Annotated in this window: 1 protein-coding gene (running past one end of the window); it reads left to right on the top strand. The window is 40.4% G+C overall.

Going from position 1 to position 57,671, the window contains the following annotated elements:
* On the top strand, positions 1–57,671 hold part of the coding region annotated (locus tag AB1422_00005) for a hypothetical protein (GenBank protein MEW6617733.1) (this coding region is incomplete at both ends). The annotated region extends 27,458 nt beyond the left edge of the window; 57,671 of 85,129 annotated nt are visible.

Below are 57,671 nucleotides of genomic sequence, written 5' to 3'. Positions count from 1 at the left end.
ACTATGACATTTACTATTACTACTCAACCTTATGGTAGCACAACGATAATTGCTATAGGATTTATTTCTTCTGAACGAGCAACACATACCTTTAAGATTTTGCCACAAGTAGAATATGTTACACCTCAACAAGGGATAATAGGAAGTATGTTTACTGTTCATGGAAATGGTTATCCCGCCAATTATAATATATGGATTAAATTTGGTGAAGATGCGAGCGTGGCAAAAGGAGTAGCAGTTTCTCCTGAGGGCTCTTTTACCATAACACACAATGTAACTGTTCAACCTGCTGGTTCTAAGACAGTAGTTGTTTATACTGATGACCCACAACAAATTACCGCCAGGAAGAGTTTCTTTATTATACCGAGAATTTATAATGTTGTACCTTCGCGTGGGACAGTAGGAGCGTCTATAACAATATATGGAAATGGTTATAAATCTAATGAAAATTTGACCCTAAATTTTGGGACTATACCTACAGTTCCTATAATAGGTGATTCAGCAGATTCAGATGGACAGATTAGTCTTATCTTTGAGGTTAATTCTCAACCGCATGGGACAACAACAATAGTAGTTCGTGGTCAATCGTCAGACCTTTCTGCTACCAATACGATGTGTATTACTTCAAATCTCTGGGTAGAGCCAGGAGAGGGGACAGTAGGTAAAGTTGTTACGGTTAAAGGGACAGGATATAAAGCGACAGAGACGATTCGGATAGAGTTTGGTAGAGTTACTACCGCGATTGTTACATCAACTAATTTATCAGGTACCTTCTCGGTGACAATTACAATTGATACTCAACCGTGGGGAACAACAACTACCACTGGATATGGAGATGCGCCGCATGGTGCTGGTGATGTAGATTCTTTCTTCCTGTTTAGAATTAACCCGCAGGTAGAGTGGGTCACGCCACAACAGGCAACCGTAGGAACTATCATCACTATTCACGGTAATGGATATTATGTCTCAGAGGAAATTTATGTTCATTTTGGGACGACAAAGACTATTACTACGACATCTTCAAATTGGTATGGTTCATTTACTACTACCTTTACGGTTGATACCCAGTCTGGAACGAGAACTATTACTGCTATTGGTCAAACAAGTAGGACAGAAGGGGTCAATCACTTTGCTGTCTTAGCAGTGATTGATTCAATTACACCCGTTACCGGCAGTGTTGGAACTATGGTCACGGTGAATGGTAGTGGTTATAGTCTTAATGGTCGGGTAGAAATACAATTTGGCACGACGATGACTATTACGGCTACTACTGCCAGTGAGTTTGGTGGTAGTTTCTCGGTTACCTTTACCGTAGATACCCAACCTTATGGGACAACTACGATTGTTGCCAGAGATGTAAATACAAGAGCTAGTAGCCAGGAGATATTTACCATTGTCCCGGCTATTTATCGAGTTTCGCCAAACAAAGGTAGTGTTGGCACTTTGATTACAGTCTATGGCAATGGTTTTGGCAAGAGTGAAAATATTGAGGTAAATTTTGGCACTCATCCAACTATTGCCTTTAGTTCAACTGATTATCAGGGTAAATTCCAGGTAGCATTTACAGTGGATACGCAAGCCTATACCTTTGTAACCACTATTACTGCCAGAGGAACTCAGACATCACAGGTAGCTATAAGTTGTGCTACCTCCAGTCAGGAATATGGTTCATATTCATATCGACTATTCAAGATTTTACCAAAGGTTATTTCAGTTACTCCTTCATCTGGCACAGTAGGTAGCTGGGTGACAATAGAAGGTAATGGTTTTAGTGCTTCACTAGCAGTTAATATTAAATTTGGGATTACAGACCACCCGACAGAATCAAGACCTATCCCAAATCTAAATGGGACATTTAGTTATACCTTTACTGTTGATGTTCAACCGGCGGGGAGTAGAACTATTGAAGCAACAGATAATGGTGGAGGCGGGAGTGCCATAGTTAATTATTTCTATATTAAAGGTCAACTTATAGATGTTAATCCTCAGACAGGAACGGTTGGTTCTTCAGTAACAGTAAAAGGTAATGGATTTGGTATCTCAGAAGGTATTCATATACATTTTGGGACAACATTGACTATTGCTATTGTTACCTCTACGGATTTAGGGACATTTGCAGTTACCTTTACGATAAATTCTCAACCTTATGGCACTACCACTATTATAGCTGTTGGTCTAATGTCACAAGAACGAGCAACTTCAAGTTTATTAACCTCCTTTAAGATTAGTCCTGAGATTATTATTACACCTATATCAGGAACAGTTGGGACAATGATTACCGTTATTGGTACTGGATTTGATGCCACAACTGGTATTCGGATTGCCTTTGGTAAAACACCCACTATTACCCAAATATCAACTAATAGCGATGGCACATTTACCCTTACCTTTACTGTTGATACACAACATTATGGGAGCAAGACAGTTACGGGCGTTCAATTTAATGATTTGAATAAATCAGCGAGTAAAGAATTTAAGATATTAGTGCAGGTAGTAGAGGTAACTCCAACAAGAGGGATAGTAGGAAGTTCTGTTAATGTGCGAGGTGATGGATTTGGAAATGGTGAACAGATAAGGATTGTTTTCGGGGTTGGTTTGACAATAACTACTAATGCAACTGGTGATGGAACATTTTCAACTACATTTGCAATTGATACTCAACCTTATGGAACAAAAACTGTCTATGTTGAAGGACAATTTTATCACAAGGAAGATAATAGATGGACATTCTTTATTTTAGGGAAGATAACTTCCGTAAATCCATCACAAGGTTCAGTAGGAAACATAGTCACCGTGACAGGAAATGGTTATGGAAGTTCTGAGGAGGTAAATATTATTTTTGGCAAAGATACAACCGTAACTACTACTACTACCAATGACAAAGGACAATTTACCGGGGTGTTCACAGTTATCGCACAAACATTCGGTAGTGTCACCATTACTGCTATTGGCTCATCGACAGGTGCTACGGATATATCATTCTACTGCATAGTTGGACAACTTACTTTGATTACACCTATAGAGGGAACTGTGGGAACTCTTGTTACGGTGCGTGGAGATGGTTATGCACCTACGGAGGTAGTATCCATCTTATTTGGAACTAATCGAACTATTACTACAACTACTTCAGAATATTCAGGTTCATTTACGGTAATATTTAGTGTTGATACTCAACCGTATGGAGATACTCAGATTCAAGCAATAGGTAGTAATTCTAATACTACCGCTGAAGGTAACTTTAAGATTTTGCCTCATATAACCTTAGTTACACCATCTTCTGGAACCGTAGGAACTAAAATAACGGTTATGGGGAATGGTTTTGTCGCCACCTGGAATGTAAGAATTGATTTTGGTAATAGACAGCTTGATGGGATGGGGAGAGGAAGTGTAGAGAGTAGTGGAGGAGGAAGTTTTACAATTTCTTCTCTTAATATGGTTATGATAGATTATCCTATGGGTTCGGTAACGATTACTGCTATAAATCCAGGTATATCTCCAGCAGTAACCGATAGCCAATTCTTTATTTTGAAACCAAATATTATTGTTAACCCGGCTGTTTATGGGACGGTTGGATTTATAGTTACGGTAGAAGGGCATGGCTATGGTGCCAGTGAAGAGGTCAGGATTGATTTTGGGGTAACAAATACTATTACTACCGCTACTACGGATAATGTCTATGCTAAGTTTAATGTTACCTTTACCATTGATACCCAAACTTATGGTTCTAAAACTATTTTAGCCACAGGAATTAGCAGTAATGGTTCAAGCACGGCAGAGTTTAAGATAATACCTGATATTATCTATCTATCACCAATTACTGGTAGTGTCGGCACAATAGTTACGATTAAAGGAACGGGTTATGCCTCGTTGGATGATATCCAAATAGACTTTGGTAAATCAAATACTATAACTACAACCTCTGCGGGTAATAAAGGGACATTTACCCTTACCTTTACAGTTGATACGCAAAGTGTTGGGCAAAAGACAATTGTTGCCTCTGGTAGAAACTCAAGTTATGATGAAGGCACATTTACTATCTCTCCTAATATTATTGAGTTAACCCCAAATTCAGGTTCAATTGGGACTACGGTAACTATAAGCGGTAATGGTTATTCAGGAGGAGCATATATAAGTATATATTTTGGTTCTACTTATCAAATTTCAATTAGTGGAACAACTACAATAGATGGAACTTTTAGCGATCAAATTGCACTCGTTAATCAAGAACCTTATGGGACAACTACTATAACGGCATCTAATCCATATCCACCTAATGAATCTGCATTAGCATATTTCAAGGTTATTGGCAATATTTCTCAAGTTACACCGCAATTTGGTAATGTAGGAACGATAGTGACTATCTATGGTAATGGCTATGGGATGAATGAAGGTGTGCAAATTCTATTTGGTAAATTATCCACGATTACTTATTCAACTGCGAGTAGTAAGGGCACTTTTTCCACAACATTTACCGTTAATACCCAACCCTACGGGATTACAACTATTACTGCCTATGGCAATACTTCAAAAGAACCACATAGCGGAACATTCAATATCACCTCAAATATTACTCAAATTACGCCTACCACAGGAACAGTAGGTAACATAGTGACGGTATATGGTAATGGTTATGGTGCTACGGTTAAGGTGAGGATAGCGTTTGGGACTACCAATACGATAGCTCAAGTTACTACTACTTCTTCAGGAACATTTACCGTAACATTTACCGTAGATACGCAAGGTTATGGCACGACAACTATTGTGGCAATAAATGATTTAAATATTAATCAACAAGCCACCAATACCCAATTTGTGATTATGCCTAATTTCTGGGTTACGCCAACACGAGGTAGTGTAGGGACAGTAATAAGTATTCTTGGAACAGGGTATAATTCTTCAGTTGAGATATTCATATCCTTTGGTCGGGTCCAGATAAATTGGGGCAATGCGGCTACTATAACTACTTTGAGTGGTAACTTTGTCTATAATTATACGGTTGATAGTCAACCACAAGGAAGTACTACTATTATTGCGAAGCAAAGTCTTGAGGTGAATAAGAAGGAAACAACATTCTATATCCTGTCACATATTTATTCTGTTAGTCCAACTTCAGGAACAGTAGGGACAGTAGTAACCATTAAAGCAGATGGGTTTGGAGGGACAGAGTCAGTCAGGATAGCCTTCGGGACTACAGAAACAATTACTCTTATTTCAACTTATGCTGATGGAACATTTACGGTTTCATTTACTGTTGATACACAACCGTATGGTTCTACTACGATTACCGGTTATGGCAGATTAGAGCCAGCGACTAATACATTCAAGATACTGCCTCAGATATTTGATCCAATTCCAACGAGTGGAACAGTAGGCAGGGTGGTTACTGTTTATGGTAATGGCTACGGAGCAACCGAGTGGATTTGTATTCAATTTGGGACAACACCCACTATTGCCCGAACACTTTCTACTGCTTTTGGGTCGTTCTCAACTACATTTACAGTAGATACGCAATCTTTGGGGACGACAACTATTATTGCGGTAGGCACAAGGACAGGGGCATCTGCCTCTAACTTATTTGTGATTAAACCACAACTTGACTCAATCACTCCAACCGAAGGAACGGTAGGAACGGTAGTCACCTTGCGTGGAGTTGGGTATCTGGCATCAGAATTAGTGCAGATAGATTTTGGAATTACGCGAACGATTACTACTGTTTCAGTCAGTCCAGAAGGTAGCTGGACTACTACCTTTACTATTGATACCCAGGCTTATGGAACAACCACGATTAAGGCAACAGGGATTGCCTCAGATGGCTGGGCAGATAACCTAACGGTCAGGATACTACCCAACATTGTTTTATTTACACCTACATCAGGCACAGTAGGTTCTAGAGTTACCATAGCGGGTAATGGTTATGGTGCCACACAATCAATCTGCATTATCTTTGGTGCAACACCGACTTTGACCCTGACCTCAACCTATGCCGAAGGTAGTTTCTCAACCACATTTACAGTAGATACACAACCTTATGGTGTGACAACAGTGATTGCTTATCAGGGTAATCCCATCTCACAAATAGCCACATTTACTATCCTGCCTAACCTCATTGAATTAACACCAGCGCAGGGTTCTGTAGGGACGATAGTAACTATTGCTGGCAATGGGTTTGGGACAGGAAGTTTGATTCGGATAGAGTTTGGTGGTGACCTTCGAACTACAACTCAGGCAACTGCCTTTGGTTCATTCTCCACTACCTTTACCGCACCGGTGCAACAATATGGTCCACATATCGTTATGGCCACAGATACTACCTATCATATCTTTGCTACAAGAAGTTTTGGCATTATTCCTAATCTATTCTCGATTACCCCGCTATCAGGCACAGTAGGAACAGAGGTAGTTATTAATGGGAATGGATTTAGTGTGGGTGATTGTGAAATCATATTTGGGATAGAAAGTAAGGGTACGATTTTTGCAACTGGAATGGGGACATTCCAATATCCTTATACAATTACCGTTACACAACAACCCTATGGGACTACGACTATTATAGGAAGTCAATCTGCTACAGTTAAGGCTTATGGGACATTCACTATCTTACCGCAAATTTATAAAGTTTCACCTTCAAGTGGGACAGTAGGAACACGGGTAACGGTTTTTGGCGATGGCTATGGTAGAACAGATAATATTCAAATAGATTTTGGGACGACTATGAGTATCGTTTGTGCTAGTGCTAATTCGTTAGGGACATTTAGTGCTACATTTACAGTTAATCTCCAGAGATTAGGCTCGATTACTATTACCGCTACCGGGTTGATTGCCGGTCCTTCAACCTCTTATTTTGTGATTGTGCCACAGATAGTTGAAATGACACCGACAAGGGGGACAGTAGGTACAAAGATTACCTTAAGTGGTAATGGTTATACCAGTAGTGGATTAGTCAGGATTCAGTTTGGAGTAAATACATCTATTACTACCATTACAGCAGACCAAAGTGGGTCATTTACGGTTTCCTTTACTGTGGATACTCAATCCTATGGGACAAAGTCTGTTACGGCAGTAGATGTAAGTTCTTGCTCGAGTGCATATCGAGATTTCTGTATTTTACCTAATATTATTCTTATCTCACCTTCAGAAGGAACAGTAGGCAGGGTAATTACTATTCAAGGTAATGGGTTTGGGGCGAGTAGATTAGTGCAGATTGACTTCGGTAAAACTGTAAGTATTGTAGTAGTTAGTTCAGTGGCTCAAGGTTCATTTACCACTACCTTTACTATTAATACCCAGGCTTCTGGTATTACTACTATTTGTGCCTGGCATGAAGGGAGTGTAGTAAGTGCAGTAGGGACATTTACTATTCTACCTAATATTCATCTTCTCACGCCAAATGTAGGAACAGTAAATACAAGGGTGAGTATTACGGGAACAGGGTTTGGTGCCAGTGAGCAAATTCATATTCTCTTTGGCAACACAGGGACTATAGCCATAACCACGACTACTGATAATGGTTCTTTTTCCACTACATTTACTGTAGATACGCAACGATATGGTTCAACTACGGTTGTAGTTAGAGGAGTAAATACTGCGGGCTCAATCACACAAATCTTCTTTATCAAGCCTAATATTATTCTCTATACCCCACAAACGGGAATAATTAGCACTATCGTTACCTTACGGGGTAATGGTTTTGGAGGGTCAGAGACTATCTTTGTAGATTTTGGGACGACTATGACTATTGCTACGACCTCTTCAGAGGTGAATGGTTCCTGGACACTTTCCTTTACTGTTGATACGCAGATTTATGGGACAAGGACGATTACGGTAAAATGGTCTGTTTCTTCAGAAACGCAGATATTGTTCTTCTTTGTTAAGGCACGGATATGGCAGGTTAGCCCTGCAGTAGGAACAGTGGGAACTGTAATTACTATCTGGGGTGATGGATATAGTTATTATCAAACTTACCCGGCTCAGCAGCAACAAATACAGGTTAAATTTGGAACAAATCCAAATATAGTTTCTGGGCAGAAGGCATCTATTTATGGAACATTCGCCATTGCCTTTACGGTAGATACTCAACCTGCAGGGGTAACAACCATTATAGCTGAAACGACAGATTGGTATTATGCTTCAGCGACGACAACAAATTTTGTGATTAAAGGCAGAATTTATGATATTACACCAACAGAAGGGACTGTTGGTAGCATAGTTACCCTTAAAGGTAACGGATTTAGTGCTTCTGAGTTATTGCAGATAGATTTTGGCACGACAAAGACCATTACGACTATAAGTACAGTTGGTAATGGTAGTTTTGAGGTGACATTTACTGTCGATACCCAACCTGTAGGCACAACAACTATCATTGCCTGGGGTAATATTACTACCGCCACTACCTACTTCAGGATAAAGACAAGTATTATTTTAATTTCACCATTATCAGGGACAGTAGGGACTTATGTCACGGTAAGGGGTGTAGGGTATCAAGGCAGTGAGCTTATTCAGATAGATTTTGGAACAACGCAGACTATTACCACCGTTACGGCTGAAAATTGTGGTTCATTTACCACTATATTTACTATAAATGAGCAGGCTTTTGGTTCCAGGACAATTTTAGCGACAGGTATTTTATCCGCTACAAGTGCAAGAGCCTACTTTGATATTCTCCGTAACCTTACCTACCTGACACCCACAGCAGGAACTGTAGGTAGCCAGGTAACCGTATATGGGAATGGCTATATTACCTCTGAGACGCTGAGATTAGAATTTGGGAATGTTCAGGATATGGTTGCAGATGGTAGACAGGCAAATAAGGATGGGATATTTATTATTTTATTTACGGTAAATGAACAGGTTTATGGTTCAACTACCGTGAGAGTTTATGGGCAAACTTCTCCAACAGGTAGCGACTTTACAGAATTCAGGATTCTTTCCAAGATAAATTATTTAACCCCATCAGCAGGGACAGTAGGAACAATTATTAGTATCTGGGGTAATGGTTATGCTTCAAGTGAATTAGTGAGGATTGAATTTGGTGAGAATCGCACTATTACTATGGTTACGGCAAATGTAAATGGCACATTTACAACCTTATTTACTGTAGATACACAGTGTTTTGGAACAAAGACAATAGATGTGGTAGATGCCATAGGACATACATCTGAAGAGAAGTGGAAATTCCGAATAGAGGTGCATATTACCTCAGTTTCTCCCATATTTGGCACGGTAGGGAGTATGGTTACAGTAACGGGTGATGGTTATGGTGAGAGTGAGTTAATTCAGATTGATTTTGGTAATACCTTTACGATTACTACGATTACCGCAAGTCTGAAAGGGACATTCAGCACCACATTTACCGTAAATACCCGGGTCTATGGTTCTCATACTATCAAGGCGTTAGGTATGACTATTGCCAGGTCAGATATAGACGAATTCAGGATTATTCCTGATATTATTCTTATTTCGCCTACAACAGGTGTAGTGGGAACAAGGGTAACTGTTTCTGGAACTGGCTATAAAGCCTCTCCCCCGGAGATAATCCGCATTGATTTTGGGACAATAGGAACAATTCCTACTGAGCCAGATGTTATCCTATCATCTCTTAATGGGACATTTACCGCCTGCTTTACTGTTAATCCGCAACCCTATGGAATAACTACAATTAAAGTAAGGGGTGATGTGACACCAGAATATGACTGGGGAACATTTAATATTACTTCAAGAATCTATGAGGTAACACCATTGTCTGGGACAGTAGGTAGCGCGGTTACAGTTAGTGGTGATGGATATGGTAGTAGTGAAACGGTAAGGATAGCCTTTGGCACTAATGCAAGTATTACTTATGTCTCTGCGGGGAATAATGGTGTATTCAGTGCCGTATTCACGGTTGATATCCAGAGTTATGGCTCAACAACAATTGTAGCCATTGGGATACAAGATGAGATAAATCATCGCGCCACTAATACCAAATTCTGTATCTTGGGGAGGATATACCGTATTTCACCAACTCAAGGCACGGTGGGATGTGCGATTACTATCTATGGAGATGGCTATAGAAAGACAGAAGCAGTTCAGATAAGTTTTGGCACAATCCAGAATAGAGGGACAATTACCACCAATTATCGTGGTGAATTATACGGCACTATATCTCCAGATACTCAACCACGAGACCCGGATCCTAAATCTATTAGAGGCACAGGAACTATTTCTGCTCAAGTAGGTGTAGGGACATTTACCATTATTCCAAATATTTATTTGGTAACGCCTGATAGAGGGACAGTAGGGACAATAATCACGGTTTGTGGTAATGGTTACCTTAATTCTGTGGGGATAATTGTTAATTTTGGCAAGAGGTTTGGTGTAAATCCACCACAATTAAGTACGGTTACTACTACCTCAGGTGTATTCATCTATTCGTTTGCGGTTGATACCCAGTCAGGAGGCACAACGACAGTAATGGCATACGAAGATGTAGGTCAAGGGAAAGATGCCTACAACACTTTCTATATCCTTCCTCAAATCTGGTCTGTAAGTCCACAGCAAGGAACTGTAGGCACGGTAATTACTATTAAGGCAACCGGATATTCATCATCAGAGACGGTGCGCATAGCATTTGGCACAACACCAACGATTACTCAGATTTCTGCCAATATCAATGGTAGTTTCAGCACAACCTTTACCATCAATACCCAACCTTATGGCACAACTACGATTACGGGTATTGGCAGATTAGACCCGGCTACCAATACCTTCAAGATACTGCCTCAGATATTTACTCTAATTCCATCGACTGGTACAATAGGGCGGACTGTTACGGTTTCAGGTAATGGTTATGGGGCAAGTGAGTCAATACATATACTATTTGGCACTACGGGGACGATTACAAAAGTTACCTCAACTGTCTTTGGTTCGTTCTCAACCACATTCACGGTAAATACTCAACCACTCGGGACAACCACTGTCTTAGCGGTTGGTATGCAGACGCAAGCCGCTACCCAAACCTACTTTGTCATTAGCCCGCAGTTAGACTCAGTTACGCCCACCGAAGGGACGGTAGGGACAATTGTTACTTTACGCGGTATTGGTTACAAAGAAAATGAATTAGTCAGGGTTGACTTTGGTAGGACGATAAGTATTACTATGGTTTCGGCAGATACTGCAGGTAGCTGGACTACCACCTTTACCATTGATACCCAACCTTATGGCACGACAACTATTCGGGCAACAGGTTGTAGTTCACAAGGGGTGGCAGATAACCTGACGGTGAGGATATTGCAGGGGATTATTGTATTGACACCAACATCAGGCACAGTAGGGAGTATCGTTACTATTGCGGGTAATGGCTATGGTGCAAGTCAATCCATCCGCATTATCTTTGGCACAACACCGACTTTGACCCTGACCTCGACTTATGCCGAAGGTAGTTTCTCGACTACCTTTACCGTAGATACCCAACCTTACGGGACAACGACAGTGACAGCATATCAGGGCAATCCTATCTCAACATCAAGGCCATTTACTATCCTGCCCAATATCTATCAAATAACTCCAGCACAAGGCACGGTAGGGACAATAGTAACGATTGCTGGCAATGGGTTTGGGACAGGGAGTTATGTGCAATTAACCTGGGCAGGGGTGGATATAAACAATAATCCACAAACTATAGAATTAGGGACACATTCGGTAACTGCCTATGGTTCGTTCTCTGCTACATTTACAGCACCGATTCAGCCGTTTGGGACATTTACCATTACTGCTACAGATACAGGAAACCCGAATGTTTATGCTACCCGTAGTTTTGGCATTTTGCCACACCTATTCTTTATTAGTCCAGCTGAGGGAACAATTGGAACAACTATCAGTATCAATGGGAATGGGTTTAAGGGAAGTGGAGATATTTATATTACGATTGGTATTACCTCGTATGGAGTAGACAATTATGTCGTGTCGAATAATTTAGGTGAATTTGGGAGCCTGTGGTCCGATAAAATTAAGGTTCAACCTTATGGAACTGTAACGGTTATAGCTACGCAGACGAATACTATTGCTACCGGGACATTCTTTATCAAGCCAAATACCTGGGTTATACCTGCGCAGGGTTCGGTAGGGACCCAGATTACGGTATTGGGTAATGGTTATGAAGCGAGCAAAGGAATTCAGATTGATTTTGGTAGCACACAGAGTATCACTCTGGTAACAACAAATGACTTAGGGAGTTTAACTGCTATATTTACGGTTGATACCCAGCCATTGGGTACAAAAACTATTCTGGCTATAGGACTATTACAGGATGGCACCCAGACAATCTTCTTTAAGATAATTCCGTATATCGTAGATATTACACCAAAGAGGGGTTCAGTAGGGACGATAGTTACTATCCAGGGTTCAGGGTTTACAGCCAATGAGCGAGTGAAGATAGATTTTGGAACAAGGGGAAGTATTACTGTTGTTAGTGTCTCTTCAGTTGGTTCATTTACCACAACATTTACTATTGATACCCAACCCTATGGCACGACCACGATTATAGTCAAAGATATTAAGACGAGTACAGAGAGCCAGATTGAGAAAATTATCATTTTGCCAAATATCTGGCTGATTATACCATCACAAGGGACAGTAGGGATGAATGTGACGGTAGCCGGGAATGGATTCTCACAAAGTTCTTCCATCCAGATTGATTTTGGGATAAGGGCAAGTATTACTCTTACTACCTCTGCCAATTCAGGTTCGTTCACTGCGGTATTTACGGTAGATACCCAAACCTATGGGCTTAAGACCATAAAGGCGACAGATATATCAATGATTACGAACTCTGCTACATTCACTCTTCTGCCTAATATCCATTTATTAACCCCATCAAAAGGTTCGGTGGGGACATTAATTTCTATCATTGGGACAGGTTATGGCAATTCTGAAGAGATACATCTTAGGTTTGGAACAACCCAGACTGTTCCAACCTCTGCCGTAGTCAAGACAACACCTGCGGGTTCATTTACAATTACCTTTACGGTAAATACTCAAGCCTTTGGCAGCACAACCTTTGTGGCGACAGGTAAGACAAGTGGAATGGCTGCAACTGCAACTTTCTTCATTGAATCTAACATTACCCTTTGCTCGCCTGCAGGTGGAGTTGTTTCTACAGAGGTTACCATTACAGGAAATGGATTTGGGATAAGTGAAACCATTACCATTGTATTTGGTGTTTCCTATCGAACGATTACTACCTCTACTACTGATGCGGTAGGAAGTTTCTCATTGACCTTTACGGTAGATACACAATATTATGGGACACATACCATTAGTATTGTTCCAGGTAGTTCTACGATGAAGCATAATAGGTTCTTCCGGATAATTCCGAGGATACGTACGGTGAGTCCAACTTCAGGAACGATTGGAACAGTAGTAACTGTTTGGGGTGATGGATATCGCAATTATAAAGCTCCGAATTATTACGCTAGTCCGAATAGAATAGCAATTCATTTTGGGACAATTCGAACGATTACACTCGTTTATGGTGAACCGGGTGGTGTTGTAGAAGACACAGTTCAAATTCCCACTGCCAACATAGGAACATTTAGTGCCATATTTACCATTACTGATTTACAACCAGCAGGCACAACTACGATTTGTGCCTTGTCTAAGTGGGATTCATCTGGTGAGTTTGCCACAAATACATTTGGGATTATAGGGAAGGTTATATCAGTTAATCCTTCAGAGGGAACAATAGGTAGTGTGGTTACAATAACAGGTAATGGATTTGGTGAGTCAGAACCTCTCCAAATAGAATTTGGTACAACTCGAACGATTTCTACTATCACCACAAATGGATTAGGATACTTTAATGGCACATTTACTGTAGATACCCAAGGTTATGGTTCAACCACAATTACTGTTCATGGTCAAATTACCTCTGCCCAAAACTCATTCTTTATCAAGACAAGTATTGTTTTGGTAACCCCAGCGGACGGAACGGTAGGTAGTACGGTAACTATAAGGGGTGTTGGTTATCAAACATCAGAGTCGATTCGGATAGCCTTTGGGGATACTACTACTATTACTACTACTACGGCAGATGGTTACGGTTCATTTACTACCACCTTTACGGTTAATATACAGGCTTATGGTTCAAAGACACTTTTAGCCATAGGTATAGTATCAGGTGCCTCGGCAACATCTTCCTTTAAGATAACCCAAAGATTTACCCTGGTGACTCCTTCTGAAGGAACAGTAGGAAGTGAGGTAACTGTATATGGTAATGGATATTATGCCAGTGGTGATATATATATTCATTTTGGGAATACTTATTATATCTTTACAGGGTCTTCTACCAATAAAGGGACATTCGAGAGTAAATTCGATGTTAATATTCAACCCTATGGAATTACTACAATTTGTGCTGATGGGAGGAAAGTTGATCAGCAGGTATTTGATTATGGAACATTTACTATTCTTGCCAGGATTACTTCAATTAGTCCATCTTCAGGAACAGTTGGTAGCCCGGTGACTATTACCGGTAATGGATATGCGGCAACATCACAGATAAGAATAGAATTTGGTGAAAATCGAACCATAACCATAGTAACTACAAATGCTATGGGTACATTTACAACAATATTTATGGTAGATACTCAATACTTTGGGACAAAGACTATTCAGGCAGAGGATAGTTTAGGACATCGCTCAGTAGGGGATGATTGGCGCTTCTGGATAGATGTGCAGATTACATCAGTTAGCCCAACATTTGGCATAGTAGGTAGTGTGATTACTGTAGAAGGCACTGGATACGGTGGAAACGAGTTAGTGCAGATAGATTTTGGGAATACTACTACGATTACTAAAGTTAGCACCAGTATAGCCGGTACTTTTTCCACTACCTTTACTATTAACACGCAAGTTTATGGCACGCATACTATTATTGCAACAGGGTTATCTTCTGGTAAGTGGTATATTCACTCGTGCAAGATTATTCCTGATATTATCTTAATTACACCAACTTCTGGGTCAGTAGGAATAACGGTAACTATTAGTGGAACAGGGTATGGGAGTCAAAAGCATATAGAGATTAGTTTTGGTACTACGCCAACAATTCAGTTATTAGGTGGTGGCGATGAACAAACAAGCCAGAATGGTACCTTTACCTCTTACTTTAATGTTAATCTACAGCCATATGGAATTACCACGATAGTAGCCTGGTGTTATGATGTTCCTATGTCTGATACTGGGACATTCAATATTATCTCAAACCTTACTCAAGTTACCCCTATCTCAGGGACAGTTGGCTCCCAGATAACGGTAACAGGTAATGGTTATGGTAGAAGTGAATTAGTAAGAATAGAGTTTGGCCTTCATACAAGTATTACTGTTGTCTCAACAGGAGATAATGGTTCATTTGAGGCAGTATTTACTGTTGATACCCAGGGTTACGGAACAACGACGATAGTAAGTGTTGGATTGGCGGCACCGAATTTACATCGAGCGACCATTACTTTCTGTATTAAGGCTAAATTAGTCTATGTTACTCCTTTCCAAGGAACAGTAGGAAGTAAGATTACACTTTATGGGAATGGCTATGTGAGAGGAGAGAATGTCCAGATTAGTTTTGGCAATACCCAGAGTATTGCTACGATTAAAGCCAGCCTAGATAGAGGTGAGTTAAATGGCTCATTTACTGTGAATACCCAACCTTATGATACCAAACTTATCGTTGCAACAGGAACTACTTCTCAAGAGATAGGAACAGGCTCATTTAAGATATTACCAAATGTCTATTCAGTAAGTCCAGATAGAGGAACGGTTGGTACCCCCATAACTATTAAAGGTAATGGTTATGCCGCAAGTGTCCAAATCCTTGTTTTCTTTGGTAATAGAACAGAGAAGATTAATGACCCATTCTTACAAGGGACAACAACTGCAACGGGTGAATTTATACATTACTTTACCGTAGATACTCAATTTGGTGGGACAACAACTATTCAAGCCTATGAAAGAGGATATCCAAATAATAGTGAGAGAAATGCATATAGTAGTTTCTATATTCTCCCGCAAATCTGGTTTGTAAGTCCAAAGATAGGGACTGTCGGCACAGTAATTACCATAGAAGCAACAGGATTCTCTTCATCAGAGACGGTGCGGATAGCCTTTGGCACAACACCAACTATTACTCAGGTTTCCGCCAATGTCAATGGTAGTTTCAGCACCACATTTACCATCAATACCCAACCTTACGGCTCAACTACCATTACCGGCTATGGCAGATTAGATTTTGCGACGAATACATTCAAGATACTGCCGGCTATCTTCTCAGTTACACCTACAGAAGGAATAGTAGGGACAATTGTTACGGTTAGGGGTAATGGTTACGGAAGTGCAACTACGGTGCGGATTGACTTTGGCACAACGCTGGGGCTGAGAACAGTTTCTACAACTGCCTATGGTTCCTTCACTACCACCTTTACTATTACTACACAACCTTACGGAACTACAACTATCACTGGTTTTGAGACGATAGATGGTGAGTTAGTAAGTGCGACAAATAGATTTACCATTAAACCAAATATTATATTGGTTACCCCACTATCCGGGACGGTAGGAAGTAGAGTTACGGTTAGAGGTAATGGTTTTGGGGCATCTGAAGGGATACACATCCACTTTGGCACGACAAAGACTATTACCATTATTTCAACTGAAGCCTATGGGTCATTTACCACTACATTTACCGTTGATACTCAAGGTTTAGGGACAACAACTATTACTGCGGTTGGTATATCTACAGGGCAACAGGTAGCTACAGTTACCTTCCGTATTACGCCAAGATTGGTTTCAGTTACTCCAACGCAAGGCACTGTTGGGACAATCGTAACCTTGCGCGGTGGTGGGTATCAGGCAAATGAATTAGTGAGAATAGATTTTGGCACAAGGCAAACGATTACGGTAGTCTCTGCCGTGGCACAAGGAAGCTTTACCATAACATTTACCATTGATACCCAACCGTATGGTTCGACGACTGTCAAAGCAACCGGGTGCTCATCAGGATTCGGGGCAGAGAACTTTGAGGTATTCATTAAACCTAATATTGTTTATGTTACCCCATCTGAAGGCACAGTAGGGCTTGTAGTTACGGTTAGAGGTGATGGGTTTAAGGCAAATGAAGATATTCGTATAGGATTTGGTAGAAGCCCAACTATCCAGACTACACAGACATCTATCGAGGGTAGTTTCACCACCACCTTTACTATTGATACCCAGCCCTATGGTAGCACAACTGTTACCGGCTATGGAACTGTCACTCAGGCAGAAAAGACATTCTTTATTAAATCAAGGATTATTTATTTATCACCAACTACAGGGACAGTAGGAACGATTATCACTATCAGGGGTAATGGTTTTGGTGCTTCAAAGACGATAACTATTGCCTTTGGAACTACACCTGCACTTCAGTTAGCCTCTGCTTATGCCGAAGGTAGCTTTACCACCACATTTACCATTGATACCCAGCCTTTTGGCATAACTACGGTTGTTGCTCATGGCGATGAGTCTGATTGGGGCACGATTGCAATTACGCCAAACATTATTCAGATTAGTCCAAAGACAGGGACAGTGGGAACAATAGTTACCTTGAGAGGTAATGGTTTTGGGGCATCAAAGACTATCTGGATAGATTTTGGAAGGACTGCAAGTATTCAATCTACTTCTACTTATGCCGAAGGTAGCTGGACAACCACATTTACGGTAGATACTCAATCATACTCTGTGAAGACAATTAAGGCACACGGTAGTGAAGATGCTTCTGGCACATTTACTATCCTGCCTAATATTACCTTGATTACGCCGACAGAAGGAACGGTGGGAACAACCATTACCATTACTGGCAATGGATTTGAGGCTTCGACAACTATTAGTATCCACTTTGGCAACAAAACGGATATTCGTCTGACATCTACTTATGCAGAGGGTAGTTTCTCCACTACATTTACGGTAGATACACAAAGATGGGGAATAACTACCATTAAGGCTTCAAGTGGTTATGCAATTAAAGAGGGCACATTTACTATCCTGCCAAACATTATTTATATCAGCCCTACCGATGGAAGTGTAGGGACGATTATTACTATCAGAGGCAATGGGTTTAATGCCAGCACACTTGTTCGTATAGCCTTTGGGACTACTCCAACGATTCAACGGACATCAACCTATGCCGAAGGTAGTTTCAGCACCACCTTTACCATAGATACTCAGCCGTGTGGGATTACTACTATTCAGGCTTTTGGATTAACAGGGGTATTCGCTAAAGGCACGGTAGCGATAAATGCGTATGTCATCTCCATTACTCCAACTTCAGGCACAGTAGGGAGTTTTGTGACTGTGCGAGGTAATGGATTTGGGGCAAGTGATTTAATCCATATTCTGTTTGGTAGTTCACCAACAATTATTACCACTTCAACTTATGCCCACGGGAGTTGGACGACAACATTTACCGTTGATACACAACCTTATGGCACAACCTCTATTAAGGCAGTGGGGATGAATGTTTTTGTTTCTTCTGAAAGATTTGAGTATCGAATATTAACCAAACTAACCGGCATTACTCCTACCGAAGGAACAGTTGGGGCAGTAGTTATGCTTACCGCTGATGGTTTTAGTGGCAGTGAGCTGGTAAGAATAGACTTTGGCACAAACAAGACGATAACTACAGTTACAGCCAATACCTATGGTTCATTCAGCACTACCTTTACCATTGATGCGCAAGCCTACGGCACGACTACGGTTATGGCAACAGGACTTATATCTTCCAGTCCAGCTACAATCTCGTGCAAGATTCTCCATAAGGTATTTTTATATACACCTAACTCTGGAACAGTAGGCACACCGATTACGGTTATGGGTAATGGCTTTAGTTCAAGTAAGGATATAGTCATAGAATTTGGGCAGACTTTGAGTGTTACTATCCAGAGTGCGGTTAATGGTTCCATCTCAACCGTATTTACAGCTAATACTCAACCTTATGGTACGCATACAGTAAAGGTAACCGATACATATAATCCAGCCCTATTTGCTACCTATACCTTCAAGATAAAACCGGCGGTTTGGTTAGTAACACCTTCGGAAGGAACAGTGGGGACAATGATTACAATTGCGGGGAATGGGTATCGGACTAATGAGTATGTAAGGATTGACTTTGGAACTAAAGAGGGAATAGTTGTTCCTAATCCACGGGTTGACGGGATAGCAGGGACGTTCAGCGCTGTCTTCTCTATAAATAAACAGCCTTATGGGATTAGAACTATTACCGCAATTGGACAGAACGACCCCAACATTTTTGCATATAATACTTTCTTTATTCAATCACATATCTTCTCTGTTTCTCCTTCAGAAGGTCCGGTGAGGACTATTGTAACGGTAAAAGGTGATGGATTTGGAGCTAGTCAACCTATCCAAATTAACTTTGGCACCACAGTTAGTATTGTCCTTACCTCTACAGATGTCTATGGGACATTTACGGTTAGTTTTACGGTAGATACCCAACCAATAGGTTCTACTACCATACTTGCTATTTCTCCAGTCGGGACAGATACTTCTTGGTTTAAGATAGTTACGGTGATTACATCAATCAGTCCGAATACAGGCACAGTGGGTACTATTGTGAGATTAGAAGGTGATGGGTTTAAAGCAGATGAGAATATATACATTGACTTTGGGACTACTTTTAATATCAAGAGTATAACGGCAAGTCCAGTAGGTTCATTTACCACTACATTTACCATAGATACTCAACCTTATGGTGTAACTACTATCAAGGCAACAGGACAGATATCTGATTATCCTGCCTATGGCACATTTACCATTCTACCTAATATTATATCAGTTACTCCAGATAAAGCGACGGTAGGAACAATAGTTACTGTTAGAGGTAATGGATATGGGGCAAGTGCATTAATCCAGATTAATTTTGGCACAATACAGACTATTCAGATTACCTCTACTTATGCTGAAGGAAGCTGGACAATGACATTTACTATTGATACGCAACAGTATGGCACAACGACTATCAAGGCAATTGATACCACGCAACCTACAGTAATAGATGAAGCTACATTTACTATCCTGCCGGCAATCTGGCAAGTAGAACCATCTACAGGAACAGTAGGAAAGATTATTACCGTTGCCGGTAATGGGTTTGGTGGAACCGAAGCAATCCATATCCATTTTGGCACTACCCAAACGATTACATATACCTCTACAGATGCCTATGGTTCGTTCTCAACTACATTTACAATTGATACGCAGCGATATGGGACTACAACTATTACTGCTCAAGGGCTAACTACAGGTCAGACTGCCATAAGATTATTTGATATACTTTCTAATATTACCCTTATCAGTCCTAATACAGCACCTATCACAACGATTATTACTATTACTGGTAATGGATTTGATAGGACAGAACAGATTGTGATAGATTTTGGAACGACAAAAACTATAACAATTACTTCTACAGATGCCTATGGTTCCTTCTCTACAATATTCACGGTCGATACCCAAAATTATGGAGAAAAGGATATAAAGGTTAAAGGCAGTAATTCTAACCGAGAGGTAATAGGAACATTTACTCTAATTCCAAGGATATTTATTGTTTCTCCTCAAGATGGTACTGTGGGTACTTTAGTAACGGTATGGGGAGATGGTTATGAAGGTGGAGGTAATTCGATTAAACTTTGGTGTGGTAGTCAATATAAGGAATTTTCTGACAATGTGGGTCAATATGGGACATTTACTACTACATTTATTATTCTCCAGGATCCTGCAGGTAGCACAACAATAACTGCCCAAAACTATTACTCAGCATCTGTAAAACCTTTTGGGATACCTACCGCCTACAATTACTTTAAGATAATCGGTCATATCCTTACGGTAGCGCCAAGTGCTGGGACGATAGGTTCTCAAGTAGTTATCACTGCGGATGGATTTGGAAGCAGTGAACTTGTGCAAATTGACTTTGGCACTACCAGGACTATTACTACTGTAACTGCTAATGTCAAAGGCACATTTACTGCTATCTTTACTGTAGATACGCAACCGCAAGGCATAACCACTATTCGTGCTTATGGAGTTACCTCACAAACTTCAAATACCGGAACATTTACGGTTAAACCTACTATCTTCTTTGTTTCACCACAGCAAGGAACGGTGGGGACATCCATTACCGTAAGAGGTATGGGTTATCAGACCAGTGAGACAGTCCAGATAGACTTTGGTAATACTTTAACCATTACTACCGCAACACCTGATAGTTTTGGAACATTTACCGCTATCTTTACCATAGATAAACAACGCTGGGGAACTCATACCATTCGGGCTTATGGGATTACTTCAACCGTAGAGGCTTATAATTCTTGCAAGATTTTACCACATTTATTCTATATCACACCTTCTGCAGGAACAGTGGGAACAAGAGTTACTGTTATGGGTGATGGATATAAAGTATCAGACCAGATTAGACTTTATTTTGGAAACGAAACCAACTGGCCATACGAAGGTCAACCCATAGATGGATATTCAAACGCATCTCCAAATGGGACATTTACTATCTACTTTACGGTTAATTCTCAACCTTATGGTTCTACATCTGTTAAAGTTGAGGGAGAAAGTCTTCCAATGATAGCAGATGAAACTGTTTTTGTGATTACCTCTAAGATAGTAATTACACCAAATAATGGTTCGGTGGGAAGCATAGTAACTGTTCAAGGGACAGGGTATGCGGCTAATGAACAAATCCGAATTGACTTTGGTAAAACCACAACTATTACTATGACTTCTACCAATCAAGATGGAACCTTTACCACTATCTTTACTATAGATACACAATACTATGGGACAAAGACAATCACTGGTTATGGATTGAATGATATGCAAAAACATAAGGCAGATGAGTGGTTCAGAATAGAGGTAGATATACCTATATTTACACCTACAGAGGGCACAGTAGGGAGTTTTGTTACTATCCAAGGAACAGGATATGGCGCCAGTGAATTAGTCAGAATAGATTTTGGTAATACAGAAAGTATTACTACTGTTTCTACTACTGTAGATGGAACTTATGCTACTACCTTTACCGTTAATACCCAAATCTATGGCACAAAGACAGTTACTATGACAGGTCAAAATACATCCCAGCAGGTAACTAAATCCTATAAGATAATACCTAACATTATATTGGTTACACCATCTTTGGGCACTGTAGGGACTAATGTTACAGTGGAAGGGAATGGTTTTGGTGCTACAGAATTGATACAGATTGACTTTGGTTACACAGGAGTTAATATTAATCAGAGCTTAGATAGGAGTTCTTTAATAGGAACATTTACTACTAGGTTTAATGTCGATGTTCAACCGTATGATTCTACTACTGTAGAGGCAAAGGGGCAACAAACACAACATTCAGCATTTAGTTGGTTTAAGATTCTGCCTAAAATTACCAATGTTTATCCTACTTTGGGAACAGTAGGGAGTCAAGTTACAGTCTATGGTAATGGATTTGGTAAGAGTGAGGCATTAAGAATTGCATTTGGTATCAATTCAACGATTACTATTCTTACTTCAGAAGTAAGTGGTTCGTTCACAACTACATTTACAGTAGATACCCAACCTTATGGCACAACAACGATTATAGGTATAAGTATATCTCGTCCTGAGCAAAGGGCAACAAGCACTACTTTCTTCTTCTCAATCAAACCTAATATTATAAGTGTATCTCCAACAAGTGGGTCAGTAGGAACTCAAATTACAATAACAGGTAACGGTTATTCTGTATCAGAACAGGTTCTAATAGGTTTTGGTAAAACAAGAACTATTACGATTGCTACTACAGATGCGGTAGGATTGCTTGTTGCTGTATTTACGGTAGATACCCAGAGTTATGATGGTAAGCTTATCGTAGGCACAGGTGCTATCTGTGGTGAATCCGCTGCTACCAATACATTTAAGATTACCGCAAAGATTACAGTAATTTCACCACCTCAAGGAACAGTAGGAACAATAGTCACTGTAGAAGGTAATGGATATGCATCAGTGGCTTTGGATATAAGGATATACTTTGGAGTATCAGAAGTTCGGAAAGATATTGTTACTACAACAAATGGGACATTTTCAACTACATTTACCGTAGATACTCAACCTGGTGGGATAAGGACGGTGAAGGCACAAAATGTTAGTTCTTCTCTCGAATCAGATACTGGTTGCTTCAACATTCTGCCGGCTATCTGGAAGGTAGAGTTGACTGAAGGCACGGTGGGGAGTGTGGTAACGATTAAGGCAGATGGGTATCCGAAAGAAGGGTTGGTGCGGATTGGCTTTGGCACGACACCGACGATTCAGACGACATCAACAAATGTTAACGGCACATTTAGTGTTTCATTTACCATCAATACTCAGCCTTACGGCACAACCACGATTACTGGCTACGGCGCACTTGGCTTTGCTACCAATACCTACAAGATATTGCCCAACATTATCTATGTCAGCCCACAAACAGGAACAGTAGGAACAATAGTTACGGTGAGTGGGAATGGGTATGGTAGTGCCACTTCGGTGCGGATAGATTTTGGCACGACACCAACATTAGTTACCGTTTCTACGACTGCCTTTGGCTCATGGACTACCTCATTTACTATCACTACTCAGCCTTATGGCACAACGACAATTACGGCTGTAGATGTGAGTCTGACAGAGGATGTGCGGGCAACTCAGAGCGTTGTCATTACACCAAATATCATTCTTATTCAGCCACCAGAAGGGACAGTTGGGAGTGAAGTGCTGGTGCGTGGTAATGGATATGGCAGGACAGAGGTAATACATATTCATTTTGGGAATACCCGGACGATAAGTATAACCACGAGTGAGGCTTATGGTTCGTGGACGACAGTGTTTACCGTTGATACGCAATCTTTAGGCATAACGACCATTACCGCCGTAGGTATTCAAACAGGTCAACAATTTGCTTCAGCCACATACCAGATACGACCGCAATTAGTCAGTGTAACACCAGACAAAGGCACAGTAGGCACAGTAGTGACCTTACGAGGCGGTGGGTATAAAGCAGGGGAGTTAGTGCAGATAGATTTTGGCACGACCCAAACAATTACCGTAGTTTCAGCGGCTCAAGAAGGTAGCTGGACAACCACCTGGACGATTGATACACAACCTTATGGGACAACTACAATTAAGGCAGTAGGTGTAAATTCAGGCTACAGTTCTGCCAATCTAACGGTCTTTATCCAGCCAAATATTATCTACATCTCACCCAAACAGGCGACAGTAGGGACAATCATAGTAGTCAGTGGGAATGGGTATGGAGCGACCAAACTCATCCGCATTAACTTTGGTATAGTTGGCACAATTCAGACGACTTTAAGTTATCCACAAGGAAGCTTTACCACCAGCTTTACTATCGATACCCAGCCCTATGGCATAACTACGATTAAGGCCTGGCATGAAGGCAGTGAGGTATTTGCAGAAGGGACAGTAAGTATCCTGCCCAATATTATCTTGATTACGCCAAAACAAGGGACAGTAGGTAGTCTGGTGACGGTGCGAGGAAATGGTTATGGAGCAGGGAAGATAGTGAAGATAGACTTTGGCACAACGCTAACCATTCAAACTAGCTCAACTTATGCAGAAGGGTCATTTACGACTACCTTTACCATCGATACGCAACCTTACGGTATCACCACTATCAAGGCAAGGGGAGATGAATCAGCCATCGGGACATACACCATTCTACCCAATATCATTCTGATAACACCAGGCGAAGGGACACTGGGGACGATAGTAACTGTGCGAGGGAATGGATTTGGTGCATCAAAGACGATTCGGATAGATTTTGGGACAATAGGAACAATTCAGATTACCTCAAGTTATGGCGAAGGGAGTTTCACCACTACATTTACCGTAGATACGCAGCCTTATGGCATAACCACAGTGAAGGCAACAGATAGCGATAATGTGAATGCCAGTGGCACATTTACCATCAAACCAGTCATTATCTTAGTTGTTCCAGCAACCGGGACAGTAGGTGAGGTGATTACCATCAGAGGCACGGGGTATCATAGTCAGGAGCGATTGCGGCTCAACTTTGGGACGACCAGAACGATTCAAATGACATCGAGCGATGTTCAGGGAAGCTTTACCACAACCTTTACGATTAACACCCAACCTTATGGGATGACCACCATTACGGTTTATGGGACAGAGGGAATAAGTTCATTTGGGACATTGACGATTCTGGCAAATATCATTATGATTAGCCCAACCGAAGGGACAGTAGGGAAGGTAATCACTATTCGTGGTAATGGATTTAATGCCTCAGAGCAGGTGCGGCTGGCCTTTGGCACGACACGGACTATCCAACTAACCTCTACCTACGCAGAAGGGAGTTGGACGACTACCTGGACAATAGATACGCAACCTTATGGCACCACCAGTATCACGGCTTATGGAGATAGTATTCAGGCGGGTGGGACATTGAGTATCCTGGCAGAGATAATCGTTATATCACCTAAAGAAGGGACAGTAGGGAGTATCGTTACTGTTGCAGGTAATGGATATAGTGCCAGTGAATTAGTGCATATTGTTTTTGGGACATGTGGGACGATAACGATGACGAGCAGTGATGGTATAGGTAGTTTCAGCACGAGATTTACAGTCAATACACAGAGTTTGGGCACGACGACCATTATTGCTAGAGGGATGAGTTCAAACTATCCAGTCTTGAAGTGGGAATACAAGATAGTTCCGAAATTAGTGTATGTAACGCCGGATAGAGGGACAGTCGGGACAATAGTAACATTACAGGGTAGTGGGTATTTGAGCAATGAGGAAGTGCGAATTGGATTTGGGAGAACACAGACAATTACTACGACTTTTGCGACACTGGAAGGAAGCTTCACAACTACCTTTACCATCGATACACAGCCGTATGGTTCAACGACGATTATTGCCGAAGGGATAACTTCAAGAGGCTCAGCAGAGAATTTGACGGTATTTATCCTCTCCGAGATAATCGAGATAACGCCTACTTCTGGCAGTATCGGTAGTTTAGTGACGGTTCGAGGTAATGGTTATCCAGCCAGTAGTGGGATAGATATTAAATTTGGGACACGGGCAGGGGCAATTCAGTCAGTCACCAGCACTATGTATGGTTCATTCACTACTACATTCACCGTAGATACTCAACCTTATGGGACGACGACCATTATAGCCCAGTCACAGACTGAGGCAGGTGCAAGTGCACAGAAGAATAATATCTTTAAGATAATGCCGCATATCTGGTATGTATCGCCAACAGAGGGGACAGTAGGGACGATAATAACGATAGCAGGAAATGGATATTTTGGGAATGAAGATGTGATAGTAGATTTTGGGATAACGAGTATAATCGTTTGTCCTGGAGCATCTGCAGAAGGTAGTTTTAGCACTACCTTTACTATCAATACTCAACCGTATGGTTCGACTACGATAAAGGCATATAGGACATTAGGAATAACTATATCAGCTTTTCAATCAATAAAGATAAATCCAGTTATATTCTTAGTTACACCGAAGACAGGGACAGTAGGGACAATAGTTACCATAGCAGGTAATGGATATGGGGCAAGTGAATTAGTCAATATCCATTTTGGGACGACAAGGACGATAACTACAACTTCAAGTTATGCACAGGGTAGTTTCTCAACAACATTTACTATAAATACTCAGCCGATAGGAATTACGACGATAGTAGCTATAGGAAGCACAACCCGGGCAGAGGCGGCAAATACATTTACGATTACCACGCAGATAATAACTACACCAAAACAAGGGATAGTAGGGACTATAGTAACGGTAACTGGTAATGGTTATTCAGCTTCAGAGGTAATCAGGGTATCATTTGGGACGATTAATACGATTACCACGACAAGGGCAAATGAGAGTGGGTCATTTGCAACTACATTTACCGTCAATACCCAACCTTATGGAACAACCACTATAGTCATAAGAGGTGTAACATCTGGAGATGCTGGTAAGCAAACGGAGACATTTGATATTAAGCCAGCCATTATCCAGTGGACACCGAGTTTGGGGACAGTAGGGACGATAGTAAGTGTAGCCGGTAATGGGTATAGTGCGAGCAGTCTGATACGAATAAGTTTTGGATTAGAGGCAACGATAACAACGATAAGTAGCACGGCGTATGGGTCATTCTCAACTACATTTACGGTAGATACGCAAGTTTATGGGACAACAACGATGACAATAATCGATGTGAATGTAGCCGAGCAGTTATATGCGACATTTACCATTAAATCGGTCATCGTGTGGATTTCACCAACAGAGGGTGTAATAGGGACGATAGTTACGGTATTAGGGACAGGATATGGAGCAACCGAGGAAATAAGGATAGACTTTGGGACGACAAAGACGATTATTACGACAAGGACATCTGAACGAGGTAGTTTTTCAACCACATTTACGATAGATACCCAGAGGTATGGGATAACGACAGTTAAGGCAGCTGGATTAAATACAGGACAAGAATCAGTAGGGACATTTAATATACTTTCACAATTAATCACCTTTACACCAACTATAGGGGTAGTAACAACTGAAATAACGATAGCCGGGAATGGATTTGGGCAGACCGAGGCGATACATATAGAATTTGGGACGACAAAGACACTGACGATAACTACTACCGATGTCTATGGTTCATTTTCAACTAAATTTACCGTAGATATACAGGATTATGGGACGAAGTCAGTGATAATAAGTGGGATGAGTTCTGGGCGGCAGGTAGAGACTAAATTCAAAGTTATTCCTCGGATATTGATTACACCGACAATTGGCAGTGTAGGGACATTAGTATCGGTATCAGGAGATGGATATAGTGGAGGTGGTGAGCAGTATGTCTGGATAGATTTTGGTAGTAGTAGCCAGATAGTAAGTTTGATGCACATACAAGGACCTGGTGGAACATTTACCCATTCATTTGTAGTTAATACACAACCTTATGGTTCTACGAGTGTGCGAGCCTATGGTAAATATCAACTACCCAGCAAAGGTAATGAATTAGAAGAAGCATATAAACAATTTAAGATAATCGGACATATTACCAGCATATATCCGAGAGAAGGGGTAGTAAATTCACAGGTAACCGTAAGCGGTGATGGGTTTGGGCAGTCAGAATTAGTGCAAATAGATTTTGGCACGACCTTGACGATTAATACCATTAGTGCTAATATTAACGGGACATTTAGTGTGGTATTTACCGTTAATACCCAACCAGTAGGGATAACCACCATCCGTGCTTATGGGATTAATTCAACTACACAAGATACCGGGACATTTAGTATTAAGACAGGGATAACCGAGGTTACACCAAAGGAAGGGACAGTAGGGACTGTAGTAACCGTTAGAGGTAATGGGTATAATGCCACAGAATTAATTCAGATAGACTTTGGGACGACATCAACTATTACTACGGCTACTTCAGATGCGATGGGTTCATTTACGGCTGTATTTACAGTAAATAGTCAGAGATATGGGACACATACTATTCGGGCATATGGAATTAATTCAGGGGCAGTGGATACAGATGAGTTCAACATATTACCACATATCTTTGATATTACACCAGATACAGGGACAGTAGGAACACGGGTAACCGTATCAGGAGATGGATATAGGGCAAATGATGATATCTGGATACAGTTTGGATTAGATCCAGATTATGAATATGAAGGTAAACCAATAAATGATTATTTAGAGGCATCAACAGATGGGACATTTACCGTTTACTTTACTGTAAATTCACAAGCCTATGGGACAACAAGTGTGATAGTAAAAGGAGTTGATTTCACTCCATCTCCCACAGATGATGAAATATTTGTGATTACATCAGAGATATTGATTAGTCCAACTGCCGGGTCAGTAGGGAAGATAGTCACGGTAATTGGGACAGGATATGCTGTAACAGAGGAGATACAGATAAAATTTGGGACGACAGAGACGATAACTACGGGTAGGAGTAGTGAACGAGGGACATTCAATATTACCTTTACCGTAGATACTCAATTTTATGGGACAAGGACAGTTACCGGATATGGGCTATATGACAGAGATAACCATCAATATAGCCGGTCATTCAGGATAGAGGTAAATATAACAGCAAGCACGCCGACAAAAGGGACAGTAGGTAGTTTTGTGACGATTACCGGAGATGGGTATGGAGCGAGTGAATTGATTCGGATAAGTTTTGGGAATAAGAATACCATTACAACTATATCTACAAATGGAGTAGGGACATTTGGGACGACATTTACTATAGATACACAGATTTACGGGACAAAGACAGTTATCGCCAGAGGGATGAGTATAGAGCAAGAGGATATAAGGTATTTCAAGGTAATGCCGGAGATAATATTAGTTACACCATCCATAGGGACAGTCGGGACACCAGTGAGGGTAGATGTTAATGGTTATGGTCAGGGAATACCTATATATTATGATTTTGGTAGTTTGCAAAGTTGTTCTGGAGGTGGTAACAGTAGTGCAGATGGGACATTTACGATTACTACTACTTATTTTGTAGTAAATACACAACCTTATGGTTCTACGACGATAAGGGTATTTGGGTTGAGTCAGGAGGCAGAGCAGAGTGCGTATAAGTTCTTTAAGATAATACCAGAGATATTTAAAGTAACACCGACCAGAGGGAGGGTAGGTAGTGTAGTGACAGTTCAAGGAACAGGGTATGGGAGGAGCGAGAATATACGGATAGCCTTTGGCGAGACACCAACAAGGAAGACTTTGATAGTAGAAGTAACGGGGTCATTTACCACTACCTTTACGGTAGATGTTCAACCTTATGGGACAACGACTATAATAGGAATAAGTGTTTTAGATTTGGAACAGAGAGTGACCTCGACTGAGTTTGGGATTATACCCAATATTGTTTCCGTTTCACCGCTATACGGGACCGTAGGGAGTATGGTAACGGTGTGTGGTAATGGATATGGGGCATCAGAGCAAGTAGTGATAGGATTTGGTAAGACACCAACGATATTAGTTAGTCAGGTGAATAGACTGGGTGTATTACAGGCAGTGTTTACCGTAGATACGCAGAAATATGGAGAGAAATGGATAGTTGGGACAGGAACTACCTCCGGAGCAAGTGCAAAGGCTACATTTACGGTGACGCAAGAGATAACATTGATTAGTCCGCCAGCCGGGACAGTAGGTAGTTTTGTTACCGTAGAAGGGAATGGATATCCATATAACAATCCAGGTGATTTCATAAAGATAATCTTTGGAATACGACCAGGTTGGATAGCTGAAAAAGAGCTAAGCACAGATGGGACATTCTCGGTAAGATTTACGGTAGATGCTCAGCCAGGTGGAACAACAACAGTAGAAGCAAGATATTCAGGATCATCACAAGAGACAGATTATGGGACATTCACCATACTACCTGCTATTTGGAAGGTAGAGTTGAGTGAAGGCACGGTTGGGAGTGTGGTAACGATTACTGCCAATGGGTATCCGAAAGAAGGGTTGGTGTGGATTGGCTTTGGCACGACACCGACGATTCAGACTGTATCTGCTAATGTCAATGGCACATTTAGCGTTTCATTTACCATTAATACCCAGCCTTACGGCACAACAACGATTACTGGCTACGGTAGTTTAGGCTCTGCGAGCAATACCTACAAGATACTGCCAAAGATTATCTATGTCAGCCCACAAACAGGGTCAGTCGGAACGATAGTTACTTTGAGTGGGAATGGATTTAATGCCACAAGTCCTATTGTCATACAATTTGGTATGCATTCGTCAATTACAACCGTTACCTCAACAGCGTATGGTAGCTGGACAACTACATTTACGGTCAATACTCAGCGGGCTGATGCATACGGAGACTATGCAAGTGGTGATGCTTGTAAGATTAAAGCTAAGGATGCACAGAATATATCTGCAGAGGATAAGTTTAAGATAAGACCTAATATTACGGTATTTAACCCGAGTGATGGAACTGTAGGTACGACGGTGACAATTGCGGGTAATGGTTTTGGTGGTGCTCCAAATGAGAAAATCCTGATTTCATTTGGGACGACAGTAACTATTGTTCCACTGGTTAATATTGATGGGGACTATGGTTCATTCAGTACGACATTTACTGTTAATGGGCAACCTGTAGGAACAACAACAGTTATAGCTAAAGGTGTGAATACAGGAACTACTGCTACCGTCTTCTTCAGGATATTATCAAGGATAATTGATGTTAGTCCTAATCAGGGCACAGTAGGAACTATAGTGACAATGAGCGGTGATGGTTTTACAGGGACCGATTATGTAAGAGTAGATTTTGGAACGACATTGAGTATTACTTGTATATCAACTGATGGAAATGGCTTATTCACAGTTATCTTTACCATCGATACCCAGCCTTATGGCTCAACAACGATAACTGCTATTGATTCTAAAGGAATTATTGCCAGGCATGAATTTAAGATAGAACCCAATATCATTGTCTTTACACCACAATCCGGAATAGTAGGAAGTAAAGTAACAATCGCAGGAAATGGGTTTAATGCCTCTAAGACGATAGCGATATTATTTGGTGTAACTGGAGTTGATTTAGCAACCATAACTCTAACATCTTCTTATTCACATGGAAGTTTCTCAACCATATTTACAGTTCCAGAACAGATGCATTATCCACTAAGAGAGGTTTGGGCAAAAGATGAAAGTAGTGTATCTAAACAAGTTTCTCTGGGTTACGAAATCTTACCTAAGATAGTTTATGTTACCCCAACTTCTGGAACGGTTGGAAAAGTAGTTACTGTTTATGGTAATGGATTTAATTATCCGGCAAATGGTGCCAGTATTCATTTTGGAACAACAATTAATATTACCCAGATGAATATGAAAAGCGGTGGGTCATTTACCGTTACATTTACAATTAATACTCAACCTTATGGGACAACGACGATTATAGCGACGGATGTTGATTCTACTCCAGGAGTAACATCTCCAGCTACAGCAACTTCTACTTTTGTTATCCTGTCTAATATTGTCTCTATAGTTCCTACGGAAGGAACTGTTGGTAGTTGGGTTACAGTTGCGGGTAATGGGTTTGGTGCTACTGAAATGATTAGTATTATCTTTGGGACGGAACGGACTATTACTACGGTTACCAGCACTGCCTCGGGTAGCTTTACCGCCATATTTACCGTTAATACTCAATCTTATGGAACTACAAGTATTATAGCCGTAGGGTCATCCACCGGGCAGTCTTATGAAAGATATATTTACAAGATAAGGTCAGAGATTATCTTTGTTACTCCAACCCAGGGGATAGTTGGCACAATAATTACTGTTCGAGGTAATGGCTATTATTCTAATGAGCAAGTCCATATATTATTTGGGACTACAAATACAGCAACTATTGCCCAGGCAGAAAATAATGGGTCATTTAGCACGACATTTACGATTAATGCCCAAATTTATGGGACAACAACTATTTTTGCTATCGGTATGAGTTCACAAGATGGGACTTCGACATTTATTACTATCTTGTCACATATTGATTCAGTGGCACCTTATGCGGGAAGTGTAGGTAGTGCCGTGACAGTAAAAGGTAGCGGTTTCGGTCGAGTGGAACCAATACGAGTAGAGTTTGGGAATAATCCAACCAGAACTATCTGGTATAATAGTGATTATAAAGGTGAATTTGAATACTCATTTACAATTGATACGCAATCTTATGGCACAACAACAATTAGAGTTATTGGTGTGAATAGCGGCGCACAAGATGCAACATTTACCGTGAAGATACTACCGAATATTATTTTAGTTAGTCCTCAATCAGGAACTGTTGGTAGTGAGGTGACAGTAGCCGGTAATGGTTTTGGGATAAGTGAAGGGATACAAATTGATTTTGGGACAACAAGACCCAGAATTATTACCAGAACTGATAAATTGGGGGCATTCAGTATCAGTTTTACTGTGGATACTCAACAACAGGGACCGACATTAATTAAAGCAAGTGGAACATCAACATTATCAGCAGCGGAAAATGTTATTGCTACATCCACATTTACTATCTTACCAAGGATTACACTTATTACACCTACATCTGGGGTAGTAGAAGCTCTTATTGTGGCAACTACTGGTGAAAAGATATATAGCATCGTGACGGTAACTGGAAATGGTTATGGTGCAACCGAGGGGATTTGTATTGGATTTGGTAATACTGGCACTATTACGATGACAACAACAGATGCTTATGGTAGTTTCTCAATGACATTTACGGTTGATACCCAGGTTTATGGAACTAAGACGATAAGTGCAAAAGGATTAACCAGTGGTGTTGTAGATTATGGTAAATTTAAGATTATTGCGCGAATATATGAGGTTACTCCATATCGTCAGACGGTAGGGACAGTTGTTACAATAAGAGGAGATGGATATTCTGCCATAGAAGATATAGTCCTTAAATTTGGAACGGATGAAGAATCTACAGAGGTTCAATCATCTAATTCTAACGGACAATTTCTCCATTCATTTGTAGTTAATACTCAACCAGCAGGAACAACAACTGTTAGGAGTAGAGGGACAAATAAGTCTAAAGAGTTAGCATATAATTATTTCTTTATTATGGCCGAAGTTACATCAGTTGTGCCATCTTCTGGACCCGTGTCAACACCCGTCACGGTTCAAGGAACTGGATATAAGGCAGCAGAACTTATCACGATTGATTTTGGCACGCATCTGACGATTACTACGGTTACCTCAGGACCAAATGGGACATTTAGTACTACATTTACGGTTGATACTCAACCGGTGGGAACGACAACGGTGAAAGCAACGGGTCAGATTACTGGTGCATATCAATATTTTGTCATTACACCTGGAATTATCATTACCCCAGAAACTGGAACAGTAGGAACAATAGTCCAGATAAGTGGAACTGGATATGGTAGCAGTGAACTTATCCGCATAGAATTTGGCACAAATCGAACAATTACGACTATAACTTCACAGGCATCAGGTTATTTCAGCACACAATGGACGGTTGATGAACAATGTTATGGCACACATACTGTAACTGCTGTTGGTGCACCATCAAACACTTCATTCAATAAGGAATTTAGGATTACACATAATATCGTTTATGTAACTGCTACGGTAGGCACGGTTGGATTACCAATTACGGTTTATGGTAATGGCTATCATCGAAATGGCACCGTTACGATAAAATTTGGCACTGTGCCAATAATGATACAACGGTTGGCAAATATTAATGGGACATTTAGCATTTCCTTTACGGTTAATGACCAACCTTATGGGTCAACGACAATTATTGCTCAGCGTGACCGACCAGCAGGATTACAAGATTTATGGGATACACCAGATTATAGTGATATTGATTGCTTTAAGATAATTTCACATATCTGGATGGTAACACCAAAGACACAGTCAGTGGGGACAATTGTTACAGTTGCTGGTGATGGTTATGCGAGTTTGGCTTTAGTTCGGATAAATTTTGGCTGGACAACTACTATCACTCAAGTCTCAACAAATGTCTGCGGGACATTTAGTGTTACCTTTACCGTGAATGAACAACCAGCAGGTAGTCATACCATAACTGCGGCTGATTTAGTTGATCTGGATAATCATTGTGATAACGATGAATTCAGAATAACCTCACATATCACCTTAGTTAGTAGGACTTCAGAGATACCACATTTTGTGGTAACAGATAAATGGAAGGCACAAGTTGGAGATGTTATTCTCATTACTGGAGATGGTTATGGTGCGACAGAAATGGTTCAAATAGATTTAGGAACAACATTGACAATAACAACGGTAACCACTAATTATGCAGGGACATTTAGCACCACATTTACGGTAAATACGCAATACTTTGGAACAAAAACAATTGTTGCTACCGGAGTTACAACTTCGGAAGTCGATAAATGGGGTGAATATTGGCAAAAATGTATTGACCAATACAGATACTTTGTCATTATCCCGGAAATTACTGTAGTTACTCCAACTACCGGAACCGTAGGAAGAATTATTACTGTGTGTGGAACAGGTTATGGTCATCGAGATGAATTAGGAAATGGTGAATATTTAGAGATTAATTATGGGACATTGATTCATATTGAATATGGAGTAGAGGGTATCGAACCTCCTTATGAACCAGTTCGAGTTTCATCAGAAGGAACATTTACTGTAGCATTTTTACAAAACATAGTAGATATTCCCCAACCATTTGGGACAACGACTATTGTCGTTTATGGTAGCAGTACCAAACAGTTTGCACAAAATTATTTCTTTATACTGCCGAAGATTACAACACTTACACCGAAATCCGCCACTGTAGGAACAACAATTACGATCGAAGGTAAAGGTTACTCAGAAAATGCTATCATTCGCATTGCCTTTGGTAATAATCAAACGATTGCTATGGCGAGCACAGATTCTTCAGGCACATGGACAAAGACATTTACCATTGATGTTCAGGTCTTTGGAACAACGACAGCGACGGGTATTGGTCCGAAAGAACCTACAGGTCGTGAACAAGCTACAAATACCTTACGAATAGTGCCACATATTGTTAGTATTACACCGACTAAAGGGACGGTGGGAACGAGAGTTGCACTTTATGGTAATGGTTATACCGGTGGTGGCGAGGTGCTGATTGGATTTGGCTGGACACGGACGATTACAACTACAACGGCAAATCCAACGGGTGAATTTAATGGGACATGGACAGTTGATACTCAATTCTATGGGACAAAGACTATTTATGCTACTGATACTGTTTCTGGTGTAGAAGATAATGACCTGGGTGGAGTAGATGACCTGTTCAAGATAATTCCTGAGTTAGTCTGGGTATCACCGACTAAGGGAACTGTAGGAACACAAATTACATTATTTGGCACAGGCTATGCGGCAAGTCAAGGAATTTATGTTGATTTTGGAACAGATAAGGATGAAGACTGGGAGGTAGATCATCTCCTGCCTGCTTATGGAACAGCCAGTGAGGCGGGAACATTTAGTAGTGTGTATGATTTCAGAATTCAGCAACCGGCAGGCACTACCACATTTACTGCCTGGAATTCATATACTCACGCGATACCACAAGGTGATGATAAGAAGGCATCGAATATCTTCTATGTGATGGCAAAAATCTATACATCTACACCGAAACAAGGCACAGTGGGGACGATAGTAACATTAGAAGGTGATGGTTTTGGGTCTGCTACAACCGTGCGGATTGATTTTGGAACTACCAGGTCTATTACTACGGTTTCTGCTAATGCCTCAGGAACATTTACCATTACCTTTACGGTTAATACGCAACAGAGTGGTAATACCTTAATTACTGCTACCTGTCCACTTAACTTTGCTACGGAATCATTTAGAATTAAACCTGTTATTACTTCAGTTACTCCTGCGGTAGCTACAGTAGGGACAATAGTTACGGTTACAGGTAATGGTTTTGGCGCCAGTCATACCATTCATATTCTCTTTGGAACTAATCAAACGATTACTATGACTTCTACTTATGCACACGGTAGTTTCTCAACCACCTTCACCATTGATACACAGCCTTATGGCACGACGACCATTGTGGCAGTGGATGTCCAGGCTATTGCAGGAGATATTGCCTCAGATGATGATAGACTCAGAATTATTCCAGAGATTATACTAATTACGCCAAAAGAAGGCATAGTAGGAAGTGTAGTTACAGTTAGAGGTAATGGTTATGGTTCAAGTGAGTTAGTAAGAATTAAGTTTGGAACGACAGAGACAATTACCTTAGTTTCTGCAGAATACTGCGGTAGCTTCACCACTACTTTTACGGTTGATACTCAACCGATAGGCACGACGACTATTGAGGCAATTGGGGTTATGACTGGCAAGAGCAGTTGGAAGTTTGAGTATGTGATTAAGCCGCAATTAGTGTCAGTAACTGCAACTCAAGGAACTGTCGGTGTAGTAGTTACATTACGCGGTGGTGGATATAAAGCAGGTGAGTTAATCCAGGTAGATTTTGGCACGACAATGACGATTACCACTGTGACAGCAGAGTTAGAAGGTAGCTTCACTACTACCTTTACCATCAATACACAACCTTATGGTGTGACAACGATTAAAGCAACAGGTATGACTACCGGTGCCGATGCCGATAACCTGACATTCTTTATCCTGCCAAATATCGTTTATGTTACCGCAAATACAGGGACAGTTGGAACGGTAGTTATAGTGAGGGGTGATGGTTTTGAGGCTTATAGAAGGATTCGTATAGAGTTTGGGAGAACACCAACTATTAAACTTACTTCAACTTATGACGAAGGTAGCTTCACTACCACATTTACTATTGATACTCAACCCTATGGGACAACTACAGTAAAGGGACATGGCGATGGTATTAATGCAGAAAAGACTCTTACTATATTACCCAATATCATCTACCTGTCACCAACGCAAGGCACGGTTGGAACAATCATTACTATTTGTGGTAATGGCTATGGCAACTCAAGGACAATAAGGATAGAATTTGGAACTACACCGACTATTCAACTTACCTCAACCTATGCACAAGGAAGTTTCTCCACAACATTTACTATTGATACGCAGCCTTATGGCACAACGACAGTAGGTGCTCATGGAGATGACCAGGGATTACATCGCTATGGCAGTGTAACTGTTCTACCGAATATCATTCTTATTTCACCTACCTCTGGAACTGTAGGGACGATAATTACTATTAGAGGTAATGGTTACGATGCCTCAACCATCATTCGGATAGAGTTTGGAAAAACACTAACTATTCAAACTACCTCAACTTATGCCGAAGGTAGCTTCACTACTACCTTTACCATTGATACCCAACACTACGGAATTACTACTGTTGTTGCTCATAGCGATAGTAAAGTAATAAAGGCAGAAGGGACTTTAAGTATCGAGTCAAATGTTATCTCTCTTACACCAACATCAGGGACTGTCGGTGCAATTATCACGGTTAAAGGCAATGGTTATGGGGCATACAAGATAGTTCATCTTGACTTTGGGACAACGCCAAGTATTCAAGTTACCTCAACTTATGCCGAAGGCAGCTTTACAACTACATTTACTATCGATACACAGAGATATGGAATTACGACTATCAAGGCAAGAGGAAGTGAGGAGGCAATTGCTACCATTACTATTTTGCCACAAATTATTTATTACAGTCCAATAGAAGGCACAGTAGGAACGATTATTATGGTAAGCGGTAATGGATTTGGTGCAACTCATACTATTCAGATTGACTTTGGAACGACAAAGACGATTACAACGGTTATCTCTAAACCGCAGGGTTCATGGACAATTACCTTCACAATCAATACGCAACCTTACGGCACGACAACCATTATTGCCACAGATATAAATGAGGTTGATTTGGTGCAAGATTATCGGTTGATAGTTATCAAGCCAGAGATATTCAAGGTTGAGCCACAAGCCAATACTGTTGGGTCAATCGTTACAGTAGCCGGTAGTGGGTTTGGAGCGAGTGAAGAGATACAGGTTGATTTTGGAACGACGGTGAGTATCATTGTTACCAGGACGACTGATTCAGGTTCATTTAGCACTACATTTACTATCAATCCTCAACGATATGGCTGGACAACGATTACTGCAAGAGGCATAAATACAGGTCAGCAGGCAAGCGGGACATTTAATATTTTATCGCAATTTACACTATTTACCCCAACCATAGGGACAGTAACGACAGTGGTTACTATTACGGGTGATGGATTTGAAGCAACAGAGACCATTCATGTCAGGTTTGGGGTTAATTCGACTATAACTATTACCACTTCAGATGCATACGGTAGTTTCTCATTGACATTTACGGTTGATGTGCAGACTTTTGGGACAAAGAGTGTTGTGGTAACAGGACTCACATCAGGGCGAGTTTTGATGGGTAGTTTCACCATTATCGCCAGGATTCATACCGTTTCGCCAACACAAGGGACAGTAGGAAGTCGGGTAACAATTTATGGTGATGGTTATGATGCAGGGGATGAGCTAAAAATTAAGTTTGGAACTACAGTTGAATTTAATATAATAACTACATGTAATGGTATTGGACAGTTTACTTATATATTCACTATTAATACTCAACCAGCAGGAACTACTACGGTAAGAAGTAGAGGAACACTTGAAGGTATGTCTAAACAAGAGGCATTTAATAACTTCTTTATAAAGGCAGAAATTATAAGTGTAATTCCTCCTTCAGGGCAAGTAGGGACTCAAGTTACTATCATAGGAAGTGGTTATCTGGCAAGTGAAATTGTCCAGATTGATTTTGGAACACATATAAGTATTACTATGTCTACTGCCGGACCTAATGGAACATTTAGTGCCACATTTGTGGTTGATACTCAACCTGTGGGAACAACTACTATTACAGCCACAGGTCAGATTACAAAGGATTATGATTACTTTATAATTATCCCTGGAATTAGTATTACACCTCTTACCGGAACAGTGGGAACTGTAGTAGAGGTAAGTGGAACAGGTTATGGTGGTAGTGAACTTATTCGTATAGAATTTGGGACAAATATGAGTATTACAACGGTAACTGCAGCAGGCAATGGTAGTTTTATAACACAATGGACGGTTGATGAACAATGCTATGGAACACATACGGTCAATGCAGTCGGGGAACGGACTACTACACAATATCATACTTATTTCAAGATTACGCATAATATTGTTTATGTTACCGCTACTGTGGGGACGGTAGGATTGCCAATTACAGTTTATGGAAATGGTTATCATCGTCAGGGGACAGTAACGATAGAGTTTGGGACTAGCTGGGCAATAATCCAACAGACTGCAAATTATAATGGGACATTTTCAATTACATTTAATGTTAATTCACAATCTTATGGGACGACAACTATTAAGGCATTTCGTATGATACCAGGAGGGATGGGATACAATGACTTTGATAAAGATGAATATAGGGATGTAGATTCCTTTAAGATAATTTCGCATATCTGGTTGGTTACACCAAGGGCACAGTCTGTAGGAACAATTGTAACTATAGCTGGTGATGGTTATGCGGCTACGGCTACCGTGCGGGTAACATTTGGTCAGACTACCACTATTACCGAAACAAAGACAAATGCCTGTGGAACATTCAGTATTACCTTTACGGTAAATACACAGCCGGCAGGGACACATACAATTGTGGCGGCTGATGTCTTTGATCTGGATAATCATCGCAGTGATGACTTATTTAAGATAAATTCACATATTACACTAATCAGTCGGCAAGTAGAAGTGCCACATTTTGATGTGCCAGATAAATGGAAGGCACAGGTAGGAGATACAATTCTTATTCAGGGTGATGGTTATGGTGCTAATGAGGTAGTGCAGATAGATTTAGGCACAACCTTAACTATAACCACAGTTTCAACTAACAATGCCGGGACATTTGCTACTATCTTTACGGTTAATACCCAATACTTTGGCACCAAGACGATTGTGGCTACAGGACTTAACACTCAGGAAGTAGATAAGTGGGGTGAATACTGGAATAAAGGACCTGACCAGTATAGATATTTTGTTCTTATTCCAGAAATTACTGTGGTTAGTCCAACTACAGGGACAATAGGAACTATAATTACTATTAAGGGAACAGGTTTTGGTAGAGATGGTGTAAATGGAGAAAATATAACAATTGATTATGGGACAGAGTATGGTTTAGTTGCTAATACGGGATTTGTGATTATTGAGCCAGATACTCACCCGAGAGTCTCTCCAGAAGGGACATTTACTGCAAAATTCGATCAGAGTGTAGTTTCTATACCTCAGCCTTTTGCCACGACAACTATTAAGGTTATTGGTCTGAGCACAGCACAATGGGCACGCAATTACTTCTTTATCTTACCGATAATTACTACACTTACACCTAAGTCTGCTACCGTAGGAACAACAATTACGATTGAAGGTAGAGGTTATACTGAAAATAGCAATATCCGTATTGCCTTTGGTAATAATTCCACCATTACTATTGCTACGACTAATGCCTCAGGGACATTTACGAAAACATTTACCATTGACATTCAAGTCTTTGGAACAACGACAGCGATGGCTATCGGTCCGAAAGAACCTACAGGTCGTGAACAAGCTACAGATACCTTACGAATAGTACCACATATTGTTAGCATTACTCCAATTAAGGGAACGGTAGGGACTATAGTTACCGTTTCGGGTAATGGTTATACCGGTGGTGGTGAGGTGCTGATTGGATTTGGCTGGACACGAACAATTGCGATTACGACGGCAACGGATAGAGGTGAATTTAATGGCACATGGACAGTTGATACCCAATCCTATGGAACAAAGACTATCTATGGCACAGATACAACTTCTTGTTTTGAAGATGATGATACAGGTGGTGTAGATGATTTATTCAAGATAATTCCAGAGTTAGTCTGGGTTTCACCGACTAAAGGGACGGTGGGAAGTCAAATTACCCTCTTTGGCACAGGCTATGCGGCAAGTCAAGGGATTTATGTTGATTTTGGGACAATATATGGTACGGATTCTAGTGTAACACCACCAGCACCTCCTTATGGTGGTACTTATGCCAGTCAGGCAGGGACATTTAGTTTGGTCTATGACTTTAATATTCAACAGCCAGCAGGAACAACTACATTTACTGCCTGGAATTCATATAAATATGCACAAATGCTTGAATACGAAAAGCGAGCATCAAATATCTTCTATGTAATGGCAAAAATCTATACCTCTACACCCAAAGAAGGCACAGTGGGGACAATAGTAACATTAGAAGGTGATGGTTTTGGTTCTGCTTCAACCGTGCGGATTGATTTTGGAACTACCAGGTCAATTACAACGGTTTCTGCTAACGCTTCAGGGACATGGACAATTACCTTTACGGTTAATACCCAACAAAGTGGGGTTACTACAATCAAGGCGACCTGTCCACTCAATTCTGCAATCGAGACATTTACCATAAAACCAAAGGTTACTACAGTTATACCACCTAATGGCACCGTTGGTTCTACAGTGACGGTAACCGGTAATGGTTTTGGCGCCAGTCATACCATTCATATTCTCTTTGGGACAAATAAGACTATTACTATGACCTCAACTTATGCACAAGGTAGTTTCTCAACGACATTTACAGTTGATACTCAACCTTATGGAACGACAACGGTTGTTGCCGTTGATATGGAAGAGGGAGATGTATCTGCAAGCAATACCTATTTTATTGGACCGAATATTATTTTAGTTACACCAACAGAAGGAACAGTTGGTAGTGTGGTTACGGTAGCAGGTAATGGATTTGGTGGTAATGAGTCAGTGCAAATTCAATTTGGAACTAATCAGACTATTACTATGATTACTTCAGAAGGATGTGGGTCGTTCTCAACTACCTTCACCGTAGATGTTCAACGAATTGGGACGACTACTATTACCGTCTGGGGAATAAATACCGGCACATCGGCATATTCGTTACTGTTTAAGATAGCACCGAAGTTAGTCCAGATTACTCCCACCGCGGGAACTGTAGGCACGATAGTTACTCTCTATGGAAATGGTTATCTGAGTAATGAATTAGTGCAGATAGATTTTGGAACTACCCTGACCATTAATACAGTTACTGCCGTAGAATCAGGGTCAATTACGGTTACCTTTACTATCGATACCCAGAAATATGGGACGACAACGATTAAAGCAACAGGATTGAACTCGAATTATCCGGCTTATATTACTTTCAGAATAGAACCTGCTATTACAGGAGTTACACCAACAGAAGGAACGGTAGGGTTAATCGTAACCATAACCGGTAATGGATTTGGAGCCAGTCAAACTATTCGTATAAAATTTGGCACGACACCAAGTATTACCTTTACCTCAACAGATGCCTACGGCAGTTTCTCAACCACATTCACCATTAATACCCAACCTTATGGACGGACGACTATTATAGCCTATAATGATGCCCTGGGTATATTTGCCATTGATAATACATTTATTAAACAGAACTTAGTGTATATTACTCCAACCTCCGGCACAGTAGGAATAATAGTTACCGTATCTGGAGATGGTTATTGTGGGAATGATACGGTTTATGTTAATTTTGGGACGACACAAACTATAACCACTGTTTCTACCAGTGCAGGTGGCAGTTTTACAACTACCTTTACGATTAATACCCAACCTTATGGCTGGACCACAGTTAGGGCGTGTGGAGGAACGATTACCTACGAGGTTAAATTTAGAATTGAACCAAAGATTATCTTTATCTCGCCAACCGAAGGAACGATAGGGACAATTATTACTTTACGAGGTAATGGATATAGAGCATCTGAAACGGTTCAAATAGACTTTGGGACGACAAGGAGTATTCAATTTGTATCTGCTTATGCCGAGGGTTCATTTACCACTACCTTTACCATAGATACCCAGCCTTATGGTATAACAACGATTGTTGCTTCTGGAGATGGGATTTCAGATAAAGGCACAATTAGTATTTCATCCAATATCATTTCCATTACTCCAAAAGAAGGAACAGTAGGGACAATCATAACTCTAAGTGGAAATGGTTATGGGGCATCCAAGACAATTCATATAGATTTTGGGACTAACTCTAATATTCGATTGGCATCCAGCGTGGCAGAAGGAAGCTGGACAACTACCTTTACCATTAATACCCAACCTTATGGCGTAACTACCGTCAAGGCAAAGGGAAGTGAAGAGGCAGTAGGCACGATCACTATCTTGCCTAATATTATCCTGATTCAGCCTAAAGATGGGACAATAGGAATACCTGTCATGGTAAGAGGGAATGGATTTGGTGCAACAGAGCCAATACATATTCACTTTGGCACAACACCTACGATTACCTTTATTACAACTACTGCCTATGGTTCGTTCACTGCAGTTTTCACGGTTGATCTCCAATCAGTAGGGATAACTACGATTAAAGCAGTTGGAATAAATACCAGTAAAGAGGCAAGTGGAACCTTTACCGTTCAGGCAACCGTAAAGGTAATTTCGCCAAAGACCGGCACTGTGGGAACTATAATTATCGTGCAAGGGGATGGATTTAGAGGTAGTGAGTGTATACGGATAGATTTTGGGACGACAAAGAGTATAAATGTTACCAGTACCGATGCGGCAGGTTACTTTAACACGACATTTACTATCGATACCCAACCCGTTGGAATAACAACAGTGCGGGCAACGGGAATAGATTCAGGCAGTAATCCTTATGGCACACTGACTATTAAATCTAATATTTATTTAATTACACCGACTACTGGTCCAGTAACTACTGTTGTAACCATTAAAGGAAATGGTTACAGTGCATCAGAGTTAGTAGTCATAGGTTTTGGATGGACACGAACGATTACGACTGTTTCGACAATTCATAATGGGTCATTTGATACTATCTTTACCGTAGATACACAGCCTGTGGATAGTTCGCATTCTCCTAAATTAGTTATGGCGACAGGGACGCTTTCTTTAGAGGTAGCCACAGCATCATTTAAGATTATTGCTAATATCTATAGGATTTCACCATCTTCTGGTACAGTTGGATTAGTAGTAACAGTATATGGTAGTGGCTATAGAAATAATCAACCGGTCAAGATTCAATTTGGGACAGAGATAGACCCGCATAATACGGTTATGGATAAGGCTAATACTACGTCTTCAGGTAATGGGACTATTACAGTAACATTTACTATTGATACACAACCTGCTGGAACAGCAACGGTATTGGCTTATGAGGTGAATGCTCCAAAACAGGAAGCCGTTAATTATTTCACTATTGGTCCAAAGATAACCATTGTTTCACCTGTTCAAGGACCTGTAGGGACAATAGTTAGTGTTCAAGGTAATGGTTATGGGTCATCAGAATTAGTTGAGGTTTATTGGCCACAGAATCTTATACCAATGGCAACAACTACTTCTAATTTTGATGGTGAATTTAATACATCATTTGAGATTCAACCACAGTCGAACGGCACGAATACTATTACAGCTAAGGGCACACCATCAGGTGTCTGTGCGATTAATTTCTTTGAGATAGTTCAAGGTATTACTTTAGTTTCGCCAGGTGAAGGCACAATTGGGACGATTATTATGGTTAAAGGAACCGGTTTTGGTCCCAATCATACCATAAGGATAGATTTTGGACATTATCTAACGATTACACAGACTTCGGCGGATAATACAGGTTCCTTTACCACTACATTTACTTCACAAGATGTGCCTTATGGTTCAGTAAAGATAACGGCAAGTGATGAAAGCAATAAATTTGCAGAAGATACATCTTATCGTGTTTTACCTAATATTGTTATTTCACCAGTTGCCGGGACGGTAGGTAGCCTTGTTAGCCTGCATGGGACAGGGTATAGAGTAACAGAAAGTATTGATATTTGGTTTGGAGATAGAAAACCATATACCGAAGCTGGAACTAAAACTAATGAATTAGGAACATTCTGGACAGTATGGACGGTTGATACTCAAATATATGGTTCAAAGACTGTCATAGCCAGGGGTGGTCAGTTCGAGAGAGAGGTTTCATTTATGATTATGCCAAAGATATTTGTTCAGCCTGTAGAGGGAAGTGTAGGTACGATAGTTACAGTATTTGGGACAGGGTATGATAAGTTGGAACCAGTAGTGATTAATTTTGGTAGGACTTCGACTATTACGAGGACTACAAGTAATGAAATCGGGACATTTACCGTATCATTTACGATTGATACCCAACCTGCTGGAACAACTACGGTTACTGGTATTGGGTTAAATAGCTTTGCCAGCACAATAACTACAGTTGTGATTTATAAATCATTGACCTATCTTGCACCGAGAATAGGTTCGGTAAGTACGATGATAAGCATATCCGGTAATGGTTATGGCATAAGTGAAACTATCCAGATTGATTTTGGGACAACCAGAAGTATTACCTTAGTTAGCTCAAATAATGATGGAGTGTTCGCAGCAACATTTACGGTGGATACGCAGTATTTAGGAACAAAGACAGTTAGAGTTTTTGGTATCATTTCAGGGGAAGACCAGCACGACTATTTCCGTATCATACCATCTATTCCATCTGTTACTCCTATGTATGGAACAATTGGTAATTATAAGATACGAATAGCTGTAACCGGTTATGGGATAGAAGAGCAGGTGCAAGTTGATTTTGGAACTTTAATTAGTGTTGGGGGTTCTCCATATGAGGTTTCAGTGATAGGTGAACGGAGTGATATTGAATTTAATCCAAATATCCCTCAGCCGTATGGGACGACAACTATTACAGTTACAGGAAATACTCATAGGGAATATAGTATTAATTTCTTCCATATTAGACCTAATATTACCCAGGTTAATCCTGCTCAAGGAATAGTAAATACTCGAGTTATGGTAACAGGTAATGGTTATGGTTTGAGTGAAGTAATTCAAATTGATTTTGGCACGACGGTTACTATTGTTTCTACGACAACAAATGTTAGTGGTGAGTTTAGTGCTGAATTTACGGTTGATACACAAATCTATGGCACTACGACTATTAAAGTTATCGGGATAAAGACACAGCAAGTAAGAGAGACTACCTTTAAGATAATTCCCGAGATTACCTTATATACTCCAAGAATAGGTAGTGTAGGAACTTATGTAACGATTGAAGGGACAGGATTTGGAGCAACTGAAACTATCCGTATAAGTTTAGGAAATACGCCGACGATTAATTTAGTTACCACTAATGCGTATGGTTCATGGACAACTATATTTACGATAAATGTTCAACCTTATGGGACAAAGACGATGGAAGTCCGAGGTTTGAATTCAGGTCAGGTAATTAATTCATATAGTCCTGGATATGACTACTTGAAATTTAAGATAACCCCACATATTATTTTAGTTTCACCTAATATAGGCACTGTAGGAACATACATTACGGTTATGGGTGATGGATTTATCGCCTCTGAGTATGTAAAGGTTGATTTTGGTACTGTTCCTCAGATAGAATATAAAGAAGTGCAAGTAGATAGTAAAGGTGTCTTTACATTTAACTTTATTATAGATACACAACCTTATGGTCTAACGACAATACTTGCGTGGAATGTATGGAAGAGTGAGGGTGATGATCCTTCTCGAACGCGGGAGGCGTGTGATACCTTCTTTATCCTTTCCAAGATTATTACCTTAACGCCTAAGTCAGGACCGATAGAATGGACTCGAGTAACGGTGGTCGGTGATGGATATGGTGCGACAGAGCAGGTAAGGATTAGTTTTGGTAGTACGGTAAGTATAGCCTTTGCAACCACAAATGCCTACGGGACATTCTCTACTTATTTCACGGTTGATACTCAACCAGCAACCTTAGTGGAAGGTACCTGGGGTTCTAAAACTGTGACCGCATCAGGAGTAAATTCAACCGGGTCATATTCGGTAACATTCAGAATTTTGAGTAGGGTATCTCTTGTTTCTCCATCGCATGGGATTGTTGGGACGCTAATTACTGTCTTTGGAGATGGGTATTGTTCACATATGGGAAACGGTCAATCTGTCCTTGTTATGTTTGGTACTTTTAAGCCCATTCAAAATAATCCGTTCCAAATATCAGTAGGAGGAACATTCGCTTATTCATTTACGGTTAATACCCAGATAGGTGGGACGGTAACGATTACTGTAGTTGGAAGAAATATGGGTTCCACAACACTGAATAATCCTTATTATAAGAATACCTTCTATATAGATGGTAAAATTATTTACTTCTATCCAACATCAGGGTTAGTCGGGGAAACGGTGACTATAGAAGGTAATGGTTTTGGAGAGAGAGAATCTGTCAGAGTTGATTTTGGGATAAATAAGACTATAACTACAGTAACTTCAAGTACATTAGGGACATTTAGTTTAACTTTTACTGTCGATACTCAACCTTCAGGAACGACTACTGTTATGGTAACAGGATTGACGACGCAAAATAAAGATACAGTCTATTTTGTGATTAATCGTGGCATAACATTATATTCACCTACCTATGGTAGTGTAGGAACAATAGTAACTATAGAAGGTTGTGGATTTAGTGGTTCAGAGACGATTGAAGTTAAATTTGGAACTACATTACCAATTGCAACGACAACTTCTTCAAATGATGGTTCTTTCCGGGTGACCTTTACGGTTGATACCCAGGTGTATGGTGCAAAGACAATAAGTATATTTGGGTATATTTCTTCAGGAACGATAACACTTAGTCCTGATTTTACTCTCGTAGGTAATATCATTTTAGTTAGTCCAGAATCAGGAACAATTGGAACAATTGTCACGGTCAAAGGTGATGGGTATAAAGCATCAGAAGAAGTAATGATTCATTTTGGAGAGATATCAGCAATTGTGAAAACATGGACTACACCTACAGGGACATTTTCAACTGCATTTACAGTCAACACCCAAATTTATGGTTTTACAACTATATGTGCTTCGAGTTTTTCTCAACAGAAGTTCAATTACTTCAGAATAGTTGGTCGAATTTACCAAGTCTCACCTACGAGTGGTAGTGTAGGAACAATTGTTATTATTTGGGGTGATGGTTATAGTGCTAATGAGAATGTAGGTGTTTATTTTGGTAAAGGAACTTCCACGCAATATTTTGTGGGGACGACTACTGCTACCCCAACTCAGCTGGGTGGGACTTTCTCCACCACATTTACCGTTACCACTCAACCTTTTGGCACAACAACGATTTTTGCCAAAGGTGCTGGTGCATCACTTCAAGAGACTTTGAATTTCATGGTTATTACAGGAAATATTACTCTGATTTCACCGCCTTCTGGAACAGTAGGGTCGTTTGTTACTGTTGCAGGTAATGGCTATGGTGTGCAGGAGCGAATATTTATCGATTTTGGCACAACTAAGACAATGACAATAACTACTACGGATACGATTGGTTCGTTTACGGTGGTGTTTAGTATTGATACCCAGATTTATGGCACGACAAGTATCATTGCTACTGGTGAAGGTTCGGGTCAAATTGCCGAGGACCCATTTGTGATTATTCCAGAAATTACCTTTATTACACCGACAAAAGGTCCTGCATGGACAGTTGTTACCGTAAAAGGAAATGGATATGGAAAGTCAGAACTTGTGAGAATAAGTTTTGGGACAACGGTGACGATTGCTCTTACTTCTTCTAATTATCGTGGTGAATTTGAGACTACATTTAGCGTGGATACGCAACTTTATTATCTCAACACTATTGTCGCTACAGGTATCTTCACCGGGCAGGCAAGTGTTAAACAAGGACTGTTCTTTGTTACCCCAAGAATTGTTTTAGTAACACCTAATCGTGGTTCTGTTGGCTGCATCGTTACGGTGGTTGGAAATGGTCACTGGAAGGAGAATGAAGAGGTAAAACTTTTCTTTGGTATTTTTGATCATGCATATCAGTCACCTTATAGCAATTATATTGTCAAAACTAACTGTAGTAATTTTGGAACCTATGCGGTTACATTTACGGTTAATACACAACCTGCAGGAACCAAGACTATTACTGATCGTGGAAATACTACAGGGAATGCAGGATACATTTTTGTGGAGAATTTCTTCATTGTTGGCGAGATTAGTTTAGTTTCACCAGATAGAGGTTCTGTGGGAACAAAGATTATCGTGAGAGGTAATGGTTTTGATGCCAGTGAGCTTATCCAGATTGATTTTGGAACATTCCTAACCATAACTACGGTGACAACAAATATCAGAGGGACTTTTACCACGACATTTACCATTGATACACAACCTGCCGGAAGCACTACTGTTCGGGCAACTGGATTAAGAATGGGGCTGGTGAATGAAAAGACATTGTTCATTTATGGAAATATTATTAAGGTTACACCTACTTCGGGTTCATTGGGAACTATTGTTACCGTTGTAGGCGATGGATTTGGCAGGACGGAGACGATTTATATTGATTTTGGAACCAGTAGAACTGTAGGAATTGGTTTGACTAATAGTTTGGGAACATTCTCAACTACATTTACCGTAGATACTCAGCCTTATGGTCGAACAACAATTAAGGCTACAGGTTCTGAGACCACTTTAGTCGCATTAGGGTCATTTACGATTACAGGTCGGGTAACGGTTGTTTCACCTTCACAAGGGTCGGTTGGTAGTATAGTTACTATAGAAGGCACGGGGTATGGTGTCAGTGAGTTAATTGGTATAGATTTTGGTACACATTCTACCATTACTATTACCTCATCTGATTGGAATGGTCAATTTAGAACCACATTTACTATCGATACTCAGATTGCCGCTACAAAGACGGTTGTGGCGAGAGATAAGAATACTTCCGCCGCAAACTTCTTTGCAGTTAGAGGTAATGTAACCAGTATCTGGTATGATAGTGGTCCAGTGGGAACTGTTGTTACTCTAAGGGGTAATGGTTATGGTGCGACTGAGGATATATTTGTCCAGTTTGGTACGACACTTACTATTACTACTTCTACCTCCAATGGCATTGGTGAATTTATTGCTAATTTCACCGTTGATGAACAATCGGGTAGGATTACCGTAACTGTTAGAGGTATTCCTTCAGAAGAATGTGCCTATACCTCTTTCCTTATCAGACCTGGTATCTCTCTACTTGCTCCAACTGAAGGAACAGTGGGAACAATCATTACTATAGAAGGGAAAGGATATAATCCAGAAAGTAATCCTGCACAACCAGAACTTATTCAAATTGATTTTGGTAGGACATTAACTATTACTACAATTTCAACAGATGCACAGGGAAGATTCTATACTACATTTACCATTGATACCCAGGTTTATGGGACAACTTCGGTTACACCTATGGGACTTGATTCAGGCAAACAGGATACAAGATATATCTTTATCTTCCAGGAAATTGCTGTGGTAAGTCCAGATAGGGGGACAGTAGGGACTATTGTTAGTATTATTGGCACAGGATTTTATGCGACTGAACTTATCCAGATTGACTTTGGGACTACCAGGACTATTACTAAAGTAACGACAGAACCAAATGGTAAATTCATTACTACCTTTACTATCAATACTCAGATTGTGGGAGTAACTACGATTAAATCTACAGGTATGACTTCTAACTTAATTTTCACACGAACATTTACGATTATTCCACAAATCCATACAGTTACACCAAATATTGGGACGGTGGGCACAATTATTACTATCTTTGGTGATGGCTATAGCCCAACTTCAAAGATTCAAGTTGACTTTGGCAGACGCAATACTATTACTACTGTTACTACTACTGGCGTTGGAACATTCTCGATAACATTTACGATTAATACTCAACCCAATGGCTCTACTACCATAAAAGCAACAGATGCCAAAGGTAATTTTGCCATTAATAAATTTGATATTATCCCGGATATTATCCTTTCTACTCCAACGATTGGCACGGTAGGAACGATTGTTACATTAGAGGCAACAGGATATGGCGATTCAGAACTCGTTAGAATTACCTTTGGTGAAAATATTACTATTCATACGACCAATGCTAATACCGAAGGGTCTTTCTCGGTTACCTTTACTATTGATACTCAACCAGCAGGCACTACCACTATTACACTTACCGGCACAACCATTGATAGAATGGATTTAAGTCTATTTAATATCATTTCAGATATTATCATATTTACACCTACTCAAGGAACCGTAGGCACAATTGTTACCCTGGAAGGGACAGGTTATGGTATTACTGAACCAATCACTGTTCACTTTGGCACAACACCTACTATTGTTACCGCCGAAACAAATAGATGGGGAACATTTACCACGACATTTACTATCAATACTCAACCTTATGGTTTGACAACTATTGTCGTTAAGGGTGAGGAGACTAAGTTGTCAAATACAATGAATTTCTTGATTACGGAGGTAATTGAATCAATTACGCCTACACAAGGTTCTGTAGGGACAATAGTAACAATTATCGGTAATGGATTTGATGCCACAGATGATATATATATTAAGTTTGGAACTAAAGATAATATAGCTTCTTACAAGACGGATGCAGGTGGGAGATTTACCGGCACCTTTACCATAAATACACAGCCAGCAGGGACTACGACTATTAGAGCAACAGAATCAGATGGTCCAAAACAGGCTTATGCCTATTACTTTATTACCGGCAGGATAGTTTATATTTATCCGTTAGATGGTGTGATAGGGGCAGAAGTAACTGTTAAAGGTAATGGTTATGGGGCAAGTGAGGTAATTCAAATTGATTTTGGCACAACCTACACTATAACTTCAACGGTATCTAATAACAGTGGGACATTTAATGTTACCTTTACTGTTGATACTCAACCTTGTGGCATTACGACTATTAAAGCTACGGGTATAACTACTCAACAGGTTGATACCGGGACATTTACGATTAAAGCCGGTATTGCTATTGTTTCACCTACCTTTGGAACTGTAGGGACAGAGGTATTGGTAGAAGGTAGAGGTTATCAGGCAACAGAACAGATAGGTATTCAATTTGGGACAAATGGAACGATTACTTATGCTACGACTAATGATAAGGGCGTTTTTGTGGGGACATTTACCGTTGATACTCAACCTTATGGGTCAACAACTATTTTAGCAACCGGAGTTTTATCTGGTTTATCAGATAAATTTATCTTCAAGATAAGAGGAAATATTATTTCAGTTAGTCCTTCAATTGGGACTATAGGTAGTAATGTCGTGGTAAAAGGTAATGGTTATGGGTCATCTGAAACGATTTCGTTCAAGCAAGAAGGTATACCATTAAGTCAGACTAATACTCTGATAGATGGTAGTTTTGTAGGCACCATTACTATCATTACTCAGATAAACGGTTCTAAGACAATTGAGGCAAAAGGTCTGAATACCGCTGAGAAAGCTACATCTACCTTTGTTATCATTGCTAATATTATTCAAGTTACGCCTACATCAGGGACTGTCGGTAGTTTTGTGACGGTTAAGGGTGATGGATATGGCAATAGGGAGCGGATAGAGATTAACTTTGGGACTACGCCAACGATTATCTTTGTTAGTAGTTCAACTGCGGGAACATTCTCGATTAAATTTACAATTGATACCCAACCTTATGGCATAACTACCATAGTGGCGGCAGGTATTTCTTCTGGTGAAAGAGCTCAAAGTAGCTTCCGAATTACTGAAGAGATAATTCTCATAACCCCTGTTTCAGGAACTGTGGGAAGTATAATTACTGTGGCAGGTAATGGTTATGGTGCTACAGAAGGAATTCAGATTGACTTTGGAAAAACAAGCAGTATTATGTTCACGACAACAGATGCATACGGTTCATTCACAACTACCTTTACCGTTGATACACAGGTTTATTGCAATAAGACAGTATCTGCCAGTGGACGGACTACCCCGACAAGGGATACGGTTATATTCTGTATTACGCCAAAGATTATTATTACACCTACTATTGGCACAGTAGGAATTTCGGTGACCGTAGATGGGAATGGTTATGATGCGACTGAATATATTGGTATTTATCAGAGAGAGACTTTAGTTCATACCTCTGGTAATCCGACTTCAAGTGATGGGACATTTACTACTATCTTTGCTATTACTATTCAGCCAATAGCCACTACTACTATAAAAGCAGTGGGACTTTCTGGGGAATTACAATCAGCCATAGACATATTCTACATCATACCTCATATCTGGCAGTATGCACCTCTTGAAGGAACTATTGGAACAATGGTTACACTAGACGGAACAGGCTATGGAGCAAATGAATTAGTCCGAATAGATTTTGGGACGACACAATCAATTACTACTAAAGAGGCAGCTTCAGATGGCCAGTTGAATGTTACCTTTACAGTTGATACTCAGACCTATAGCACCAAGACGATTACCGCAGAAGGAACTATTTATCACTTAAAGGATGAAGTTACCTTCAAACTAAAATCCCGTATCTGGTCAATTACCCCTGTTTCTGGGACAGTGGGAACGATAGTAGAGGTAAATGGAGATGGATTTAGTGCTACAGAACTTATCCAAATTGATTTTGGCAAATATACAACTATAACTACTGTAACCACTAATGAGGTGGGGACATTTACTATTACCTTTACGGTGGATACGCAAGTTTATGGTGCAAAATCTATAGTTGCCAGCGGACATAGTTCACAACAAATAGGCACATCTACCTTTAATATTCTTGCCGATATTATTCTTGTTTCACCAACTGAAGGAACGGTGGGGGCTCAAGTAGAGATACGCGGGACAGGTTATGATGCAAACGAAGAGATAGAGGTTAGATTTGGTCAGACTGCTCCAATTTCAACTGAGCCTTCAGTCATACACACTTCACCTGATGGGACATTTACTGCCTTCTTTAATGTTGATACTCAACCAGCAGGTGTAACAACAATAGTTGCTATCGGTGATGGTAATGCACCAAAGGCTGATGGAACATTCACTATCAAGGCAGTTATTACCGGTGTTGCACCGCGTAGTGGGTCTGTTGGGACAATAGTTACCATTCAAGGTGGTGGGTATCAACAAATAGAGGGAATTAGAATCGACTTTGGTTCAACGCAAACAATTACAGTTACCGTGACGGATGATAAAGGTTCATTTACCGTTACCTTTACCATCGATACCCAACCAACAGGTAGAACAACGATTACTGCCACTGGCTTAAATGGTGGAGCACCTGCTTATGATACATTCTTTATTACTGGCAATATAACTCAGGTTACTCCGAATACGGGTTCTGTTGGCACAATAGTTACTATTTATGGAGATGGTTTTGATGACAATGAATTGATTCAGATTGACTTTGGTAATACAGTGACTATTGTTACGGTATCGACTAATGTTAATGGCACCTTTGGCACGACATTTACTATTGATTCACAACATTATGGAGTAAAGACAATTGTTGCTATCGGGCTGATGAGTGAACAAAGAGGAACTATTACCTTCACGGTTATCCAAAGAATTATATCTGTCTCACCGACAATTGGGACAGTAGGGACACAGGTAACCTTAAGTGGTAATGGCTATGGTTCTCAAGAGAATTTGAGAATTGATTTTGGTATATCGGCACCTCTTCTAATAAATCAAGGACCAACAAGTATAGATGGGACATGGACTATCTACTTTACAGTTGATACCCAGTATATTGGAACAAAGAATGTAATTGTTGAAGGACAAACATCGGGAGTTTCTGATACCAGACAATTTAGAATAATACCTAATCTATATCTGGTAACACCGAATACAGGAACCGTAGGAACTCAAATTACGGTGAAAGGAAATGGTTATAACCCAACAGAATTTGTTCAGATTGATTTCGGGACATTTCTGGATATAGTACCATCACCACAGCCAACAACAGATAGTAGAGGTAGTTTCACCACCAGATTTATTATTGATACTCAGCCTTATGGAGCAACTACTATTAAAGCAACAGGTATAGTCAGTGGAGAAAAAGCGGATAATTTAACCTTCTTTATCTTACCAAATGTAGTTTTAGTTACACCAGCTCAGGCTACAGTTGGTACCTTGATAACCGTTAGAGGTAATGGTTATGGTGCCTCAAAGACAATTCGGATAGAATTTGGGACTACCCCAACTATACAGTTGACTTCTACTTATGCAGAGGGTAGCTGGACAACTACCTTTACCCTTGACACCCAACCTTATGGCAAGACAACCATTGTTGCCCATGAAGATGATATTTCTATTGAGGCTTATGGCACATTAAGTATTCAACCTAACATTGTTTCAGTTACACCTACGGAAGGAACAGTAGGGACAATAATCACTATTCGTGGAAATGGTTATGGTATAACTAAGACCTTGAGGATAGAATTTGGCACTACTAATAATATAAGAAATGTTATTAGTGATATAGAAGGAAGTTTCACGACAACATTTACGATTGATACCCAGCCGTATGGAACAACAACTATATTTGCACATCAAGATGATATCTCAATTAAGGCGACCGCAACACTGCGTATCTTACCTAATATCATCCTTATTTCGCCAAATTCAGGGACAGTAGGACTGGTGATTACTGTCAAAGGTAATGGTTATAGTGCCACTCGAGCTATCCGAATAGAATTTGGCACGACACCCACCATTGTTATGGCATCGACCTATGCGGCAGGTATGTTTGAAACAACATTCACTATTAATACCCAACCTTATGGTGTAACGACGATTATTGCTCATCAGGATACTACCCCACGGCTTAAGGCGTATGGGACATTTGCTATTGAATCTAATATTATCTTGATAAGTCCAAAAGAGGGGACAGTAGGAACGATAATTACGGTTGCTGGTAATGGATTTGTTGCCTCTCATACCATTAAACTTGATTTTGGTATAACAACGACTATTCAAACAACATCGACTTATGCTCATGGCAGTTGGACTACGACATTTACCATTAATACACAACCTTATGGCATTACCACAATTAAGGCTTATGGTAGTGAAGAGGCATCAGGAACATTTACTATTCTGCCAAATATTATACTTGTAACTCCAGATGCGGCTACAGTGGGAACGGTAATTACTGTGGCGGGTAATGGATTTGGGGCATCAAAGACTATCAGGATAGAATTTGGAACGACTCAGACAATTCAATTGACCTCTACCTATGCGGAAGGGAGTTTTTCAACGACATTTACTGTTGATACTCAACCCTACGGTAGGACTACGGTTACAGCCCATGATGATGACAATGTGATAGCGGCAACCAGTAGTGTGACTATTAAACCAGAAATAATTCTGATTCAGCCAGAAAAAGGCACTATCGGAACAACGGTTACCATCAGAGGTAATGGTTATGGAGCACAGGAAATAGTAGAACTTGTCTTTGGAACTGCACCTACTCGTAGTATTGAGACAACGCAACCAGTAGGTTCATTTACATTTACCTTTACCGTAGATAGGCAAACATTAGGGACAACGACTATTATTGTGAGGGGAGTAAATACAGGTCAAAGCGTCCTTACATATCGCTTCCGAATAATTCCACATCTAACTGCGGTAACTCCAACTATTGGTTCAGTAGGGACAGTCGTCTCATTAAAGGGTGATGGTTATTTACAGAATGAATTGGTGAGGATAGAATTTGGAACGACCAGAACTATAACTACAGTGACGGTAGATATAGATGGATTCTTTGAAACTACCTTTACTATTGATACGCAGCCTTATGCTACAACTACGGTTAAAGGTGTGGTTGTTAGAACAGATGACTTCGCAGATAATCTGACTGTATTTATTACGCCGAAGATTATCCTGATTACCCCAACGCAAGGTTCGGTAGGCAAGGTAATTACGGTTAGAGGTAATGGTTATCCTGCATCAAGCACTATTCGCCTGGAATTTGGCACAACACGGACTATTCATATTGTTTCAACCTATGCCGAAGGTAGTTTCACTACTACCTGGACAATAGATACCCAGCCTTATGGCACAACAACACTTATTGCCCATGAGGATACCAATGTCATTAGTGATATAGGTAGTGTTACTATATTAGCTAACCTCTTTGCGGTTATTCCACAATCTGCACC

It is taken from the genome of bacterium (genome assembly GCA_040757115.1).
Classification (GTDB): Bacteria; UBA9089; CG2-30-40-21; order CG2-30-40-21; family SBAY01; genus JBFLXS01.
This window is presented reverse-complemented; position numbering and strand designations above follow the sequence as displayed.